Genomic DNA, 57,671 nt, shown 5'->3' on the forward strand with positions numbered 1-57,671 from the left:
ATAGATCATCAATTAAATGTGTTTGGTATAAACTCTCTGAAAGACGAGCCTTTTCGGTTGCACAAATACTCACTCAGCAATACGGTATTAGCCCAAGCAGAGTTAAATCTTTGGGGTACGGAACTGATCTGCCAAAAATACAGGAAATATCTGTACGTGCAAATGCTGCTAACCGGCGCATAGAGGCCATCATAACAGATACTAGCGGCAGTTTAGCTGCAAGCAATGGATTCTAATTAAGTTAATTAGTTCTGCAAACTGAATTACAACGTTGGTCATTACATGGAAATAGATGATGTAACAAGCCATGGTGGCGTGTTGGTAGATTGCCTTGCAATTTTATGCCATTGCCATGGTCGCGAGTTCTCCCGTGAAACTTTATTAAGCGGCTTACCCCTTGAGCAAGGCAACCTCACTCCGTCAGGTTTTTCGAGGGCTGCAAAGCGTATAGGTTTTAAAACAAAAGTGGTTAATAAACCACTTGTTAAAATAAACGCTGCGTTATTACCCGCTATATTATTACTTAGCGATAATCAAGCTTGCGTTGTGACCTCTGTAGACACAGATACTGCAATGGTAGAGGTAATTTACCCTGAATTGAGTGACTCAGCAGTACACATAAGTATTGAAGAGCTAAGTCAAAACACCACTGATATTATTATCTATGCACAACCCGAGTTTGCCTTCGACGCTCGTTCGCCGGTCTTACAAAAGCTCTCTAAAGATGGTTGGTTTTGGGGTGTCATAAAAGAGTGTCGATCACTTTATAAAGACGTGATTATATCAGCTGTTGCCCTCGGGTTATTGTCTGTTGCCATGCCATTATTTGTAATGAACGTATACGACCGAGTTGTGCCAAATCAAGCAGTTGAAACATTATGGGTATTAGCAATTGGTGTTTTAATCGCCCTCACAGCTGACTTTGCTCTGCGCCTAGTACGAAGCTATTTTGTCGAACTTGCTGCCAGCAGAATTGATGTCAAAGTATCGGCGGTGATCATGGAGCGTGTACTCGGCATGAAGTTAAAAAACAGGCCGACCTCAGCAGGATCATTTGCAAGTAATATTCAATCATTTGAAGCTGTAAGAAGCTTTTTTAGCTCAGTTACGTTAATCGCCTTGGTGGACCTTCCGTTTGTACTTTTATACATCACCGTTATTGCGATAATCGGCGTCCCCCTGAGCATTCCTATTATCGTTGGTGCTTTGCTACTACTCTTTTACGCGTTAGCAGCACACCGAAAATTAGAAGCACTTTCAGAGCAAACCATGAAAGCCAGCTCAATGCGAAATGCAACCTTGGTTGAAAGCATCACCAATATTGAAGACGTGAAAAGCTTTCATAGCGAATGTAAAACCCAGTCTATCTGGGAAAAATCGACCATTTTTATTGCCCGTGTAAACGCACAAAGTAGGCTTATATCAGGATCTATTTCAACAACCGCAGCATGGGTGCAGCAATCAGTGGGAGTGATCATTATGATCATCGGTGTTCATTTAGTAATTAACGGCGATCTCACTCAAGGCGGCTTAATTGCAGCTTACTTATTGTCATCGAGGGCAATGGGCCCTATCGGGCAATCTGCCGCCGTTTTGGCCCAATTTCATCATGCGGCAATCGCAATGCATTCACTCAATGAAATTATGGAACATGAAGTAGAACGTCCACCGGGAAAGCATTGGTTGAGCCACCCTGTTTTAAGAGGCGATATTCAATTTAAAGATGTACGCTTTAAATATTCTGATGAAAGTAATGACGCACTCTCAGGAATAAATTTAAGTATAAAAGCAGGTGAAAAAGTAGCTATTTTAGGGCGTAATGGCTCAGGTAAAAGTACCTTAGAAAAACTTATTTTAGGATTATACGAACCAACCGCCGGATCGATAGCTGTGGATAATACGGATATCCACCAAATAGACCCAGCTGAATTACGCCACAATATTGGCTACGTACCGCAAACCGTTTCTTTGTTCTATGGCACCTTAAAAGACAATATAACTTTAAGTGCTTGGCATGCTAGAGACGAGCAAATTATCTCTGCATGCGAACAAAGCCAGCTATTTGATTTAATTAACTCCCACCCTGACGGCTTTGATTTACAGGTCGGCGAACAAGGCCGGTTATTATCTGGTGGCCAACGCCAAGCCGTAGGTATCGCAAGAGCGCTTATAAATGATCCACCAATACTTATTTTGGATGAACCAACCTCTGCGTTGGATCATGCCAGCGAAGCAAGAATTATCGCAAACCTGAAACAACACAGTGCGGAAAAAACCCTTATAGTTGTTACACATAGAACCTCTCTACTGGAACTTGTTGATCGGGTGATTGTATTAGACAACGGTAAAATAGTTGCAGATGGCCCTAAAGACAAAGTTATCGCATCATTAAATAACAGACCTGTGGAGCGTGCTTCATGAGTGACAAAAAACCACCTCTAGAACAACGTTCATTTGAATCGATGGGTCGTGCTATTGAAGCATCAAAAGGTCGCAAACCTTCCATATTTAATGGTTTATTTAAAAACTGGTTATCACCACCTAACAGCCAAGATTGGGTGGTCGATGCGCAATGGGAAAAAATGCAACAACAACCCGCGCGGGCACGGCTACTGCTGTACTTAATTTGTTTAAGTATACTGCTATTGATTGTTTGGTCTGCATTTGCAAGTTTAGATGAAGTAGCTCGTGGTGAGGGCCGAGTTATCCCTTCGAATAAGTTACAGCTGATTCAATCTTATGATGGCGGTATGGTTGAACAAATTAATGTACGCGAAGGGCAAATAGTAAACGTTGGCGATGTATTAATTAAAATAGACCCAACCCGATATATATCAAGTTTTCGTGAAAACCAGTCTAAAGTACAATCTCTCAGTGCCAAAGTAGCAAGATTAAAAGCGCTAACCCAAAAGCAGCCGTTAACTTTCGACGAGCAATTAAAAGCGGACTCTCCCAACGCTGTGATCCATGAGGAAGCGCTATATCTCAGTAACAAAGAAGAGCTAGACCAACAAGTCACTATTCATAAACGCCAGTTAGAACAACGTCGTCAAGATCATATTGAAGCGCAAGCCGCACTTAAGCAACATACTGACGCTCTAAGGTTAATCTATCGTGAGTTACAAGTGACCCGCCCACTATTAAAGTCGGGCGCAGTGTCTGATATAGACATCATTCGTTTAGAGCGACAAGCCGTTGAGCTAAAAGGCGAAATAAGTAGAACGAAAGCAGTAATAAATCGCAGTTTATCTGCGATTAATGAAGCTAAAAATAAAGTAACTGAGGTTGAGCTGGTCATGATAAATCGTTGGAATAACGAATTATCAGAAGCACTACTGCGCCTTGAGTCGATAAAAGAAACCGAGTCAGGACTCGCAGATAAAGTAACTCAGACTGAAATAAAATCCCCAGTAAATGGCACTGTACAACGCTTAATGGTCAACACTGTTGGCGGAATTTTACAACCCGGCAGTGAAGTACTAGAAATAGTCCCCCTTGATGACCAATTAATTGTAGAAGCTAAAATCCCCCCTAAAGACATCGCATTTTTGCGCCCTGGCCAAGCGGCAATGATAAAATTTAGTGCATATGATTTTGCCATTTACGGTGGTCTCAATGCCCAAGTTATGCAGATCAGCGCTGATACAATCACAGATGAACGTGACAACACCTTTTACTTGGTGCAATTAAAAACCAATAAAAACCAATTTGCCGACGACCTAACCATTATTCCTGGTATGACTACTCAGGTTGACATCATTACGGGCAAAAAAACCGTTTTAGAATACTTACTCAAACCTGTTTTACGGGCTACTTCATTAGCTATGACTGAACGCTAAGTCAGCCTGACATTCTAAATCTGGAGTAAAAATGCGATTACACCTATTTATTAGCGAGAAAGAACTGACTTCTCCTCATTGGAAAAATGCTTACCCTGATTGTGCGATAAAACATATAGCGCCAAAGCATATCACTGCTGATAGTGTGATCTGGATATTAGCTGGTATACCTCAATGGTTAGAATTAGTTAAAAAATACAGCCAAAACCGTATTCCGGTAATCGTCATGGCCAGAGAGTTAGATATTAATGAGCTCGGGGCTGCTTTGCAGATGGGTGCTAGGGGCTATATTGAAGCCTTTGCCAGTCAAATAATCATTGAGCAAGTTGCCGACACCATTCTCAGTGGTGGTATATGGCTTCCAGGTCAGTTACTGTCTAATTTAGTTGGCGCACTATCAAATCAGCCTGTTAATTATAAACATGATTGCGACCTAGACAGCCTAACAAAAAGAGAGCGTCAGGTTGTAGACATTGTGGTAACTGGTGCCACTAATAAACAAGTGGCCAATCAACTAAACATAACTGAACGCACAGTCAAAGAGCATATGAGTTCTGTGTTTAATAAGCTCAAGGTACGCGACAGAATGCACCTTATGCTCGCGGTTAAAGGGGGTTGACAGGCAAGCTATGATTAGGTTTACTTTTTACGTTCCATACCCGCCGCATCAACAGGTTGCGAAACCACACCGTCAAAACCAAGAGACTGAAGCATAGCTAAATCATCAGGATTACTCACACCTTCTGCAATCACCTTAATACCAAGCGAATGAGCCATTGCACACATTCCTCTTAAGAAAGTTTGGTTATCTTGGCTATAACTAATATTGTGACCATAGATACTGTCTATTTTTATCATTTCAAGGCCAAGCTCTTGTAATTTATCAAGTTTAGTGAACGCAGAACCAACCCGTTTTAGTGAGACTTTAGCCCCCATACTGTTCACCTGCCCGCAAAAGTCTCTAAATACAGCCAGTTCAGCTACCGCAATACTCTCTTTTACATCAAAACAAATATGTTTAGCTAAATTAGGAAATGCTAACAAGTAAGTCAGAATAGCGGCGAGCGCGCTATCATCTAATAGCGTTTCTTCGGATATTTCCACTGATATAAGCTTTAAATCTTCACGTTCATCAAACACCCTCACTAAATATTTAATGATCCCCCAATCTAATCGCGCCAGTAATTTTAATCGCTTAGCCCACTGGTAATAAAAGCCCGAGCGATAAAGTTCGCCGTTTAACAATAAGTTCAAGGTTAGTTGGTTGTGTAATAACTTACCGCTAAAACTGGTAACAGGGTAAAGCATAACATCGAGATCATCGTTATCTAATGCTTTTTCAATAGCTGAACGCCAGCTATCAGCACTATCAAATAACTCATTTTTGTTTTTATTATCGGTAAATTTAGCTTGTGTTGATTTATCACTTGATGCGATTTTGAGTAAGTCATCAACGCGCTTTAATAAAGTAAAGCGAGTATCTTTACTCTCAATAAATGTGCAACTGTGAGGCAGAGCTAAATCAACACTCTGATATTCAGATACTAATGTTTTGTGCAGCCGTAAAACCCGATCACTAAGCAATTGTAAATCTTCAACATCGGTAAATAACACCGTAAAATCTGTATGGGACATACGGGCAATATGGTTTTCAGAGAAACGATCTTCATTTTCTTCTAAAAACAGGATCAAGGTCTTAGTAAAACGCCTTACAAAATTAACCATTTCAACACGGCCAAGCTGTTCACTTATCTGATCAAGATTCATTACTCGAAATAAAAATAAAGCGCCATGAGCATGATCTTCAGACTGTTTTAAATGAGCTTCTAAAGTGGCAGAAAAATACTCCCGATTGGCCAAGCCAGTTAATTCATCATGTTGGCTTTTAAATCTAAACTCTTCAAGACGCTTATTATCTTCTTTTATAATTTTACTAAAACGAGCAGATAGCAGGTTCATTGAGCTAACAAGACGAGCAAACTCATAAGTATTTGGCACTTTTGATTTTATAAAACGCTTATTACCCAGTTCATTTGCTTGATACACTACATCATCAAGTGGACGTAGTATTTTTGACAGAAAATAGCTACTTGCAATACATGCGACAATCGCGACAATTAAAAAACTAAAGAACAACCTTACCGCACTTTGCCATAGTGCCTGTTCAGTATATTGACTATGACTTTCTAAATACACAGTACCAAACTGGCTCCAACCATCATTAATCTGAGACACCCCCGGCGCTACATTTAAGTGATAAAGATGATGAAACCAATCTGGTGTTGAAGTATCAAAATCACCAGAAAACTCGCGTTTTACAATCACCTCCCCAGCAGGGTTTTGTAATTCAATGCGTTGGTAATGGCCCGTATCAAAAGTTGCCGAAATAAGCAATTCTAAGCTCACAGGATCTTTATCTAACTGACTCACCATTAAGGCTAAACTGTTCGCGTTATCCACGTTTTTTAAATACAACTGAGACGAAAAATAGTCCTTTGCCGAGTAAGTACTTATTAACAAGCTGCTAATAAACCCTACTAATATCACCATAAGAATGGCAAACCAGAGCTCTTGACGAAGCGTGATACTACTTTTTTTATTACGCTTAAATAAGGAAAATAATGCCATTACCACATAACTCCTTCTCTTTGTGTTTGCTCTAATATCCGACGCCAGCGCGACAATCGCGCAGTCGGATTTGCAACACTTTTAGTTGAATTGTTCGCCCACAATCCTTGGCTATTAAAGCTAAATACAGGGCTTAAATCTGTGCGTTTTGCCGCAGGTAATACCTTGGTAATTAAACTATCTAAAATCATCGGCTGAGCATTAGGCGTCACAAAGTAACCTAATACCATGTGAGCCTGCGATCTGTTTGAACGTGGGCCACCTATTTGTGCTTTTACATAAATAAGTCGCAATTTATTATCATCAATACCCAGTGCTCTGAGGCTAATATATTTAGCAATGGCATAATCTTCACAATCACCTAAACCTTTACCTAGCGTTTCAAGTGGAGTCGCCCAGTAATCTTTTTGTTGCCACAGTTGGATGTCGGTGCGGTAACGCAGGTTGCGAGCAAAAAAATCGTTCACAATTAAAATTTTTTGTTGTTCTGATTTGTTTTGAGTTTGCACTAACATGGTTTGCCAGCTTCGTGCTACTGGCAGTCTTGTAGGACCAAACTGTTGATTCATTTGCTGAAAAAAAACATTGAACTGGATAGGTAGGCGAGCAGCAAAAACCAAGCTATTAGCGAGTAAAACTAACAATAACCCACGCCATATATAGCCTTGGTAGCCCGTCGACCAAACACGAGCTCGCTTTATAAAAGCGTACATAGGCTTGGCCATTGCATAATTAATAAAAAGTAATTGTTACCTTGTCGTATCACAGCTTTCGATCAAAAAGAATTGTTAAATCAAGCATAGCACCCACAGGTAAATATGAGATATTTTGCTTAGTAGTAAGTAACTTTTTTCACTTCTCTTGGTTTGATCTCACCTATGTATAAATCATGTACGCGTTTCATATCAAGCCTAAGCTCCGTTGCGTAGCTGTCGCCAACAGGGTAGCTTTTTACTACTTGCGCGCCTTTAATGACGCCTTGTACTTGGCTTTGTAATTGATCGTTTTGCGCAATACTGCCTTGCACCGTTGTGCCAGCGGTAATTTTTTGCCCATATACTTGCTCTGCAAGCTCACGATACGCTTCAAGCTTTGACGCTTTTAACGCCATTAACGAACGCTGTGACTCGTTATCGCCTGGTTGGGCACTGATTGGGGCGTAGCCTATCGCCTTAAGTACTGGGTAACTATCAGGCTCTATATATTTATATTCAACATGTTTATCAAAAATGCTACTGCAACCAGATAAACTTAAAGTTGCTAAAATAAAAAGGACTATACGCATAGGAGCTCACGTTAAAGTAAATGGTTTAATAGTCGCAATGAATGCATGATCAATGCCATGTTCTTGCTTTACTCTCGTATTTAAAACAATTGGTATAGTCCTTGCGTAATACATGCATATTAAAGGTAATTAACCAATATTTTGGCGTGGGATCTTACGATGAAAAAACTATTAACATGCGTTGTTACAGCTGCGACTTGGCTTGCATTGAGCGTAAGTCCCTGTGTAAATGCACAATGGTTTGAATCTACCGGCCATGCCAGCATTAAAAATAATGATATAGCCAAAGCTAAATCTGTCGCTATAAAAGATGCCATAACTCAAGCACTGGTGTTTTCAGGGGCCCGCGTTAGTTCAATGCAAACCCTTGTAGATGGCGTACTTACCCAAGATCAGCTAAAAATAAACAGCCATGGTGAAATACAAAAAATTGAAATGATCAGCGAAGACAGGCACGGCGATCAATTTGCAATCACCCTACGTTTAGATATTTTTCCAGAGCAAGAGCAGTGCCCGGCCAGCAACTTCAACAAGTTTGTTGCAATTACGCAAACCCAACTTAAACACCGTGAACAAGCTAGAATGGGTCAAATTTTTGACATCAATAAAGCCACTAGCGAAAACCTGTATAACACGTTAAACGAATCACCAATAAGTACGCGCCCTACCGCTTATTTTAACTACCCTATTCGTGTAAGTGAGTTTTTTACTCAACAATACGATTACAGCAACGCTCTACTTGAAGAAATTGCCTCTCGTAGTAATTCACAATATGTATTACTGAGTCAAATAGTTGATATATCAAATAGTGATAAACTCAATAATAGCTACGCTTTTTGGCAAGATGAAACCTATAAGCGCGCATACAATGTTGATTTTGTATTATTTGATGGCATCACCTACGAACGACTCTGGCAAAAGAACTATCGTGGTCAAGGTATTTGGCCATTTGAAAAAACTGATTTAATTGATGTATATAGCGAAAAGTTTTGGGGCTCAGACTACGGGCAAACCATTGTTGATATAAACCAAACCCTCAGCTATGACCTACAAGCAGCCATGGCATGCCTTGAAACCCAAGGTAAGATATTACATATTGAAAACGACAAACTAATCATTAACCTTGGTAAAGCACACGGCCTTGAAAAAGGGCAAATATTAAATATTGCCCATCATAATTACCTAACCGATGCTGCGGGTAATAAAATGCCTAATTTCATTATCACACTTAACCAAGTGCAAGTTGAACAGGTGTATCAACAAAGCGCTGTAACCATGAGTGTTGATAAACAACCTTTACCAAATATTCAGATTAACGACATTGTAGAGCTTGCTAAACAATCGCTTTAGTTAATTGTTTACGTAAACTAGGGTGCTCACTTAGCCACTTTGCCAACAACTCAACACCCGCTAAGTGCGGATAATGCTTACGAGATGCTAACACCACGCTGCGCTGCTGAGTTGGAAATATAGGCAAATACTTAATTCCGTCACGCTCAGCTGCTGCAAGCTTAGGCACAAAAGTGACCCCATCGTCCATGGCAACCAAGGCTAATAACGTTTCTAAACTATTACCTTGATACTCATTCGATACATCTACACCTGCCGCAAAGCAAAAACGCTGAGCCTGATCTTTAAAACAATGCCCATCGCTGAGCATTAATAAGCTACACGTTTTTAACTCATCTAACGCGACCTTACTACGCTGAGCAAGTTTATTTTGCGTTGACAAGGCCACTAAAAAGTCTTCTTTATATATATTAACTGTATGATAAAGCTTAAGTTCAGACACATCTGCTAGTATTGCAATGTCTAGCTCACCATTATCAAGTGCCGCTAGAATAGTGCTGGTTTGCATTTCAACAAAGGCAAACTGACTATCAGCAAAGGCTTCTTTCATTGAGGTAAGTAAAGTAGGTAATAAATACGGCGCAATAGTTGGGATAATACCTATTTTTACCCTACCCTGTAATGGGGCGCTCGATGTTGCCGCTAGCTCTTTTAGTATTTGGGTTTGCTCTAACACTAACTTTATCTGTGTCAACAAACGTTCACCTTGCATAGTTAAAGTAACTTGCTTAGTAGAACGGTCAAATAATGTAACGCCCAATTCTTGTTCTAGCTTTTTAATTTGGCCACTCAACGTTGGCTGACTAACATAACAAGCGTCTGCCGCTTTACGAAAATGTTTAAAGTGGGCAACTGCTTTTACATATTCAAGATCTTTTAAATTCATAGTAAGCTCAAACATAATAGGTAATACCTATCATGGTAATACAAATAAACGATTGGAGCTATTACAAGTTTCACGACATAATGGCTATCAACAAATCAAGAGGAACTAAAAAACATGTTAAACAATATTGAAGGTCAAACAATTCCACAAGTTACATTCGCAACTCGCGTAAATGATGAGTGGAAATCAGTAACATCAGACGACATTTTTAAAGGCAAAACTGTTGTTGTATTTTCACTACCAGGTGCATTTACACCAACGTGTTCATCAACTCATTTACCACGCTACAACGAGTTAGCAGGTGTACTTAAGCAAAATGGTGTTGATGACATCGTATGTTTATCAGTAAACGATACTTTTGTAATGAACGCTTGGGCTCAAAACCAAGAAGCACAAAACATTACCTTACTACCAGATGGTAACGGTGAATTTACAGACGGCATGGGCATGCTAGTAGATAAAAATGACCTAGGCTTTGGCAAACGCAGCTGGCGCTATTCAATGCTGGTTAAAGACGGCGTGATTGACAAAATGTTCATCGAGCCAGATTTACCAGGCGACCCGTTTGAAGTATCAGACGCAGACACTATGCTTGATTACATCAATCCTGAGCAAGTAAAGCCACAAGCAGTAAGCATATTTACTAAACCTGGTTGCCCATTCTGTAGTAAAGCAAAAGCGTTACTAGAAGAAAAAGGCTTAGTGTTTGAGGAAATCACCATGGGTGCAGGTGCATCTTTAACAAGCCTTAAAGCCATCTCAGGCCGTGAAACCGTACCACAAGTATTTATTGGCGGAACGCACATTGGTGGCTCTGACGATTTAGAAAAATACTTTGCTTAATTAAGTAATCCTTTAAGCACATGATTAGGGGCATTAATGCCCCTACTTTTACCTTTTTACGTACCCATTTTATTAACTTATTTAAAACCAGTTTTTTAATAAAATTGGTATTGAGGACATCACCATGAAAGAACTAAACACTGATGTTGTTGTAATTGGTGCAGGCACTGCCGGCCTAAGTGCATACCGTAACGCAAAACAACACACACCAAACGTATTAATGATTGAAGCAGGCCCATACGGCACTACCTGTGCGCGTGTTGGCTGTATGCCTAGTAAATTATTGATTGCAGCCGCTGAAGCCGCTCATTCAATCGAAACAGCACCGGCATTTGGTGTACATAGTTCAAAACCTACCATTAATGGTGTTGAAGTAATGGCACGGGTGCGCAATGAACGCGACCGCTTTGTAGGCTTTGTGGTTGAGGCCGTAGATGAAATTCCAAGTGAAGATAAAATTCGTGGCTATGCAAAGTTTCTCGATGCCAACCGCGTTCAAATTGACGACCACACAATTATTAATGCAAAACGCTTTGTTATCGCAACGGGCTCACGTCCTGCTTACCCTGGCGTATTTAATAACTTTGGCGATAAATTAATAATTAATGACGACGTGTTCGATTGGCAAGACTTGCCAGAATCTGTTGCCGTGTTTGGCCCCGGCGTTATTGGCCTTGAAATTGGCCAAGCTTTGCACCGTTTAGGTGTTAAGGTAAAGCTATTTGGTGTGGGTGGCGCTATAGGCCCTATTACCGACCCTGTCATTAAAGATTACGCCAACACTGTATTTGCAGAAGAATTTTTTGTGGATACCGACTCAAATGTGTCTGATATGCAAAAAGTCGACGATAAAGCGCAACTTACTTATGTTGACAAAAACGGCGACAAGCAAACCGAACAATTTGATTTTGTACTCGCCGCTACCGGCCGCATACCGAATACCGACAAACTCGGACTTGAAAACACAGGGATTGAGCTAGATGAACGAGGCGTACCAATTGCCGATAAACACACTATGCAATGTGGCGATTCAAACATATTTATCGCCGGGGATGCCAGTAATATGATCCCTCTATTACACGAAGCAAGTGACCAAGGCACCATTGCTGGGCAAAACGCAGGACGCTTCCCAGATGTGCGAAACGGCTTACGTCGTGCTTCTATTGCAGCGGTATTTAGTGACCCACAAATCGCGATGGTAGGCGAAAGCTACAAACAAATAACAGAGCGTTTAGGTGAATGCGGTTGTTTTGAAGCCGGCGAAGTCAGCTTTGAAAACCAAGGCCGCAGCCGTGTAATGCTAAAAAACAAAGGCCATATGCGAGTATACGCAGAGCAAGGGACTGGCTTATTTATTGGCGCTGAGTTTATCGGCCCACAAGCCGAGCATATAGCCCATTTACTAGCATGGGCAGTACAAAACAAAATGACCGTACCACAAATGCTTGATATGCCATTTTATCACCCAGTGATTGAAGAAGGCCTGCGTACCGCCCTTCGTGATTTAAACGCTAAACTAAAATTTGGCCCAGATATCATAAACCACTGTATGGAATGTGGCCCAGGCGCTTAAACCAAGCGCTTAAACAAATACGCACACAACAAAGGAAGCCTCGGTTTCCTTTTTTATTATCATGTACTTTGGGTTAAATGATCACTTTATCACCATGACTTGGCGGTGTTGAAGTAACAATAAACTCAAGATCAACGTCGCCATAATTACATAATTGATGAACAACTCCTGTTGGCACATGCAAACCCTGCTGCGGGTTTTATTCGCGCGATAAAGTGTAAAACAATCAATGTGAAGATAGATATCACACTAAAATTAAAAGAGTTAACTCAGGTTAATTACTGATAACGCGTTAATCGAAATTAAGATGTCTGAAGTCAGGATTTTCCCCCTGAGACTCTGAGACTCTGAGACTCTGAGACTCTGAGAAAAAGGGTTGCAGGGGATGTATGGGTAACCAACTAGTTTATCTTAGATGATATTTTAACATCTAAAGTGTGAATATTTAGAGTTTAGCAAACCCAAGGCTTAGACCAATCAAAATTGTAATATTTATTAGTACAAGCTCGTTTTGCTGCTGACAACAGCGATTGGAAAGGCTACATACTCGCTATGGGTGGTTTACACACAAAGCTAAAAGATAGACCCATCAAATTACACACCAATTAAACATCGTTGAGGAAACTGGTGAGTGTTTGCAAAGCTATTACGATGGTGAACTCATTCTCAAAGTAAAAGGTTTGCTGGTAAAGCTATAATCACAAGGAACTATTCATGGAAGGTAGAAAAAGCATAACCTAAAGCTGAAACGAGTTAGCTAAAGCTCCCTACTATCTAAAAAAAGAGCTAAAGCTATCACTTTTAAATAACGCTGTAATTAAACACAACATTTCAAATAGCTAAAGCTACCTATTGAGCTTTAGCTCATATCAAACACCAGCACAAAACCAAAATAACCTTTAATTCACTGTCCGGAATTAGTTGACCACAACACTTTGCCAGAATGGCAAGAAAGATCTTACTTGGAGTTCTGTGAATAACTGTACTTTAGTTTGAGCCTATATTAATTGTGGTATCTTGTTAAGGTTCTATTATTATAAAATTTGTATAGAATATAAAAAATGACTTAAGTAATAGGGATTTCTCTTGGAAAATACAAATATTGATGCTCCTCGACTAACAGATGATGATTTTGAAGAGGAGTTTGAAGAAGAAATACTTGAGCCCTTTGATCCAGAAAAAATATCTATCGAACAGAAAGTTGTATCTATGGATGCAATTAAGAGAAGGTTGAAACAAGGCTCTATTCGCTTATCGCCCGACTTTCAGAGAAACGAAGTTTGGGATGAAACTCGTAAAAGTCAGCTGATAGAATCTATTATGCTTAAAATCCCTTTGCCAATGTTTTATGTATCTGCAAATGAGCAAGGCGAATGGGAGGTAGTCGATGGTCTACAAAGATTATCTACAATTAGAGATTTCTTACTTTTAAGTCCACAGACTGGTTTGCCATTAAAGTTACAAAAGCTAGAGTTTCTACAAAAGAAATTTGGTGCAATGACATTTGCGCAAATGGAAGAAGATCCAAAGTGTCAAAGAGTACTAAATACTATAATGGAAACGGAGTTAAGGTTTACTGTTATTAACCCCGGAACACCTGAAGATGTAAAACGCAATATTTTCAAAAGAATCAACACTGGTGGACTACCTTTAACAAGCCAAGAAATAAGGCATGCGTTATATCAAGGAACTTCAACTGAGTTGCTAAAACAATTAATGGGGAGTCAGTATTTTATCGACGCCATTAACTCAAAAATAAACGATAAAAGGATGGCAACAAGAGAGCTAATCCTTCGCTTTGTCGCATTTTATATATTTGATAAGGTTGATTATAAAGCTAGCCTAGATAAATGGCTTAGTGATGCTATGAGAGTAATTAATTTATTTCCAGAGCTTGAAGAACGTAAACTCATAAAATTATTTCCTGAAAGCCAGATCCCAGTAATAAAAACAAATTCCACTGATGAAATTAGGTATAACTTTGAATTAGCAATGTATAGAGCTAAAAGATTATTTGGTGAGCATGCTTTTAGAAAGTCTACAATTCATGATGATAAAAAGACTCCTGTGAATAAAGCTCTCTTCGAATGTTGGTCAAACATTTTATGTAAACTTTCTGAAGAGGACTTTAATAAGCTACTAAAAAATAAAATTGAATTCAACAGGGACTATAAGCAAAAACTATTGAATGACGATTTAATTAACTCTATTAGTAGACATGCTTCACAAGCTGTTAGAGGTGTTAACTTTCGGTATAACACTTTCAATAGCTTAGTTAACAAATATTTGGAAGTGTTATGATTGAAACATTAAACCTAGTAAATTTTAAATCTTTTGTTGATTTAAAATTACCACTTAAACCGTTGACAATTCTTTCTGGTTTAAACAATTGTGGGAAAAGTTCAATTATACAATCACTAAGAATGTATGAAAAAGCATGCAAAAATAGATCACCTTTACTAGAGGGTTATGGTTCTTTAAAGGAACTAAGATCAAAGTTCGCAAACCCAAACGAACCAATAGAGATAAAGCTATGCTTTGTTGATAAATCAGATGATAAACTCATACTTCATGAAGATGAATCAAAGCAAGAAGCTCCTAATAAAAAACCTATATTATCTTTTATATCAGCTGATAGACTTGGCCCCCAGACTTATTTGCCTCTAAGTAATAGTTTAAGCTTTCCTACCATAGGCGATAGAGGTGAATATGTATATGAGTTTATTGACAAGCTATCACTTTCAATAGTTCCAGAATCGATTCAGCATGAAAATGGTGAGGGAGATACACTTCCTTTAGCTATAAAAGGATGGTTATCTGAAATATCTCCTAATGTAGAATTTCAATATAAACTAAATCCCAAGGTTGATATATCACAAGCTACATTCGATGAGTTCCGACCTAAAAATGTTGGCTTTGGAATAAGTAATGCTCTTCCTATAATTACTACAATTTTAGGACATATAGCTGAAAAACCACTGCAGGGATGGGATGATGACTGGGGTGATAAGTGGGATAAATTAAGAAAAAATAATACTATCATTATAATTGAAAATCCTGAAACCCACCTTCACCCCAAAGGTCAAACTGCTATGGGGGTTTTACTAGGTATTGCCGCATCTCACGGCATACAGATGATAATTGAAACTCATAGCGACCATTTGATGGATGGCATTAGACTTGCCTGCAAAGAGAAACATGTTTCACACTCTGATGTGGTTTTTCATTACCTATCTAAAGAAAATACAAAATCTGAAACAACGATTCAAACTCCCAAGATGGACGAAAACGGGAAGCTAAACTTTTGGCCTAATGGTTTTTTTGATCAATCAATGAAAGTAAGAGCTAAATTAGCAAGGAAGTAATATGGATCATTTGCTTTGTATTAATACAAATAGCTTTCCAGCAGATTCTGAACAGTTAGCAGTTGAGCTGTTTGGCGATGCTCTTCAGGGCGTATTGGAATTATTTATAGAAGATAACGATAGAGTCATTTTTTATTTAGATGCTTTAAAAGATTTATGTTTACATGAATTAGTGCTTTGTGAGGGGTTTACATATAATGACTTCTTAGCTTACCTTGAGGCTCAAAGCGAATTTGACCTCTTATCAGTTTTATTAGAAATAGAAGATAAATCTCCCGCCTTAGATTTTTTTAATGATAATGAATTGGATGAAATTGGCAACTTCACATATTTTCTACCCAACCAAGGTATATATCAATTTTCTGATGTCTTTAGTATATCTGATCATCTAAGTGCAAAACTCTTAAGCTTGAACACTTCTCCAGAATGGAATAATCATCAATTAGAGTTTAATAAAACACAGAACGGTGAATACAATCATAATACTTGTATCATTGATAATATTTCTACAAAAGCGCATGGTAGCCTTTTGTATGAAATATATAACTCACTACAATTAAATACGGCTTGTTCTACAGCATTAATATCTAATGAAGTCCTAAAATGGTTTTCTGAATTAAATATCGAAAACAAAAATATTGTCTACAAGAAGTTAAGCTACTGCAATGAAAGAAACTTCAGAGGCAATGAGCCGCTGTTTAAATCAATTGTTGGAACACCAGGCCTATGGGAAGTCAGGTTCAGTGCCTTTTCAGGAGGAGCGATTAGGATGCTTTATAGAACTTACAATGATAAGAATATCCTCTTAGTAGGTTTCATAAAAAAATCGGACAATGAAGGATACAAACAAAATATACAACAAGCTGAAGATATATTTATCAAAACATACGCAGTTTGAGCTACATATGTGCTATACAGAAAGATGATAAGCAAGGATTAAAACTGTAACCTATTGATTTTATTGGTAGTCCCTGCAACCACCAAGCAGGACTTATAAGCATATGATAAATAATAATTATACATTAATAAAATGCAATACGTGTAACATAGGGTGTAACAAAAATATTTTTTGTAACTTTTGAAACACCCAGGACTAAAATAAATAAAGTTTTTTAAATTACTTTACTGAGCGTACTGAACATCGGCTCTAAAATACCCTGGAACAGGGTAAGTTACATCGGATGGAGCCATATAAAATACATGGAATAAGTAGCTACCATCTTCCGGTAATTCATATTCAATATTTTCTGTACAGCTATAGGGCCCTTCGTTAATGCTAAATCCAATAGCACTACTATTTTCCCCAGCACCACTTCTACACCTAGTCAACATCAAGACTGGTATAGACTCTTGCAAATACGAGTTTAAGAATAACTTATCACCCGCCTTACCTTCATATGCAAAGTAATTATTATTAAGATCTCTATTAATTTCATTATTTTCAGTAAAGCTTATTTTTCTAGGTGTACTTGGTAAACCACCAACACCATTTTCAGTTAAAATAGTCCTCTGATTATTCGCAACAGTATCTATTGTAAAATAACCATAATTAGATCTTGGATATTCAAAATTAATAGAATGTTGCCCAGCTTTTAAATCAAGTACAACTCGGTGATCACAAGCAACACCAGTACTATCAACTGTTATAAACCCACTCTCTTCAACTGTACTACTTCGACATCTAGTTTTATCGAGTGTCTTCATTCCAAGTTCAAGCAATGCTGATATGTAAACTTTCGAGTCTTTTTCTAAATTAATAGTAAAATAATTCTCGAAAGCATCAACGTTAATTTCATTTTTCTTAGCAAATGAAACTTCACTCGGATTACTTGGCATCCCTCCAGGATTAAATTCACTTCCTGAGTCAACAGTACCACTGCTGTTATCGGGTACTGAACTATTTACTGATTCGCCTTCACTACTACCTCCACAACCGGCTAATGCTAATAGTAAAATTGAAACGGTTATATGTTTCATTATATTCCTTTATTTGTAGTTCAATCTCTAAGTAACAATTACGAAGAGTTTTTATATTAAAATGCTTTATCAGCACATCTATCGTTTTAAATCACATTAACTGGCCAAATTAGAACCTATTAAATGTTCAATCTCTTCTAAATACTTTTCCCACTTGGTTACTAAGGCGCGCGTAACTTCGAACTCATAGCGAGAATAATCATTCCCTTTAAACCAATCATGAGTTTTTTGAGATACTCTGTCTTTATAGCCAGCTCCCTGCCCCCACTCTCTATATAAAACACTCCAAAGCACCTTATCTGTTTTCATCGTGCTTTCATAAGCTGAACGACCTCTTGATAAAGCTAGCTGTGCTATTTCATCTATACGTATATCTGTTGTATTTCTAAGTTGTTTAAGTAAAGAGTGTGCTGGCTGTAGTTCATTTTGAGCAAGCATATTCTCGATCAAAGTGTTTAAATCGCTTTTAACTGGGTAAATTTTATTTACGCATTGGGCACGTGCTCCCGATGCTATTTCTTGATAATAATCTAGATTATGCCAATCACCACTTCTATTCACACTAGCCCTAACACTGGCGGCATACGTCCCTTTTGCGCTAATTGTTTTTACCAAAGGTAAGAAAAACTCGTTTAGCGTAGGTGTAGAGCCTCGAGACTTTTTTAACCAAGGCTCCAAAGTCATTTTTACTTGTCGTTTTGCAAGCTCTGCTGACTCTGATTTCAACTCGAGTTCGATCTCATTAACTGAATTACTAATTTCGGCTAGACGCGCTTGGTGGTGTTCACGTAATGCTGAGACTTTATCAATTAGCAGCCTAAGTAAGCCAGTTGGCTTGTCCTGTTTCGCATCAAAAAATTCAATATCAAGTTTATTTACAGCAAACTTTTGTGAAAGCTCACTACTAATTTGATCGGCTTTAATATCACGACCATCTTCTTTATCACCTACCGCTTCTTCATAATCCATAACATCTTCAGCTTCACCAGCGCGGTCTAAAACAAGTAATGCTGATTCTGAATTTATGCGAGATTTTAAACCCGCTTGAATCGCGCTATCTATCATTCGTGAGCAGGTTTGATCTGGCGCATCATTGAAGCGAGTACAGAAAACACTTAGCGTTCGGTCATCTGTTAAACATTGGTCTAAATCAACTCTGTTAACTGTCTGGTCAACTCCCTTTGTATCAACAAACGTAAGTGTAAAATCGCCGCTATTAATATTGAGCTCAGGTACGTAAAGGGTTATTTTTTTAGCCAAACTAACATTAGGTTGAGTCGCACTATTTATTTGTTTAAATGTATTGTTTAACCATTCTAAGTTAGGCTCTGAGCCATCATTTTCAAAACGCGTTTGAGTACGTTTTTCTAGCTTAATAATTCTATTAAACTCATTAATTAACTCATCACGACTAAAGTCTCTTGCAAACACTTTCGCAAAGTCAGTGGCAATACGTTTACCATCAACCTTTTTACGCTCTATTTTCAGATCAAGCATATTACGAATAGCACGCTCAACCTCAGCGCTTAATTTAAAACCTTCCTGATCAGCATCACTGTTATCTGATTTTAAATATAAAGCAAAATCCAGTAAAAAACTTTGTACCTCATCGTTTGTATAAGGTTCAACATCAATCATAGCTTGTTGGCTATGCTTTAAATGAACTTCACACAATGTAGTTCTACCTGAGCCAGTACTTAATACAGGCGTGCCATTGCTCACTAATCCAAGCAAATGACAAATTGATGTTGTTTTACCAGCACCAACATTACCAATAAACGCTATTTTATGATTTTTATCGTCTAAGTAGCTTTCACTACGCTCATACAATTCGGCGTGGTTTTCGAGCTGTTTTCGAGTCGCACTTTGCATGTGCTCAGTCATTAATGTTTCTATCTTTTTAATTACGTTTGTATTCATTACTTTTTAACTTCCATTATTTAATGCGTAATAATGTAAGTGAGTCTATGTAAACTCACTTTTAAATATTGTACTTACAACGCCTGTTCGACTATAGCATCGGTGAGGTGAAGTTTAGTCGTTTGTGCGTCGGTTAAACGGGCTTTAAGTTGATCGCATAGTGTAATTAGTTCATCAACTCTTGCAATTATAAGTTGTTGTTCCTTTGTAGAGCATAAAGGGAATGCCATCATTTCTAATTGTTTCGTTGATATATGCGGCACCCCGTTACTTCTGCCAGGATCAATTGAACTCATGAACAAGTCCGACTCAAGCCACCTTGATAAAAAAGCTGGTGTGACTATATCCGCAAAACTATGAAATTTAGCAACTCGCTGAAGTAACAAACATGGTAAATCTTTCGGCTGAATAACAGCATATTTTAAACCAGTATTTATAATCGGACGATCTAACGAAATTACAATATCGCCCGCCTCTAGTTGAAATTTGCTATATTCATCAGCCATTGCCTCTGATAGGCATGCTTTTTCATACCATTTAGTATCACCATGCGCGATATTGATATTTCTTAATAACTTAATACCTTGCTCTTGAAACCATTCACTTTTGAAAGCAAAACCGTTAAGGAATCTATAAATATCCCCCAATCTAACCCATTCCCACCCATCAGGTAACTCAAACGGTTTTTCTTCGTCTGTAATTTCTGGCAGTGGTTTTTGCTTTTTGATTTTTTTGTCTTTAATCAATTGGGCTTTTTCTGCTGCTATGCGCTCTAGGAGTTTGGTGGCGGGTTCGTCATTTGGGTTTTGTGGGACGAGCTTGCCCATTACTGCGAGTTGTAAAATGGTTTGTTTTAGCGTGTCGATGCTAGCGGTGGTGGTGAATAGCGTGTCGAAGTGTTCGCTTAAGCGTTGCCAGTTTTGTTGGAATTGTTGAGCGGTTTGTTCGGGCGTTGCTCCTTGCTCTGGTGCTTTCAGCAAGGCCTCTAACAGCACTTCAACTAATGTTTGGTGTGCCGTAATACTATTTTCAGTTTGTGCCTCAAGCGCATCACACAAGCCCATTAACTCATCTACTTTGGCGACTATGCGTTGTTGTTCTTCCAGTGGTGGATATGGAAAAGGCTCTTTTTTTAATGTATCCACCGAAACCATGTTTTTTTGAGCTGTACCTTTTAAATCAGAAAGTGTATCAGTCATCATGTAGAAGGCTGGAAATAAGATTTTAAAATACTCATTCGTTAGCGCATTATTATTCAGAGCTATTTTTAATAAAGCTTGATTAATGATACCTCGCTCCATATTTGGTGGAGCAATCGCAACTTTACCGACGGTACCTGAGCAACTAATAATTAAATCATTAGGCTTTACTTCAAATGCTTTAAGTTCCTCAAACTTATCCAAATCAATATAATATTCTCCGCGGAAGAAATCATCATTAATCGCATGCTGTTGCTCATAAACTTTGTATCCACTTTCAACAAAGTATGCCTTTTTCAAAGCACTACCAAATGGCCCCCGCTTAATCGCATAATCTTCATGTGCAATAATTTGTGGAATATATGCTAAACACCATCCTTCAGGGAGATCTATATCAGTTTCAGGTACTCCCTCCATCTCCTTAACTAAACTTTGCTTCTTAATTTTTTTATCTTTAACCAATTGCGCTTTTTCAGCAGCTATACGTTCTAATAATACTGACGCCGGTTCGTCGTTTGGATCTTGTGGCACTAATTTGCCACGCACTGCAAGATCTAAAATAAGCTCGCGGAGTTTTTTAATGCCATGAAGCGAAAACTTTTTAGATGAGCCTCGACCTGCTGACGACTTTTGCTCGATGGCCGTCGTCCAAATATCAAGATGTTCGGTTATTAGCTGCTCTGCGTTTTTGCTTGGTGTTTTTGACTTAGCCATTACTTGCCCTCAGTATCTTTTGATAGGGCCGCTGACAATATGCCTTTAAGCTGGTCACGCAGTGCTTGTATGTCTACTTGTTGCTTTGAATAGTCGGCTAATAGCGCTTGTGGGTCGTGGCTTATTACCTCGCCTACATGCGGGTTTTTAATGTCGAGGTTGTAGTTACGAGCAATAATATCGTCGATTGATACTTTCCATGCTTGCTCGGTTTCAGTACGGCAGGCAAAGCCATCTGCTTCGTTGCCCCACCATTCGAGCTCCGTTTTGAACTCTTCAAACTTCATTGGTTTGGTTTTGTTGTAGTTTTTAACGCCTGTTGGGTATGGGTGCTCGTAAAACCACACGTCTTTTGTTGGCGTACCTTTGGTAAAGAATAGTATGTTGGTTTTAATACCGGTATACGGGTTAAACACGCCATTGGGTAAGCGTATTATGGTATGTAAGTTACATTCCTCTACCAGTAGCTTTTTAATTTTGGTTTTTACGCCTTCACCAAACAAGGTGCCGTCTGGCAATACTACCGCAGCGCGCCCTTTAGTGTTGAGCACTTCTATAATGAGCTGTAAGAACAAGTCGGCTGTTTCACGAGTTTGCATGTCGCTTGGGAAGTTTTTTTCTATGCCGTCTTCTTCAGTGCCGCCAAATGGTGGGTTGGTGATGATTACATCTACTTGGTCATCCCAGCTTGAAAGCGGTTTATTTAGGGTATTGCCGTGTTTAACTTGTACCGGTACCTCAATGCCGTGAAGCATCATGTTGGTAGTACACAGTAAGTGCGGGAGTTGTTTTTTCTCTACGCCGTGTATTTGCTTTTGAAGTATTTGGTGGTCGTCGCCCGATTTAACATAGTTTGCTTTTACATGGTCGAACGCACACGCTAAAAAGCCACCAGTACCACAAGCAGGGTCCATGATTGACTCGCCTAGTTTTGGGTCGGTTACTGCCACTATAAATTTAGTGATAGCGCGCGGGGTGTAAAATTCGCCCGCGTTACCTGCGCTTTGTAAGTCTTTTAGTATTTGCTCGTACAGATCGCCAAATAAGTGGCGCTCTTTTGAGTCGGTAAAGTCTATTTCGTTTAGTTTATTAATCACCTGGCGTAGGAGAGTGCCATTTTTCATATAGTTAAAAGCATCACTAAATGCCTCTTTTACTACATAGCCGCGTGGGTTTTTATCTATGGGTACGGTTAGATTTTTAAGTTCAATAAACAGCTTATCGTTTACAAACTCTAAAAGCTCATCGCCGGTTATGCCTTCGTTATCGGCCGCCCAATTGCGCCATAAAAATTGCTCTGGGATTGGCTCGCGGTAGTCGTCTAGTTCAAGCTCTAGTTCTTCTTCTTGCGCGTCGAATACTTTTAAAAATAGTAACCACGACATTTGACCAAGGCGTTGTGCGTCGCCATCGACACCGGCATCTTTACGCATAATATCTTGAATTGATTTAATAGCTGAACTGATAGACATAGTATTCTCTTGTTTGATTATTTTTATAAACAGCGGCTAAAAGCAAAGATGAAAGCTGTTTAATTTAAATGGTTTAATGCTTTGCTGTGGCTAATACATAGCAACAGCAAACATAAATTTAGGCTGTTTTAGGCGCTGGCATTTGGTAAATTTCGGCCTCGAGCTCTTTAAGTGCTTGCTCGTATTGTGGTTTGCCACCAAAGCCTTTTTTTACTATTTCACTTAGGCTGCCTATTTCGTTAAATGGCGCTACTTTAAGCGCTTGCATAGATTCGATTTCTTGCACGCCTACATCGGCGTATTTTAGCAGAAGGTTCTCGAGTACGGTGTGTGCGGTGCCCGAATATTTAGTGAAATAGTTACGCTTTTGTACGTTATCTGCGCGCTCTTTACGGGTAAGGGGTGGTTGGTCGTAAACTACATGGCAGATCATATCAAAAGGGTCCATATCTTTGCCGACTTCTTCCTCGAGCGCTGACCAAATAATGCCTTCTTCGGCAAGTTCATCTATTACTGCTTGTTTACGGTCTGATTCATTCCAACGTTTTACAAAGTCATCCAATGAACTGTACTGCTTGCTCATGGTTTTACGGGTGTAATCTATAAACGATTCGGTAACGAGTTTACCGTCGGTATCGTAATACTGTACTCGCTCTGCCACTTTATTAACGGTCACACCTGATATACGGTATTTAACCATTTTGTTGGTTTCGTCATCCCATTCGCCATCAGGCATGCCATCGCCTTTGGGATCGTTAATAGTGTCGTTATTGGCATTGCTTTCATCGTCAGTTGGTTGATCATCGAATACGCTATCAGGCTGCTCTTCGGCCGTTGTATCGTCTTGTAATTCAATATCAACGTCTTCGTTTTCAATGTCGGTTGGCGTTACCTTAATTACTTTTTCTGGCGTGCCATCAAAACGTTCATCGGCAAACAGTTCGGTGGCTTTTTTAAAGTCGAGTATGGTAAACCATAGCTTGCCGTAGCGGTCGTCAATACGGGTACCACGACCAATGATTTGCTTAAACTTGGTCATTGATTGTATGTTTTGATCAAGTACCACTAGCTTACAGGTTTTAGCGTCTACCCCTGTGGTCATAAGCTCTGAGGTGGTAGCAATTACTGGGTATGGGCGTTTAGGGTTTATAAAGTTGTCGAGCTGGCCTTTACCTAGCTCGTCGTCGCCGGTGATCTTCATCACGTATTTATCGTTTTTAGCCATTTGATCTGGGTTTAGGTTAGCAATAGCACGGCGCATACGTTCGGCGTGGTCTATGTCGTTACAAAACACAATGGTTTTAGCCATAGGGTCTGTACGTTTTAAGTAGTTGGTAATGGTTTCGGCTACTAGCTGTGTGCGCTCGTCAATGACCATAGTGCGGTCGAAGTCTTTTTGGTTGTATATGCGGTCTTGTATTACTTCGCCGTTGTTATCAACTTGGCCTTTTGTTGGCCGCCAGCCTTGTAGGTCTACATCAAGATCGACACGCACCACTTTGTATGGCGCTAAAAAGCCATCTTCTATGCCCTCTTTAAGGGAGTAGGTATAAGCAGGGTCGCCAAAGTAATCGGTGTTTGATACTTCTTCGGTTTCTTTTGGTGTCGCGGTTAAGCCTACCTGTGCTGCGCCTTTAAAATAAGTAAGTATCTCGCGCCAAGCACTATCTTCACTTGCGCTACCACGATGGCACTCGTCAATAATAATAAGATCGAAAAAGTCTGGGTCTACTTGCTTAAACGCTTTTTGAGATTCTTCTGGCCCTGTTAGCGCTTGGTAAAGTGCTAGGTGTATTTCGTAAGCAGGGTCGATTGTTCTGCCGGTAATTTTGGTCATTGAAGTACCAAACGGCTGAAAGTCATTAATACGCGTTTGATCTACTAATATATTGCGGTCGGCTAAAAACAAGATGCGTTTCTTAGCGCGTGACTTCCATAAGCGCCAAATGATTTGAAACGCGGTATAGGTTTTACCGGTTCCGGTTGCCATCACAAGCAGTACGCGGTCTTTACCTGACGATATAGCCTCTACTGTTTTATTAATGGCTTGAAGCTGATAATAGCGCGGGTGTTTACCGCTACCATCATCGTAATAGGCTTGGTTTATTATAGGAAGTTGCGATTCTGTATAGCCCTTGTAGGCACAATATTTAGCCCAAAGCTCTTGCGGTGATGGGAAGTCTTCTAAGCGTATTTCGCTTTCAAGGTTATGCGCGTCTGGTGTGCCTAGCTTAGTTTTATCGTGGAATATAAAACCATCGCCATTGGAGGCGAATATAAACGGCACATCGAGCAGCCTGGCGTAATCTAAGCCTTGTTGAAGGCCTTTACCTACTTCATGCTTATTCGCTTTAGCTTCAATAACAGCAAGTGGCATGCTGGGTTTATGGTAAAGCACTATGTCAGCCGATTTAACCGTTTTACGTACACCAATCTGCCCACGTACAATTACTTTACCGTCACGTAATTTAACCTCTTGGCGTATTTGAGTTATGTCGTCCCAGCCTGCGGTTTTAACTGCGGGTAGAATAAACTTGCTGATTATATCGGTTTCGCTGAGCTTTCTTTTATCCATAACTTAAACCATCCCTAAATACTGTGCTATGAGTGCACACAACTCGTTGATTCAACGCGTTTCATGCTATTTAGTGATGCTATATAAAATACGGTTAATAAGCAAAAATAAAAGATAGTCAAAGTGATGAGAGTATTAGAAATAAAGAATGGAACAAATCGTTTTTTAAGCCGGCCAATTGTTCCAAAAATTAACAAATATCGCTATTTATCATAATCTTAATTATTTTAATGTTCCATTTCATGTTCCTGTTTGTTCCGTTTTATAAAGCCCAATTCGATTAGTAGGCTAACCTTAAAGCCATTTAAGTAAGCCCCACTTTTAACTATTAATTTAAAAACAGACCATACTTTAAACTCAAAAGGTGTAGAAAAGTTTTGATTTTTCCCAGTTTAAAAAAAACGAAGACCTCTTTGATGTATAGGCCAGTGATACTACTTATAAGTGTCGTAACCAGCCCACCACTCTTCAATAGTTTGATCCTGCGGCCTTCGTGTATGACCTCCCTTATATTGCTCTATAGAAGGGGGTATAGCATTACTTAATACCGCACTATCTTGTTTACTTATATCGTGGTTATTGAACTCCGTAGCAGTTGGTATCCGTAGTTTATTGTGCCCGTGATTATTCACACACGTAGTTAAACTACTTTCAACACCTTGATATATATGATTGTTAGGCAATTCGCAGCCACCAATAGATGCCTCTTCATTTTGCCCCGATAAACCGCCACTGTTAGCTGACACCATAACGCCACTACCTTGCCCCTCATGTGCCGCCGATACGCCACCACTTACAGCATCTAAAATTTGCTGGTGAGTAATATTTGCTAATCTAAGACTTTGCGTTTCGAGCTTATTCTTTTTATTCAACTCTGCTTGCCAAAAGTAGCTTTTCATCACGTTTATTTTTTTGTAAAGCTCACTTGGCCTCCTTGGTTTAGGCAAATTAGAGCGGCTCCAAAATCTTAAGAGTAAACCTTGAGCTGGTGGATTGAAAAGCTTCCCTGCTAAACGTCCGTGCTTTTTCTTTCGGTTTAGTGATACGTTAAAAATTGTGTAGTAATCTTCACGTAACTTTAAATCAATGAAGCTCATGGTAAGGCCATCATACCTGCTTAAATAACGCCCTACTTTAAACTGTGTGAATTGATATATTGGCTGCTGGGTCACTTCGCTGATCTGTTCTAGTAAATAATTACTATTATCTTGAAGCCACTTTTCAGGGACCATCTTGCCACTGCTGGGAATAATATTTAATTTGCCGCTGATGATGCTAATTACATCACCACGGTTAATTAAATCTTGAAGCTTGACCATACTGCCCCCTAATTATCCAGGAGGTATTTGATTGGTTTTAAAAGCTCAACTTTTTGCTCTGATGTGAACTCAGCTAATTTGCGATGAACACGGCTTTTATTAATTGCTTTGATGATCATTTGAGCTACTTCAATGGAGTAGAAGCTATATTTATAATGACCACCGATACCATCTGAATTAGGTATTTTTTCACGTGTGAATGTAAAACCATAGTCACGTTCAAGATCTGTAAAGTAGTTTCTTCCACTCGATAAACCGACATTACGTAAAATATCTAATTCTGTCGCCCCTTCTGGATGAGCAAGAATATAAAGGTTAGCGCGTTCTGTTTTAGATTGCGGCTTTTTAGGGGCTAGGTTTGCGGCTTGGTTACCGCTCGCAGCCCCCATTATGCTGCTCCTTTATGGTGTTTTACACTTGGTAGGTTTTCGAGCCATTGCTGAATATCACTTTCAAGCCAGCCCACCGAGTTTAAACCCAGCTGCTTTCTTTTTGGGAATAAACCTAAGCGCTCTTTGCGTCGAATGGTTGATCGACTTAAGCCTGTAAGCTCGATTACTTCTTGAAAACGTAAAATTCTGTTGTTCATGGAGATTCGCCTTGTTTCGTTATAGTTCAAGGCGGATATTAGAGTTTCAGAAAAAAAATTCCTGCAAGCTAAGGGGTGGTTTCAGAATCCTAACGTAACTTTCTATTTTTTATGTTTAATGTATTAGTTATTAATAACTTAACCTTTTGTTTTTTTTAACCATTCATTAATTATTTTTGGGATTGTTTCAGGCTCAAGAGGTGGTTCATGAGTACTTGGCCAAAACAGCGGTGCTTTATCAATGACAAGCTTTGTGATCTTGGCCCCCTTTATCGTTCCTGTAGATGTAACACATTGGTCGCGGTATTGAGCTAAAACGGCTAGTGCCGCTCCAAGAACTTCTTCACGATCCTTGGCATAGCCTTCAGCTCTACCTGGACGTTTTAAAGGATACAAACTACTTTCTGAACAACTTTGATTTTCTGTACTTAACTTAATTTTTTTTAACGCTGAAAAAGCAAAGAAGTCATCACGCTTTATAAATAAATCATTAAACTGAGGATAGAAATATTTAATATAAGTATGTGGTATTTCATCTTTCGGAATATCTTGAGAAGTCGAACATATTGACCAAACTTGCCCATTTTCAGAAACTACTCTGTCAATTGACTCTATCACCTCTAGCTCATAACCAGTATTACCTCCATTTGGTAAATTTTTTGATAGCAGTTCTTTAATTCGAGGATAAGCTTCCATTAAATCTAACTTGTAATAACCAACTAATTTATATACCTCATGCTCTTCGTTGTCATAATAAGGAATACTATAGTTAATACCTATGTGCCTATCTTGAAAAAAAATTTTTGAATCCCTATTACGATAACTATAAGGACTCTCAACAGAGCATCTTAAGTGCTCACTAGGAGGATTACTTTTTTCGCACTTAAACCCATTTTCATTATCAAAGTAGACATAAAATGAAAGCTCTTGTTTAAAATAACTCTCAATAAGTTCAATTAATAATGTTTGACTGGTATAGCATGAGTTATTTTTCAATAACCAAATGGCGTGATCAAAATCAATAAATTCATCCATAATATTATTTTCCTAAATTGCTTTTAGATGGGTATTTCCAGTAACAGAATAATTACCTTTACTAGCTTCTTCAATATGATCCGACCACCAGCACATCATTTTTCGTCTGCGTTCTAAGTAATCAGTTCGGTTGTAGGCAGCACGAACTTTATTCTTATCTACATGTGCTAAAGCTGCTTCAATAACATCACTATCAAAACCTTGCTCATTTAATGTGGTGCTAGCAAGCGCTCTTAACCCATGAGCTGTTTGCTTGCCTATTAAACCCATACGCCTAAGTGCTGCGCCCAACGTTTCTCGGCTGGCATGTGCTCTAGGATCTTTATCAGCGGGGAAAATAAATTCTCGATGCGAACTAATAGGCTTTAGGTACTCGAGTATAGCTAGTGCCTGCGGTGATAAGGGAACTGTGTGTGGTTTGCGCTTTTTCATTCGCTCAATGGGAATATTCCATAGCTTATTTTCAAAGTCTATTTCATTCCAAGCAGCACCGGCAGCTTCACCAGGGCGAACCATGGTATGTAGTTGCCATTCAAATAAGCACCGTGTCATTAACTTAATATTAGCGCTATTCACTATGTTAATCAGTTTAGGAAGCTCCTTGGGTGTGAAGCTAGCCATGCTTTCATGTTTGGCAGAGTCAAATGCTTTACTTATACCACTTAGGTTATTTGTTTGTATTCGGCCTGTGTTAATAGCAAACTCCATAACCTCATTTACTCTGCGACAAATACGCCCAAGAATATCGAGCTTATCAGCTGCGGCTAGAGGCTTTAATGCCGCAATTGCTTGTTGTGCCGATAACTTGCTAATCGGCACTTTCCCTAAAGAGGGAAACAAGTGGAGCTCAAAACCTCTTCGTAAATTAAAAGCATATCGCGCGCTTACTTTTGGCTCTTTTAAGGCTATCCACTCTTTAACTACGGCTTCAAATGTACTTTTAGCTTCAGCAGCTTTATGGTTTGCAAATGCCTCTTTGTGCTCTTTAGGATCTATGTTCTTTGCTAATAAGGCTCTGGCCTCATCTCTGCTCGTGCGAGCATCAGACAAAGTTACATCTGAATACATACCAAAACTAATTTGAGCTCTTTTTTTGGTGTAGGGTTTAGAGTAAGTAAATAACCACATTTTTGAGCCATTTGGCTTAACTCTTAAAGCAAGGCCTTTACCATCAGATAAAAGATATTCCTTTTCTTTTGGCTTCGCTTTTTTTACTTGGGTGTCATTTAATGGGGTAACTAATTTAGGCATTTAACGCTCCACTGTCGAACGGGTAACCAGCGCTTAGAAAACAAAAAAAGTTATAATTTAAATTCTTTCTTTAATTTTCATCTGGTTACGACTTTATGTTACACCAAGCACTGAATATTGGTTCGGTGTAACAAACAGTGTAACTAAAAACTTGAATTATGGCGATACCCTATGAACCAAGGTGGAACGCCAAACCCTTTTAAATATAGGGTTAAAGGATAATTATGGTGTGTAGTGAATCACCCTGAATAGTGATTGTGGTAGCCCCTGCAGGAATCGAACCTGCAACTGCCCCTTAGGAGGGGGCCGTTATATCCATTTAACTAAGAGGCCACATTCGAGCTTCGAGCTTCGAGCTGATAGCTGATAGCTGATAGCTGATAGCTGAAAGTATAACGGTTTATCCTATTTACAATCAAGCAGTTAAATGAACTTAATACAAGGCTAGTTAATACTCGCGCGTTTGAGGTTTATATCATCGTTTTTTAACACATAATACGGCAATACTTTTTGGCTGCTGGCGATCACTCGCTTGCTTTGTACATCTATCACTCGGGTGTTTACCTCTACCCCGCTGCTGCGATAAATTAACGTGCCTGATAATACATGGCTGGCGATACGTTTGTTGGCTAGGTTTTCAATATCACGAGAAAACACAAAGTCGCCACGTTCGTTAACTAAGATTTGATCTGTGGTTTTAAAATCAACCACCCCGTAACCAAACTGCTGGAGTTGATGAATAAATGACTCTGATAATTGGTTACCTAATTGGCTACTGTTATTCAAGCTTGCATCTAAATCTACAAATGAGGTAACAGCAATCGCTATGTCTTGCTCTGATTGCATAGTATCAACCAAATCCAGCGCCATTTGTTCAACATAGTTGACCAATGTTTTATGGTGCTTTAGCGGAGTAAACTGGGTTGAATCTTGATATTGCTGTTCGTCATTTAGTTGTACTTGGCGAATTAGCTGATTTAAATCATAGCTGGGAGCTGTAACTTGTGCGTTATCAACCTTTGCCTGCTCTGGACTCGTGTTATTTGCATTACAGCCCACTAACAGCGAAGCCGCTAGGCTTAAGCTAACAATTGCAGCATGTTTAGTTAAAAATGCCATACTCGTCTCACTCATTCGCTTGTTTAAGCATTACGCCATCGGTGCGATAACTGCTGTCTAGCGCATCGACCACTGACTGTGGAATAAAACCTTGCGCAGAGCCAACCACTGCTTTACTGGTTAAACCTACGATGCGTGCATTTACTAATACACCACCTTGATGGTTTACCATAGTACCGGCCAACACATAATTAAAGTTTTGCTCTTGGCTTAGCTCTAAATAGTCACGGCTAAATACAAAGTCACCGCTTGGCGTTACCCGCATATAGTCTGTGGTTTTAAAGTCAATTACGGGTACACCAAAACTGTGTAATTCGTGCATAAAGCTTTCAGCTAGCTGATTACCTAATAAAGTACCATCGTTATATTCGTCATCAAGATAAATAAAACTCGATACCGCTAAAGGCGTTTTAGTGTTTACGTATTGCAGGTTCTCGGCCATATCTTGCATGATGCCACGCACATAATGATTGATATTTTTACGTGTTGGGGTCGTTATTTGGCTGCTGTCGTTCATTACAGCGGTATTTTGATAAAGCGAAGTTGTTTGTCCAGGTTCAGCAACTGTGCGCTGTTTTGCTAACTGAGGCGAATTATCTTCAACAACGGTGCTGTTGTCGTCCATCATTTGCGAACAACCAAAGCCCAGTGGCAAACATAAAGTAAGTAATAAGCGTTTCATAAGGGCTCCTAATTAGTATTCACTGCGATAGATATAACCATCGCGTTGCTGAATTTTTTCATCACCCCACATGACATTGATAGGGATCTCAGTATTTGCCGCAGACGTAATTACGTTATCTTGCGTATTCACCATGCGGGCATTAACAATATAGGCATGTTGTTGCCGCGTAAGCGTGCCGGTGATCACATAGTCAATATTCTGGCGTTGACGTAATTTTGATATATCTCTGCTAAGCATACTATCGGCAGAAGCTGATAAATTTATAGTGTTTTCTAGGCGGTATTCAATAATGTTATACCCCAGCTGGGTGAGCTGCGTAATCAGGCTTTCTTGAATTTGTTGACTAAGGCCATCACCTTGTCCTTGAGCTAGGCCTGTCTCTAAAGAATCAGCTAGATAAAAGCTCGTAACAGCAATGCGTGCCGAGCTTTTAAAAGGCCCTTTAATATGGCTCAACTGAGTGCTTAAGTCACTAACGTACTGATGCACAGTAAACGGAGCCATCGCTGGGTTTTCAATAGGGCTTTGTCTTGTATCTGGCTCATCACCAGTCAAGCTACAGGCTGTAAGGCTGATTGAAAGTAAAAGTATTATAAGGCGCATATTTGCCATCCTCTTGATGCATGGCAGATACAAAGCAATAATTATGCCTATTTATAGTTTGATGGGATTGTCTGTGAAATGACTAACGATACAGCTGACTTGCTGTTGCTTTAATTTATCACAATCAGCTTGGGCATTTTTTTGATATTGATAAGCACCAAGTTTAAGTCGGTAGTAAGTAACGCCGTTCACATCAATAGGCTCTACATTTGCTACAAACTTACCTTCAAATAATTGTGGTGCTTTGCCTTGGAGATCTGCAACGCTTTTAGCTAGCCGCACCTTCTGTGTTACTGAAGCAACTTGAAGTGCATAAATAGGTTGAGTCGTAACCTTTGGCTTTACTGCCGTTACTGGAGCAGCAGGCTTAACCTCGGGCGAAGTAACTTCTGCTTGTTCAGCTTTAGAAGACTCTTGTGCTACAACTGCATTAAGTTGATTTATTAACAATTTTAGATCTTGTTCTATGACCAGCAATCGTTCAACTCCAGGTTTTGCTTGTTGCCACTGAGCTGCAGATTCTTTTAATTGCGCAAGCTCGGTTGCTGAAATACTTACCACTTCTTCATTGGTAACTTGGCTTTGTTTATTTCCAGCATCTGTACTGTTGCAGCCAACAAAGGTAGTGCATACCAATAAAGTTAATATACTTTTAAAAATATGTCGTAACGCCATCAAAAGCTCCCTATTTTATTAATGTGTTATTTGTTGGGCCTTAACTGTGCAATTTAAGCCTTTATTTTTTAGGTTATTACATGTGCTTTCAAGCTTTGTAGAAGCATCTATGGCATAGCCAATAGCTAATACATAACGCTCATTTTCTTGCAAATAGAACGCTTCATTTAATGATTCAGGCTTTAAATGCTGTTTTATTAGCTGAAAATACGCTTTTAAAAACGCTAATGAAGAAAAGCTACCCGCGTTAGCAATGTAGCCTGATGCCTTTACTTTTTCAGTTAAAACAAAATCAACCCCCATCACAACGTCGCCCTGTGGGGATAAATTAACAGTTATATTCTGCGTTTCTTTTAAGCCTTTATTATCTTTGTAATTATCTTCAATAACAGCTTGGTATTCGCCAGGTCTTAAATCAGTGAAAAGATAATAACCGTCGTATGCAGCTTGTGTTTGCGCCACTTTGTTACCTTGTATGTCGAGTAATGCAATTTTTGCATAGGGCTTAACTTCATTTGTTTCTCCCTTATGTAAATACACCACACCTTCCACTTCGCTTGAGTTATTAATTGGGTAATCCATATATTCAATAAACCCAGCCCGCGGAGTAATTGAAAAGCCTTCATGAGCTGGTACTAAAAAGGGATCTGGAAAGCTGTCTTTATCTAGCACGATATCTGTAGTGCGATTGGCCGGCATTGAAGTAAGTAACGCAATACCTTGTTCATCGGTCACTGCTTGGCGGTAGTTTTGTAAGCCTTTAACCTTAACACCAGCAACGCCCTGCTCACCTTCGTCCATGGTGCCATTGTTATTTTGATCTAAGAAAACTCGAACCATTAAGCTACCAGTACTCGTTAAACTGCGATTTGTCATAAAAGTACGGTTGTTTTGTGCATCAAACCCAAAGCTAAAGCGGCTATATAAGCTAACAAGCCAATTATCATTACTATCGTAGTTAACAGTGCTGCTTAAATTAAAGTTATCATTTTGCCAATTCAAACCTAGATCAGCAGATTGAACATTCTGATTTAACGTGTTTCTAAGCGTCAATTCAGCTTGCAATTTCGCCGTAATACTGCGGCTGAATTCGGCTTGGTAACTTAAAATATCACTCTGTGGTGATATTAAATAATCAACACCAAAACGACTATATACCCGACCTATTCGTCCTTGTATACGAGTTGCGCCATACACTTGACTATGTTCATTTACTTTTTGCCATTGCAAAAGATTGTTTACCGAAAATCCTGAATAGCTATAATTAAATCGGTTATAGGCTTGCTGTAAATCACGCCCTAAACTTGATTGTTGTAATAAAAAGTTATTTTGATAATGAAGCCGGCCATAATTATTTTCCATCAATTCGCCTGACATATCGAATTGATAGCTTTGAAAATCTTGCTGTTGATCCGAACTATCACTTACAGTAAAAAGGAGTGATTGCTCTGCCAATTGCGTTCTCGCGGTGAGCTCAAATTCATTTTGTTGTTGATTGTTTTGCTCATAGTCTAGATTCAACAACAGTCTTTCAAACAGGTTAATATTGCTGCCAAAGGCAAATTGGTAAAAGTCGTCGTCTTCACGCTTTTGCGCCATAGCACCGGTATAAATAGCAATATTATCCGTTAAGCCTCGTTCGTAACGCCCCGCGGCCAACCAGCCACTTTGTTGTGAGTTACTTTCATTTCCTAGTAATTGTTTACCTTGCTCTGACACTGACACTTCGTATGTCGCTTCACCTTGGCCTAATTGGTTGCCGTCAATAAAATAATATTCTGTTTTACGTTCAACTTGCCCTTGCGGGCCGTAAAAGATCAATTCAAAGTTATTTTCACCATATAATAAATCAATATTATCAAATAGGTAGCGACCATCTGCGAGGCTTAACTGTTGCTCAATTAACAAACCATTGCGATAAAGCTCAACATCCCAACCCGGTTGAATAGCACCGGTGAGGTTAATTCGATTATTATCTATATTGCGGTCTAACTGGTAATTAGAAAACTTAACACCACGTCCGTACTGACTATTATAGCGACTCCCGACTTGTGTCGCGGTGATATCACCAAACCGTATTTCGCTTGCAGCAAAGGCACCGAGTAGACTACTATCTAGCGCTTGTTTAGAGAATGTTAGTCGCGAGTCTGTTAATAGGTCTTGCTCTCGCCCGGCTAAAAAGTATTCTGCTGAAAGGTATGCAAAATCTTGCGCACCTAATAATGAATAACTAGTGCGGCTACTGTCATTATCTCGGCGGTAATTAAGTTGTAAATCAGCCACTGGGGCAGAAATCACTTGATAAGGGCTGGCTTTCCAAGGTTGGGTAGGTTGATTATTTCCGTGCTGTTGGTAACTAAATTGTTGGTTTCTCCTTTGCTGTTGAGCGACAACAGGAAACAACTCATCGCTGGTTACTTCGAGCGCTAAATTCGCGTAATCAGGAGAGACCTTAACCATAAAAGCAGACTCTAAAACTGCTGCATCAATATAAATATCATCACTAATCAATAGTTGTTGTGAAGAAAGTACCACCGCTTGATTATTTACAAGGAGTCTGGCTGGTTTAGTGGCACTGAGTGAAAATAAATTACTTTGCTCAATAAACCACCCCGCTGCAGAGCCACTTGCCGTATCAACATTTATAGCAAGTTGTAATATTTCGACTAACACCGATAAGCCAAGCAGGACTCCTTGCTCACTTTTTATTGCAAACACTTCACCAAGGTACATATCGTTGAGAGATAAAGAAAAAAGTAAAAATTCACCTGTCGCAATACGGTGCGTAGCAGGCTGGCTAGGTTCAACTGTAGCGGGCTGCAATGCAATGCCTTTCGAGTGAGGTTGATTTAATTTAGCTTGAATCGCTTTCAGCGTGCGCAGCACATCATTTGGCTGCACAGTGCTTGCAAAGCAGTGTGAGCTTAACAGCATGAGGCCAATGGCCAATATACGGATCACTTTAATAACTTAATATCGCTTAAAGCTATTCCCCTATAGCCAGAGTGTAAGAGGCAAAATCAACCGCCTTATATTCCTCAGCCCCTTCGTAATCGATTAGCACAACGCCATTTTCAGGTAACTGTTTATCTTTAAATAAACTGAGCGTTGCTATAGCTTTATCAACTTCAGGGTAAATACTTAAATTGCTAATTTCAGCAATTTTCTCTTGCCCACCCGATGCATTTTTAACATAAGCACTGAGCTTGCCATAGCTACTAAAGTTAGTATGTCGTTTCAATTGAACTTGAATTTTTGGCTTGGCTTGATCAGCACTTTTTACAATGCTTACCTGCGTAATAGTCACCCTAGGCTGCTCTGCTTGCTCACGATAAACAACGGGAATACTAAAGCTCATAATCATATTTATCTGTATTCCCGACTTCTGCTCTTTATTCTCATTAGGCAAAGCTTGAAACAATAAATGAGAACGATATTCGCCTGCCTGCAAACCTTTGGGTTTTCGGATAGCAATTTTAACGGTTTGTTTTTCACCCGGTGCTAAGGTCACTTGTTTTGGTGAAAGGCGTGTCATTGGCGATAAACTGTTTGCTGTTACTTGCGCTAAATTATTATAGCCGCCAGCTGGTAAAGCTTGTTTTTCACTCCAAACTACACGATACGTACGTTGTTCATCAGAGTTATTGATCACCGTGACTTTAGCACTGCGCTGACGATCGTCAAAAGTAACACGGGTAGGTGAAATCAATAAGTTTGCCAAGGCCATTTGGCTAAAAAATGCTGTTAGTAGCACACACATCACTGTTAATTTATTGAACATGTCAGTCCTTAGTAGTCAATCGAAATTTCTAAATTGGTGGTTGAGGAGTAATCGCCATCAGAATAACTTTTACTGCTAGGCTTTGTTATTAAAGTGCCACCAATAAACACTTTAGCTTCACCAAAGTCATCAGTTGTGACTGACTTATTAGATAAACCATTTAGGCGTACTTCAAACTCGGCACTACTGCTGCCTTGTGTATTGTGCTGAACTGTTGCAGTGTTAACCAAGTTCATAGTCAAGCTAGTATTGGCTGGGAAATCAGTCAGTAATAGCTCAGCAGGGCGCCCCTTTTCAAGCACATAAATATTACCTAATGTATTTATGTCGCCGTCAGCTTTGATGATCACAGAGCTCGTGTTTGTATTGCTTGGTATAACCAAAGTACCAAAGTCAAGCGACTGCTGCTCAATACTCTTAGCAAGATAATTAGGGCTGTAAATTAAAACACTTACAGCCACTGCATACGAAAGTAGGTGCATTAAATATAATTAATACGCAACTTCGATTTGAAAAGTACCTGCATACACACCATCAGCATACGGTTTAGTGGTTACCTTGCTAGATGTTTTTAGTGTTGCGCCTAGATTGAATGACACAGTGCCATCTTGGCCCACCTGTAGGTTGGGTGTCAAAGGTGTATAGTCGGCGTTATTGTTATCCCCACTGGTGATCACATACTTCCAATCGCCAATAGTAAAATCAGGGCGGTCGGTATCTTGCCCATTTTCAAACTCTAAATTTGTTTTTGTTGGGTCAAGTATTCTCAAGACAGCGCTTGGTACAGCTTCTGATACTGTAAAAGTAGCCGGCGCACCGTCTTCGATAATCGCAAATAATGCATTAGCAGTATTGTTTTTACTCTCAGTAATAGGAGTCGCATTAGGCGTAGCGCTTACAATCAGCTCTGCAATATCCTTACCTCCAGGGTCTGCAACTGCACGCACGGTACCAAAGTTCAAATCAGTACCGTCAAGCCCAACAGCATTTTGTACCGTCACTTCTGCTCGAAACGTCTCTGTAGCAGATATCGCATAAAAAGATACAGCTAAGGTGCTTACAGCAAGTAATGGAAAAGATAATTTCATACTAAATCCTTATAAAAGATGGGACATTACCCTATGTTGCCCCTATCTTAGTTATTATCGACACTTAGAACAATTACTTTAAGCTTAATTACTGAAAAATAAGATAAGTCGGCTAAAAATTTTAAAGTGGTAGGCCAACAAAAGGGGCACTTAAACATTTTTGCCCCATTTTTTGTGCTATTAAGCAAAAAGCATTAGCTTGCGTATAGTCTTCGAAGGGCCCTACCCGTAGACCATACAAAGTGACACCTTTATTTTTTCGCTCCGTCATTACAAACCCTAATTGACTAAATGCCTGAGGGTATTCACGATAAAGGCGAGCGATTTGCGATTTTACCAGTTGTGGTTTTAAATAAAGTCCTAATTGTGCGCCAGGTAATGCGTCGTTTAAAAGATTAGGCGGTTGATTAGTCGTTTTTGGGATTGTATTGCCTTGAGGTTGTACAGCCATATTATTTGTTTGATGCACCACATCAATGCTATCTGAGCGAAGCTCTACTGGGGTTTGCGCTAATTGAGAGTTTGACGATAGCGCCATAATTAATAGCTTTAGGTCGCCTTCCATTTCAGCCAAACGGCTTATACTATCTTGCTGCTGCTGCCATTGTTCAACATATTCTTTAACTTGCTGATCAGAGATAAGCGAAGGTTTATTGTCAATTTGGTTATTAGCGCAGCCACTTAAAGCGGTTGTTACTAATATTAGAGCTGGCAAAACACGCTGTTTTATATGCATTTTCAATTAGCTTTTAGAGAACAATATAGTTTGTTTTAAGCAAAAAAAGTGCCATTAAGGCACTTTTTAATACATTATTTAAATGATATTTATTTTACTAAGTCTTTAATAAAATTACTTAAATCATCTTTAAATTCATCACGTCGAAGCGCGTATTCAATTGTCGCTTTTAAATAACCCAATTTACTACCGCAATCATGGCTACGCCCTTTAATAGCGTAAGCAGCAACAGCTTCTTTTTCCATTAGCATCGCGATAGCGTCAGTTAATTGAATTTCATCGCCTGCGCCTGCGGGGGTTTTAGCAAGTAATGGCCAAATATTTTTACTTAAAACATAGCGACCCACAACAGCAAGGTTTGACGGAGCTTTATTTACAGGAGGCTTTTCAACCATATTTAAAATAGCAGCACTTTGGCCTTGACCTATTTTTTCATCGCCTAGGTCAACCACACCAAATTTATCAACATCTTGCATAGGTACTGGCTCAACCATTATTTGGCTTTCACCGGTTTGCTCAAAATGGGCGATCATCTCAGCAAGGTTATCTTTTTCAAGATTACTTTCATAATCATCAATGATCACGTCTGGTAATATCACCACAAAAGGTTCATCACCAATAATCGGTGCCGCACAATTAATTGCATGACCAAGACCTTTCGCTTCACCTTGACGTACATGAATTATAGTTACATCTTTAGGGCAAATAGCTTGTACTTCGGCCAATAGTTGCCGCTTTACACGCTTTTCAAGCGTCGCTTCTAACTCAAAGCTGGTATCAAAATGGTTTTCGATTGAATTTTTACTTGAGTGCGTAACCAAAACAATTTCTTTAACGCCAGCAGCAATCGCTTCGCTAACTACATATTGAATTAGCGGACGGTCAACAACGGGTAGCATTTCTTTTGGTATAGCCTTTGTTGCTGGCAACATGCGGGTTCCTAGGCCTGCAACAGGGATAACAGCTTTCATTCGTCTCTCCTTAAGTGGGTATGATTCTGGTTGGTTAAAACCAATGTTATTTTAGCAGGCTAATTTGACCACTGGCTTAACACAATCAGAGTTACCTAATTATACTGAAAATGGGTATTTAATCGCATCATGGCATTGGTAGCCAATCACTTCAAAATCATCTCTGGTTACCCATGTTTCTATGTCTTCTAATGTTTTTATTTTTGGGTTGATATGTAATTGCGGTGAGTCAAATGGCTCACGCTTTAATTGCACATCACGCATTAATTCTAGCTGATTTTCATAAATATGCGCGTTAACAATTTTATGATACGCCTTACCTGCTTTATGCCCAGTAATTTGTGCTACTAAAGCAAGCAAAACAAAACATTGTATTTGATTAAAGTTCAAACCTAGTGGTACATCACAGCTACGTTGATACGATGTTAGATAAAGCGTATCACCCAAAAGTGAGAATGTATGCGTGTGCATACAAGGGCGAAGGCAACCTAAGTCAAACTCACCGGGGTTGTAGAAGGTGATTATTTCGCCTCTGTCATCAACACCGCTTTTAAGGTTATCAATCACTTTTTTCAGCTGATCCAGAGGCGTGCCATCTGGGCGTTGCCAATCACGCGCTTGAACGCCATATACGCGGCCCATGTCATCTTCACCTTTACGATTAGGATTATTAAGCCATGCTTGGTTTTCATTGGCATTAGCATCCCAAGTCATACAGCCTATGTCACGAAACTGTTCTGCACTACTGTAGCCTCGTAAATAGCCTAAAAGTTCTGCAATGGCAGCTTTATAATAGCTTTTACGTGTGGTGATCATTGGGAACTTGTTATTCGCTACATCGTATTCAAGCTCAGCGTTAATAACAGTTAAGCAACGTGTTCCGGTACGTTTATTTTCAACCCAAATGCCTTCATCAACTATGCGCTGACATAATTCTAGATATTGTTTCATTGTTTTCTTCTTAGGCCTTTTTTGCAGTCACTGGTTGTGGCTTGTTATAAGCCCATAATATCAAACCAAGGCCGCCAATGATCATCGGTAACGATAAAATTTGCCCCATAGAAATAAATCCGCCAAATAAACCTAAATGTGCATCAGGTTCACGGAAATACTCAATGGCAAAGCGAAATACGCCATACCCTAATAAGAATAATCCACCTACGCTGCCTGCCGGGCGTGACTTTTTAGTAAACAAGTAAAGGATAATAAATAGAACAAAGCCTTCAAAAAATGCTTCATAAAGCTGCGATGGGTGGCGTGCAAGCGGCCCTCCGGTTGGAAATACCATCGCCCAAGGCACATCTGTTGTGCGTCCCCAAAGCTCACCATTAATAAAGTTACCAATTCGCCCTGCTAATAAACCCACTGGCACCAGTGGAGCAACAAAGTCCCCTACCGCTAGCAGCTGCTTTTTACGTGTCCAGGCAAATACACAAATAGCGGTGATCACACCCAGCGTGCCACCATGAAATGACATGCCGCCTTGATCGATTCTAAATAGATACAATGGATTTTCTAAAAAGTAACTAAATTGATAAAACAGCACATAACCAATTCGACCGCCTAATATAACCCCGAGCATACCGTAAAAAAGTAAATCGCTTACTTCATCTTTTGTCCACCCTGAATTAGGCTTTTGTGCCTGACGATTTGCCCACCACATGGCAAAAGCAAAACCAATTAAATACATTAAGCCGTACCAGCGTACGCTCAATGGGCCAACCGTAAAAATAATCGGGTCGATTTGTGGAAACTCAAGAGCCATAAAAATTAAACCTTAACTAAACACCATTTGAAGTGCGATGATAACCAATAATACTGCGAACGCTTTTTTAATCGTCGCAACGGGTAAATAATGAGTTGCTTTTGCGCCAATAGGTGCCATAAACCACGAAGTGATCACTATACCTAATAACGCGGGTAAATAAACAAACCCTGCAAAGCCATGTGCTAAATCTGTCACTTGCCAGCCAGCCGACACATAACCAACCGAACCGAATAACGCGATAACAATACCGCATGCGGCAGCACAGCCAATCGCTTTTTTAATATCCACTGAAAAGTGGTTAAGCAGTGGTACTATAAGTGCGCCTCCACCTATGCCTATTAAACCTGACAACCCACCCATTATTGCGCTGAACGCACCAATAATAGGCCCACTGGGCATTGCATGATTACTTTGCTCAACCTTTCGTGTTGAAAGCACCATGCGAGCAGCAATAAACACGACACTCGTTGCAAATACACCGCGTAGCAATTGCTCTGGGATATAACTGGCTGCAAACCCACTAATTAACGCACCTAAACCGACCCCCCCCATAACCCATGGAGCAATTTCCCAAGGCACATTATTATTTTTATGATGAGCGAGTGCTGAAGAAGTAGAAGTAAATAATATAGAGGCTAGCGATGTTGCAATAGCAACCACCAGTACGTGATCTGCGGATGCGACTTCAAATTTTACTAGCAATACACTTAATACAGGCACTATGATTAAGCCGCCGCCAATACCAAGTAACCCTGCTAAAAAGCCGACAATGCTTCCTAGTACTGCACAGCTTGCGATCAATATAACTAAATCATGCATAGCACACTCTTATAAATAAAATGTTATATGCATATACTAATGTATTATAAAGTATGTTCACAGCTAAAAATTCAGCCCTGGCTAACTATGGTTTGGTGTATAAAATAAATCGCCAAGATCATGCTCAATCATAAAGTTTCGTGTTAATCGCAGTACTTGCTTTGCAGTTGATTGCGCTAAGCATTGAGTTAACAGTGCTTCCATATCAGAGACTTTTAAACGCCTGAGTACCCATTTTACCTTGCTCAATGAAGAGTTATTCATACTTAAACGACGATAACCCATAGCAATCAATAGTATAGCACCTTCAGGGTCGCCCCCAAGCTCGCCACATAAGCTTAAAGATAAATCATATTGTTCACACTCATGCGCTACTTTTTGTAACACTCGCAATACGCCAGGATGATATGGGTTAAATAAATCTGCAACGCGGGCATTTGAGCGATCTACCGCTAATAAATATTGGGTTAAATCGTTACTGCCTACAGAACAAAAATCAACTTTTTTAGACCATTCTGGCATCATAAATACACTTGAAGGTACTTCTAACATCACACCCACTTCAGGCCGATCTATGACTTGTTCAGGGTATTGCTCTTCAAGCTCAAAATAAGCTTGCTCTAACAATGCTAAAGACTCATCAACCTCTTCTGTGCCACTGATCATAGGGAGCATTATTTTTAAATTACCTAAGCCAATATTCGCTTTAACCATGGCTTTTAATTGATCTAAAAATAACTCTGGGTGATCAAGAGTGACACGAATACCTCGCCATCCTAAAAATGGGTTTTCTTCAGTTATATCAAAGTAATCAAGCACCTTATCGCCACCAATATCTAATGTACGCATGACAACTGGTTCAGGGTGGTAACTTGTAAGTACTTGACGATACCAATCTTCTTGTTCAGCTTGTGAAGGGAACTTACCCTTTTGCATAAACCACGCTTCAGTACGATACAAACCAACACCATCGCACACTTTGGTATTGGCTGTTTCAGTATTCAAATCTAAACCTGCATTTAACAGCAAGGTAATTTGCTCGCCATCTAAGGTAATTGCATCACACTCTTCTTCTGCAATGAACTTATCGTTGAGGAGCGTTTCTTGATATTTCAATTGGCGGTATTCGTCTTGCAGCATTTGCGAAGGAGAGATATATAAACGCCCTGCATAGGCATCTAAAATCATCAACTTAGCGTCTAACTGTAACAAAGGGATATCTTCAATACCCCAAATTGCCGGAATTCCCATGGCTCGCGTTAAAATAGATGCGTGACTATTAGCTGCACCATTTACACTGACAACACCTGCTAAATGCCCTTTAGGTACCTCTGCCAACATAGCAGGAGTTAAAGTATTGGCTATTAATATTGTATCTTTAGGGTAACTCTTCGCTGCATGCTCAGTATTTACTAAGTGGTGCAGTACACGTAAGCCTATATCTTTAACATCAACAGCCCGCTCTTTAATGTACGGGTCTTGCATGGCATTAAATTGTGCTATTAGTTTTTCAATGACAATTTTTAAAGCACTTTTCGCACACCAGCCTTGTTGTAGCTGCGCCTCTACATTTTGCCCTAAACTTTTTGCATCTAATAATTGCTGGTAAACATCAAACACAGCAAGTGCTTCTTTAGGAATAGAATCACTGAGGGTCATTGATAGAGTATTAAACTCTTTACGCGTAGCTGATACTGCTTGACTAAATAAGCGCTGTTGCAGCACGGTGTTATCGTCTTTTTTAAGCTCTATTGACTTAAAATCAAGCTTAGGAATAACCACGTAAGCGTGTCCGATTGCAATGCCAGGAGCGCTTGAAACCCCTTTTAAGACCGAAGTTTGATGAGACGACTCATCTTGGCGCAAAACTTCTTTGATTTCAGCATGAGCCAGTTGTGAGGCCAATTGAGCTGAGAGAGTAATTAAAAAAGACTCTTCGTCTTGACTAAATACCCGGGCGATTTTTTGTTGTACAACAATAACGCCTAAAACTTTTTTTTGATGGACCACTGGCACTGATAGAAAAGCGTTATAGCCTTCTTCATTTACTTCGGGGGAGAGTTTAAATCGCGGGTGAGATTTAGCAAATGCAATATTGATTGGCTCTTCACGTTGCGCTACTAAACCAACTAGGCCTTCTGTAAAGCCAATTCTAAATTTACCAACTGCCGCCGGGTTTAAACCTTGGGTTGCCATCAAGACAAAATCATCTTGGCTATAGTCGGCAAAGTAAATAGAGCAACACTCGGTTTGCATGGCCTCTTTCACCATTTTAACAAAGCACGCTAAAGCACTGTCCAAATTCGCCTGCTGCGATACGGATTCTGCAATAGCTCTGAGTGTTGCTAGCATAGCTGTCCTTATCTACCTTTATGTCGCCATGAATCTTTTGACTGCTCACGCTTATTAAACGGCATTGCGAACGGTGCAAACTCTTTCATGACACGCCGATATACATCGCGCTTAAATGATACAACCTGACGTACAGGATACCAATAACTCACCCAGCGCCAATCATCAAACTCTGGATGGTGTGTTTTTAGTAAGTCTACATCTTCGTCTTTACAACGAAGTTTCAATAAAAACCATTTTTGTTTTTGCCCAATACACACCGGACTCGAGTCGCGGCGGATTAATCGTTTGGGTAATTTATAACGTAACCAATGCTTTGAACTTGCGACAATCTCTACATCTTCTGGACGCAAGCCGACTTCTTCGTGTAATTCACGGTACATTGTTTGCTCTGGCGTTTCACCATTGTCGACACCCCCTTGCGGAAACTGCCAAGAATGCTGGCCATAACGCCTAGCCCAAAAAACTTGTCCCTGATTATTGCAAATTACAATTCCGACATTGGCACGAAAACCTTCGGCATCAATCACCTTAGTGCCTCATTTGTAAGTCGATTTTTAACGATTGTTCCACATTAGCCGCGTTACGGCAAACACTATTATAATCAACAAGAGATGAGCAACAAAGTTAACAGCTAATTTGTGTGTTATTTAATCATCAATTTATTTTAGTAACAGTTTTATATCAATATAAATAATACTGCAACGGTTTTACGCACCTTACCCACAGCTTGTGCATAACTTTGACTTACTACGGTTATTTTGCAAACAAGTCCACAATAAGTGATCTGAATAAACGCCTTTTCCACAGAATCTGTGGATAACGTTGTTTATATATCTGTATTTATCCCCGTATACATTTTATTTTAATATTGATCACGTAATGAAAAAACAACAAATTGCTTTAAGATCATAATCTTAATTATACTTTAAAGGGCTTCTACATAATTAAAATCCCATCAAACAAACAGCGAACAAAAAACAGCCAAAGGCAAAGATATCCACGGATAAACTGTTTTGTTATCATGGCAAGCGAATTTATACAATAGAATTAAGCACCATGCGAGCGATAAAACCACAGTCAATCAATGAATTAATGCAACGAGTCAATAACATTGCAGGAATGACATTGGGACAATTGGCGCAACAATATCAATTTAAAACCCCTGACGATTTACTACGTGAAAAAGGCTGGACAGGTCAACTTATTGAATATGTACTTGGTGCAACAGCGGGTTCAAAACCCACACCTGATTTTGAAGAACTAGGCGTTGAGCTCAAAACGCTACCCATTTCCTATAAAGGCAAACCACTTGAAACCACGTTTGTATCTGTTACGCCTCTACTGAATGTGACCGGCATGACATGGCAGCAAAGTCATGTTCGCAACAAACTAAACCATGTGTTATGGCTGCCTATTTTAGGTGAGCGAGACGTCATCCCCTTTGAACGAACCATTGGCAGTGGCTTTTTATGGCAGCCAAGCGCTGAACAAGATGCGCAATTACAACGGGATTGGGAAGAGCAAATGGAATTAATTGCCCTTGGTCGCATTGATGAGATCTCGGGTCATTTGGGTGATGTAATGCAAATACGGCCAAAAGCAGCGAATAGTAGAATCGTCACCGATGCTATCGGACCAAATGGTAAGCTCATCAAAACCCTCCCCCGTGGGTTTTATTTAAAGACCAACTTTACTGGGGAAATCCTCAAGCGACAATTTCAGCTTTAAAAATAAATTAAAGCGCAATGTAAAATTACGCCTAAAAACAAAAATCCCCGCCGGAGCGAGGATTTTTAAACGTTTTATCAGATACTAAAGAATTACTGGCCTTTAACTTCTTTTAAACCATTAAATGGTGCTTTTGCACCTAGTGCCTCTTCAATACGAAGAAGTTGGTTGTACTTAGCAACACGATCAGAACGGCTTAATGAACCTGTTTTGATTTGGCCTGCAGCAGTACCCACAGCTAGATCAGCAATTGTTGCATCTTCTGTTTCACCTGAGCGGTGAGAGATAACAGCTGTAAAGCCTGCATCTTTTGCCATTTTGATTGCTGCTAACGTTTCAGTTAGTGAACCAATCTGGTTAAATTTAATTAAGATAGAGTTAGCAATACCGTTGTCGATACCGCGTTTTAAAATCTTAGTATTTGTAACGAACAAGTCATCACCTACTAACTGAACTTTATCGCCCATTAGTTTTGTTTGATGTGCGAAGCCATCCCAATCAGACTCATCAAGACCATCTTCGATAGAAACAATTGGGTATTGCTCAGTAAGTTGTTGTAAGAATAAATTAAACTCTTCAGACGTGAACTTTTTACCTTCACCTTTAAGGTCGTAGATATTTGCTTCTTTGTCATAAAACTCAGACGCAGCACAATCTAGTGCTAACGTGATATCTTTACCAAGCTCGTAACCCGCATTAGCAACAGCTACTTTAATTGCAGCAAGTGCAGCTTCGTTAGACTCTAGGTTTGGAGCAAAACCACCTTCATCACCTACCGCTGTAGAATGACCGTCGGCTTTAAGTACTTTAGCAAGGCTGTGGAATACTTCAGCACCCATGCGTAGTGCTTCACGGAAGTTAGCAGCGCCAACAGGTTGAATCATGAATTCTTGAATATCAACTGAGTTATCAGCATGCTCACCACCGTTGATGATGTTCATCATTGGTAATGGCATAGAGTAAACACCTGGTGTACCGTTTAGGTCAGCAATGTGCTCATATAACTCTACTTTTTTCGATTGTGCAGCAGCTTTTGCAGTTGCAAGTGAAACAGCTAAGATTGCATTGGCACCTAATTTTTCTTTATTTTCAGTACCATCTAAATCTAGCATTACTTGGTCAACAGTGCTTTGCTCTAAAGCGTTTTGGCCTTCTAATGCACTATTAATTTCGTTATTAATATAACCAACTGCAGTTAAAACACCTTTACCTAAGTAACGTGCTTTATCACCATCACGTAATTCTAGTGCTTCACGAGTACCTGTTGATGCACCAGATGGTGCAGCAGCGCGACCCCAAGAACCATCAGCTAAATGTACATCAGCTTCAACAGTAGGGTTACCACGCGAATCCATAATTTCGCGACCAATCACTTTTACGATATTTGACATCTCGATTCCTCTTTTCCCAAAATGGTGAGTTTGTCGGCTTTATTAATTTTCCTTAATACCGCCGCTTTAAAAACAAATAAGCCGTGCATAGAGCACGGCTTATTCACATTACGATGACGTTTTTTGATGAGTGTATGCAGCTGCAACAAACCCTTCAAATAACGGGTGACCATCACGTGGTGTTGACGTGAATTCCGGGTGGAACTGCGCGGCAATAAACCAAGGGTGATCTTTATTCTCAATAATTTCGACTAGTTTTTTATCTTCAGATAAACCTGTGAAGCTTAAACCTGCTTTCTCAAGCTGTTCAACAAAATTATTGTTCACTTCGTAACGGTGACGATGGCGTTCAACAATTTCATCGCTGCCGTAAACTTCACGTACTTTAGAACCTGGTGTTAAATGACATTTTTGAGCGCCTAAACGCATAGTGCCACCTAAGTCAGAACCTTCGTCACGTACTTCAATATTACCTTCAGCATCTTGCCACTCAGTAATTAAACCAACAACAGCATTAGCCGATTTTAGGTTAAACTCAGTCGAGTTAGCATCTTCAAGGCCTGCAACGTTACGTGCATACTCAATAAGCGCTACTTGCATACCTAAGCAAATACCAAGGTAAGGTACTTTGTTTTCACGGGCATATTTCGCTGCTAAAATCTTACCTTCAACACCACGACTACCAAAACCACCTGGTACTAAAATAGCATCAAGGTGAGACAGTAGCTCTGTGCCTTTGCTTTCAAGATCTTGTGAGTCAACATATTCAATATTAACGGTTAAACGGTTTTTAAGACCTGCGTGTTTAAGTGCTTCATTAACCGATTTGTATGCATCTGGTAATTCAATGTATTTACCTACCATACCAATAGTCACTTCACCCGTAGGGTTAGACTCTTGGTACAACACTTGTTCCCATTCAACTAAGTCAGCCTCAGGCGCTTCTAAGTGGAAACGACGACATACAAAATGATCAAGCTCTTGAGATTTCAATAGAGCTGGAATTTTATAAATGCTGTCTACATCTGGTAACGAAATAACGGCTTTTTCTTCAACGTTAGTGAAAAGTGCTATTTTAGCGCGCTCGTTATTTGGTAGCTTACGATCAGAACGACAAATAAGAATGTCTGGTTGAATACCAATCGAACGTAACTCTTTAACTGAGTGTTGTGTTGGTTTAGTTTTCACTTCACCTGCAGGGCCTAAGAACGGCACTAGCGTTAAGTGAATAAACAATGCGCGCTCACGGCCAATTTCTGTGCCTAGCTGACGAATTGCTTCTAAAAACGGTTGTGATTCGATATCACCTACCGTTCCACCAATTTCAACGATTGCCACATCATGACCTTCAGCACCATCATAAACACGTTGCTTAATATCATTAGTAATATGTGGAATTACCTGAATAGTCGCACCAAGGTACTCACCACGACGCTCACGACGCAGTACATCTTCATATACACGGCCTTGTGTGAAGTTGTTACGGCTTGTCATTTTGGTGCGAATGAAACGCTCATAGTGACCTAAATCAAGGTCTGTTTCTGCACCGTCTTCGGTGACAAATACTTCACCGTGTTGAATTGGGCTCATTGTGCCTGGGTCAACGTTGATGTAAGGATCCAGCTTTAAAATGGTTACATTTAAACCACGGGCCTCTAAAATAGCTGCCAACGATGCTGCTGCAATACCTTTACCCAACGAAGAAACAACCCCGCCGGTAACGAAGATAAATTTTGTACTCATGCGAACCCTAGAATATCAGGAATTAAAAGGAATATAATACCCAAACAAGTGATTTTGGAATATGTTCAAGACGGGGCGAAATTATAGCAAAAGGCTCACTATCAATCCAGCAGAAATTAGCTATTGAGCGCACAAAAAACAACCGCGATAATTTACTTATTTAAGCCTGCTTTTTAATTGCCTCCCACGCAGCGTCCATTTCATCGAGTGTTGCCGTATCGAGCGATTGGCCTCTGGCTTGCAAATACGCCTGAACTTTTTCAAACCGCGCCGAAAACTTATCATTTGCACTACGAAGTAATTGTTCTGGGTCTCGTTTAATATGTCGAGCCACATTAACAGTAGCAAATAACAGGTCACCGACCTCTTCGGCACTATGTTCAGAAAAGGGATCAACCTCTAATGCCTCTTTAACTTCATCAACTTCTTCAACCACTTTATCAAGTGCGCCATGATAACTTGGCCAATCAAAACCGAGCCCTGATACCCGTTGTTGAATCTTTTTTGCTTTACTAAGCCCCGGCAGATTTGCAGGTATGTCTTGCCATAAAGCGGGAGGATTACCCGAATTCTTCGTTGCCCGCTCTAGGGCTTTTATAGCTTGCCATTGATGGGCAACCTGCTGGTCGGATAACTCGCTATTGCTTGCAAAAACATGAGGATGGCGCCTCACTAATTTATCATTTAATGTGCTTATTACGTCTTCAAAGTCAAAGAGTTTTTGCTCTGAGGCCAACTGGGCATAAAAAATCACTTGAAACAATAAATCACCCAGCTCAGTTTTAAGCTCAGTAAAATCGCCACGCTCAATACAATCAGCGACTTCGTAAGCCTCTTCGAGTGTATGCGGCATGATGGATTTAAAGTCTTGCTTCAAATCCCATGGGCAACCGTTTTGCGGATCGCGAAGTTTAGCCATAATGGCTAATAACTCTGGTAATGCACTGGCCGACTTACTCATACAACCCTCTACTGACCTCGTTTAGCTTGGTGAACGCCTTCAATTTGATCCAGCTTTGACAATAATCTGTTGGTGCCAGACAAGTCATGCACTTCAACTTGCATTGTAAATTTAGCTAATTGTCTATCTTCAAGGGTTTCCATATTCATGTTCAACACATTTACTTTTTCATTAGCAAGCACAGAACTGATATCGCGAATAAGGCCCGCTCTATCGCTTGCCTCTATTTTAATACTTAATGCATACGAGCCATTAATTTCATCTGACCAGCTCACAGCAATCACACGTTCAGGGTGCTTGGTTTTTAAATTATTAAATGAATCACAGTCATCGCGATGAACAGCAATACCTCGGCCTTGTGTAATATAACCAATAATAGGTTCACCCGGAACAGGACGACAACACTTAGCAACGTGACTCATTAAACTGCCAACACCATCAACCACAATCCCGTTTTTATCCCCACTCATTTTAGTTGGGTTTTTAAAGCGAATTACCGGTTCATCATCAGTACGGTCAGTTATAAAGTTAAGTAACTGGTTTAAACGCACATCGCCCGCCCCAATAGCAACGAGTAAGTCATCAAGCTCTTTAAAATTATAGCGGGCGATAGCAGGTTCAAGATCTTTATATGTCAGCTCAAGTTTTTGCAATTCATTATCTAAAATCTCTTTACCAGCGCTTAAGTTTTTATCGCGATCAAGTTGTTTAAACCAATGATGAATTTTCGCTCGCGCTCGTGATGATTTAATATAACCTAAAGATGGGTTTAACCAATCACGGCTCGGATTTGGCTGTTTTTGGGTGAGAATTTCAACTTGATCCCCCGTGCTCAACTGGTGGGTAAATGGCACTATTTTACCAAACACCTTTGCACCAATGCAGCGATGCCCAACATTTGAATGAATGTAATAGGCAAAATCAAGAGGCGTTGCCCCCAGCGGCAGGTCAAAAATATCGCCACGTGGAGTAAATACATACACGCGGTCTTCGACCACTTGGTTTTTAAGTTCGTCAGCTAAATCACTGCCATCAACCACTTCTTCTTGCCACTGAAGTAATTTACGCAACCAGCTGATCTTTTGCTCGTATCCTGAGCCACGCCCAGGTAATGCGCCTTCTTTATACATCCAGTGTGCAGCTACACCCAGTTCCGCATCTTGGTGCATCGCGTGGGTACGAATTTGTATTTCAACGGTTTTACCCTCAGGGCCAAACACTACGGTGTGAATAGATTGGTAGCCATTTTGTTTTGGCGTTGCCACGTAGTCATCAAATTCTTTATTTAAGTGACGCCAATTAGTATGCACAATACCCAGAGCACCGTAGCAATCCTGCAATTCATCAACCACAATACGCATCGCACGAATATCGAAAAGTTGATCAAATTCGTAGTTCTTTTGCGCCATCTTTTTATAGATGCTGTATATATGCTTTGGTCTGCCATATACTTCGGCCGTAATACCCACTTGTTCAAGCTTGGTTTTTACTTGCTCAACCATATCGGCCATATACGCTTCACGACCAAGGCGTTTATCATCTAATTGTTTGGCAATACTTTTATAAAGATCAGGATGAAGGTAACGAAAAGAAAGGTCTTCAAGCTCCCACTTTAATTGCCCTATACCTAAACGGTTTGCAAGCGGCGCAAAAATATCAGTCGTCTCTTTAGCGGCAATAACGCGTTCTTCTTCACTGGCGTTTTTTAGTTCACGTAAATGGCATACTTGCTCCGCCAGCTTAATAACCACGGCTCTGACGTCTTCAACCATGGCTAATAACATGCGACGAATGTTATCAACTTGCACTGTGCCATTACCTTGATGAGCTAATGTGCTAATGGTAGCCATTTGCGCCACACCGGTTAGCAATGTTGCAACATGCTCGCCCATTACTTCAGTCACGATATCAATAGAGACTAAATCAGCTAAAAAATAAGGAGTAATATAAGCCGTTGCCAAAGTATCGGCATCAAGATTCATCTCCACCAAAATTTCGACCATTTCCATCGCCATAATTTGGTGCTGTTGAGCAGGTAAAGCGGCACATAAACCATCTGCTTTAATTAATAGCTCACGTTTTTCTTGTGCGACTGCTAACAAATCTAGCCGGGTGCTAAAATCTACCGGCTTTTCTTGCTGGTGTGACTGTCTCGTAGCTACCATGTTGCGCTCTACCTCCGTTGAAATAACGCCATTGTTTCAATATGCCCAGTATGCGGAAACATATTCATTAGCCCTACCTTTTGCAGTGAAAATCCTGCCTGCGAAATAATTGCACTGTCACGGGCTAAAGTAACAGGATCGCAAGATACATATAGAATCGTCTTAAATTGCTTAAGCGGCAGTTGCTCTAAAATTGCTAATGCACCGGTACGAGAAGGATCTAGCAACAAAACATTTAGCTCTTTACTAAACCACGATGCCTGCTCAATTGTTTGAGTTAAATCAAAGCAATGAAATTGCGCATTCGCTATTTGGTTAGTTTGCGCATTTTGCCGTGCCATTGCAACCGCTGATGATACTCCTTCTACACCAATCACATTTTTTGCACATTTAGCCACCACTAAAGAGAAGTTACCGATACCACAAAACAGATCAAGTACCTGTTCGTCCCCATTTAAGCTAAGCCAGTCAACAGCTTGGGTTAACATATCTTGGTTAACTTTGGCGTTAACTTGAATAAAGTTTTCTAAGCCAAATTCAAACTTTAACTGTTGTATTGGTAAGCGATAAAACGGTGTTGGTAAATGGTCATGTTCAATAAGCTGACTTTCACCTTGGAAAATAACTTGCCATTTTTGTGCTAAACCAATTTCAATAATGGTTTGCTTGAGCGATTCACTAATAGCTTTAGTATGGCGCAAGATAACAAAGTTTTGCTCATCTGCTTGGCATAATTGAATGTGGCTTACACTGCGTAATTCATGATGGGTATTTAAAAGCGTATCAAATTGGTTAAAAACATCATCAAAAACGCTGCTCAACACCGGGCATTTATTAATACTAATAATTTGCTTAGAGCCTTGTGCCCTATAACCTACGCGCATTCTTTTAGCGCTTTTGTCATACATTACGGCCAATCGAGCACTACGGCGGTAATGCTTTGACTCACTTAATAAAGGTGATTGCCACGCCATATCGTCTAGTTTTGCAAATTTAGCAAACAACTGACTCACAGCAGCTTGTTTTTCAACCAACTGCTGATCCAACCTTAAATGCTGTAACTGACAACCACCACATTGATGATAATGCTCACAAAAAGGCTCGACTCTGGCATCACTCGCTTGTACTACTTTGAGTGTTTTTGCCACGCTATAACGAGCTTTATCCTCTGTTAACTGAGCTTTGACGACTTCGTTACTTAATGCACCACTGACAAAACACACTTTATTTTTGTGTTTGGCTATTCCTCGTCCTTGGTGATCCATGCCTGTGATGGTCAATGGCACTGTTTGCCCTGATAGGGTCTTTTTTTTAGCTTGGAAAAACTGTGCCATCAGGCAACACCTTACATATTGATTTAGCGGGCAAGATTGATTACTCGCTTATAAGTATATACTCTTAGATAACTAAAAATGATAACAACATTTATTCTATGACTAAACTCGGTTTGCGTGACTCAGTTTTAACACTCACATTGATCCCCACCGTACTGATCGGATTATTACTCGGCGGTTATTTTACAATAAATCGTTACTTTGAGCTTGATGAAATATTATATCAGCAAGGAACAACTATTTCCGAGCCTTTATCTATCGCAATTGAGCAACCTTTATTAGTAAAAAATAAGCAACTGCTCAATAGACTGATCAGTCATACTCATAACAAACACTCTCCTGCTATAAAAACTATCGCTATTTTTGATGTAAATGAACAGCTCGTTCTGACTAGTAATTATCATCGTGATTTTGACGACCTTATGCTTAGCGAACATCTGAGCACGAATAAAACAACTAAAGTGGTGCAAAGTAGTGACTTTATTACTTTTTACACGCCAATCATAAATCACTCAACACCAGAAGCGCACTGGAATGATACTGCATTTCAAACATCCATAGGCACTGTGATTGTTCAATTAAATAAAGACCAAGCAATTATTGGCCAGCAACAAGCGTTATTAGTCAGCGGCATAGTGATTATTTTTGCATTATTGTTAGCGGTTATTTTGGCAATACGTTTGAGTAGAATGTTTATGACTCCACTCAATAAGTTAGTACTTGCCACCGATAAGCTTACTGAAGGTAAAAGAGATACTGGCTTGAATACTCCAATGATGGGAGAGTTTGAACTACTACGCCAAGGTTTAAATACTATTTCAGATACCATGGTGATGCAAAAAGACGAGATGCAAAAGCATATCGACCAAGCTACCAGCGACTTGCGTGAGTCGCTTGAAATGTACGAAACACAAAATATCCAGCTCAATATTGCAAAAACAGACGCGCAAGATGCGAACCGAGTTAAATCTGACTTTTTAGCCAAAATGAGTCATGAATTACGTACTCCGCTCAATGGTGTTATTGGTTTTACTCGTCAACTACATAAAACGCCACTGAATAAGCACCAAAAGGATTACCTAGATACCATTGAGCTTTCAGCCAATAGCTTGATGACCATTATCAGTGATATTTTAGACTTTTCTAAACTTGAAGCCGGTGCTATGGAGCTTGAATCTATACAGTTTCAGTTGCGAGATAACATCAATGAAGTGCTCACACTTCTCGCGCCAAGTGCTGATGAAAAACAACTTGAGTTATCTATTTATATCAATTCACAAGTTCCCGACAACATTACCGGCGATCCAACTCGTTTTAAACAAGTACTTATTAACCTCATCAGTAACGCGATTAAGTTTACTGAGAAAGGCGCTATTAAAGTCGACGTAGGGCATCGTTTATTAGATGAAGAGCGCACCTCTATTTTAGTATCTATAACAGATACAGGTGTAGGCATCCCTATGGATAAACAAGACGCCTTGTTTACACCATTTGGCCAAGCAGACTCAAGTATTACCCGTAAGTTTGGTGGCACCGGACTGGGCCTAATTATTACCAAACACATCGTTGAAGCGATGGGTGGGCGTATTACGTTAAACTCAGCACCGGGCCATGGTACATGCTTTACTTTTAACGGTGTATTTAATTTACCGAGTCATGGTTATAACAGTGACTTACCAAGTAAATCGCTTGCCAATAAGCGTATCTTATACCTTGAACCACACGAGCACACCCACCATGCCGTATTATCATTATTAAACGAATGGGATACCCAAGTTACAGGTTGTTTTAGTGAAGAGTGCTTTTTAGAAGAAATTAATAAAGACTTTAATTACGATATTTGTATTATTGGCCATGTAGCTTCAGTTGATGAAATGCAGCGACTAAAAAGCTACATAAAAGCTGCACGCAATTCCACTGATTATCTTTACTTAATGCTCAACACCGTCTCTCATAGTATGCGTGAAGCATATATTGGCAGTGGCGCTGATGCGTGTTTAAGTAAACCGTTAAACCACCGTAAATTATGTGAAGTACTGGCCGCGCCATATCGCCTTGATCACCCGGTGCACAACATTGAAGAAAATGACGAGAAGCTACTGCCACTAAAGGTATTAGTGGTTGATGATAACGACGCCAATTTAAAACTCATTTGTACTTTACTTGAAGAACAAATCGAAATAATTGATACCGCTCATAATGGTTCTCAAGCATATAGCCTAAGTAAAAGCCATAAATACGATATTATTTTTATGGACATTCAAATGCCGATTATGGATGGGATTACTGCATGTAAACTCATTCGAGAATCATCTTTAAACGAAGATACACCTATTATAGCTGTAACCGCACATGCTCTAGCAGGTGAAAAAGAGCAGTTAATAAAAGATGGCTTTAAAGGTTATTTAACCAAGCCGATTGATGAAGACATGCTAAAACAGATCATTAGTGATCACAGCCCTAAGTCGCCACTTAAACGCGATAAAAGCCGCCAAGAACAAACCCACTATGAACCACCATTCAACAGTAGTTCGCTTGACTGGCCATTAGCATTGCAACGTGCTGGCGGCAAACATGAGCTTGCGCTTGAAATGCTAAATATGTTGCTATTAAGCGTACCAGAGACTTTACGTTTACTAGACGAGGCGATACAAAGTCAAGATTGTGAACATGTACTAAGTATTATTCATAAATTCCATGGTGCATGTTGTTATACTGGTGTTCCTAAGCTGAAAAATTTAGCCGAAGCTTTAGAAACCGCTTTGAAAAGTGATTGCGAACTAAGCCATATCGAACCTGAATTATTTGAGCTACAAGATGAACTTGAAAACTTGATAAAAGATGCAGGAATGGCGGATGATTAAATATACCCAACCAACCCTAGTTTAATGGCATTCCCGCGTTAATGGTTTACCGGTTTTTAAGCTACTTATTTGCCAACGAGGCTTTCCTTCATTAGATATTATGCTTACTTGGGTTATATCACTTACCATGTAATCTCCGGGCGCATTTAAGCGTGTTACGTGTTCACCCATCAATTGCTGGCAATAAGGTCCTGTATCACCATGAATAACCAGCACTGGTTTTTTAACTGACTCAGCAAAGTCGGCTATTGCTTCACGATATACTTTAAAGCCATCACAATTATCAACTACTGACCCGCTGCAAGCGGGCTGCTCAGTGCCATGAGTATAAATATCTGCCTGAAAGCCAATGACATACCCTTTAGCGTCGGGGTTTGCAGCAAATAACCATTCAAGGTTTAATTTATCGCGCTGCGCTGCTGCCTCATTAGCCTTGTGCTTATCTGTCATCAATATTTGTCTACGACCATTGTGAGTGCCGGCTATATGCAAGGTTTTAAATTCAACCCCTGCAAACTGCCAACGTGCGTTTTCCAGCATATTTTTTTGTGTTTTATAATCAGTTAATTGCCCTGCCTGTTGTTGATACTCTTGTGTGTACATTAAGGTTTTAATAAATGCCAATCTTTCGAGTTCATCATAACGCGGGCTTAAAGTGGCGCGGTCGCAATCTGTCCACTCATTATCCCCAGGGGTATAAATAAAGGGTTGCTCAGTAAGGTTTCGAAGTAGTTGTTTATTACGCTCAAGTAGCTCATTTGTACACGGCTGCGAGCCGGCTTTGATATCACCTAGGTGCATTAAGAACCCATGGGGTGTGTGCTTTAATTTTTGACCTAATACTCCATCTTCACGTAAATTAGCAGTGTCTATTGGAGTATATGGCATATCTGCAATAACTAAAAAGTCAGTGCTGGTTGCTGGGGTAATCATTAACTCATTATTCGATAAAGCCCCAATAGATAAAGCTAAGGTCATACTTACAGTTATGAACATACATACTCCTCTAAATAAGCAATGCTATTAAACCATCTTATAATGACAGCTAAAAGAAACGGCTTTTTA

47 protein-coding genes and 1 tRNA gene are annotated in these 57,671 nt (G+C 39.8%); 12 read left to right on the forward strand and 36 right to left on the reverse strand.

The features are described from left to right. The 4 genes from B5G52_RS22220 to B5G52_RS16500 form a co-directional block, all read left to right on the forward strand. Positions 1 to 236, forward strand: a 236-nt coding sequence (locus tag B5G52_RS22220; protein WP_369679936.1) for an OmpA family protein, incomplete at its 5' end; no start/stop codon positions are given. A 46-nt stretch (positions 237 to 282) separates the two neighbouring features. Next, positions 283 to 2,421 carry a type I secretion system permease/ATPase gene (locus B5G52_RS16490; protein WP_087533746.1) on the forward strand — a complete coding sequence of 713 codons (2,139 nt, stop codon included), beginning with the start codon at positions 283 to 285 and terminating at the stop codon, positions 2,419 to 2,421. Continuing rightward, positions 2,418 to 3,839: an HlyD family type I secretion periplasmic adaptor subunit gene (locus B5G52_RS16495; RefSeq protein WP_087533747.1), complete on the forward strand. Its 1,422-nt coding sequence runs from the start codon at positions 2,418 to 2,420 to the stop codon at positions 3,837 to 3,839. Before B5G52_RS16490 ends, B5G52_RS16495 begins: the two co-directional genes overlap by 4 nt. Before the next feature lie 31 nt (positions 3,840 to 3,870). Continuing rightward, complete coding sequence (locus tag B5G52_RS16500) at positions 3,871 to 4,458, forward strand: response regulator transcription factor (RefSeq protein WP_087533748.1); 588 nt, start codon at positions 3,871 to 3,873, stop codon at positions 4,456 to 4,458. Positions 4,459 to 4,478: 20 nt separating this feature from the next. On the opposite strand, the gene B5G52_RS16505 is transcribed toward B5G52_RS16500, so the two are convergent. The 3 genes from B5G52_RS16505 to B5G52_RS16515 all read right to left on the reverse strand — a co-directional run bounded on the left by B5G52_RS16505 (position 4,479) and on the right by B5G52_RS16515 (position 7,752). Continuing rightward, complete coding sequence (locus tag B5G52_RS16505) at positions 4,479 to 6,467, reverse strand: LapD/MoxY N-terminal periplasmic domain-containing protein (protein WP_087533749.1); 1,989 nt, start codon at positions 6,465 to 6,467, stop codon at positions 4,479 to 4,481. Beyond that, complete coding sequence (locus tag B5G52_RS16510; RefSeq protein WP_087533803.1) at positions 6,467 to 7,180, reverse strand: transglutaminase-like cysteine peptidase; 714 nt, start codon at positions 7,178 to 7,180, stop codon at positions 6,467 to 6,469. The genes B5G52_RS16505 and B5G52_RS16510 overlap by 1 nt, the downstream gene beginning before the upstream one ends. 119 nt (positions 7,181 to 7,299) lie before the next feature. Then, a complete protein-coding gene (locus B5G52_RS16515; protein WP_087533750.1) occupies positions 7,300 to 7,752 on the reverse strand; it encodes an LPP20 family lipoprotein in 453 nt (150 codons plus the stop codon). A 159-nt stretch (positions 7,753 to 7,911) separates the two neighbouring features. Here B5G52_RS16515 and B5G52_RS16520 point away from each other — a divergent pair, with 159 nt between their 5' ends. After that, positions 7,912 to 9,102, forward strand: a complete 1,191-nt coding sequence (locus B5G52_RS16520) for a flagellar assembly protein T N-terminal domain-containing protein (RefSeq protein WP_087533751.1) — start codon at positions 7,912 to 7,914, stop codon at positions 9,100 to 9,102. Here B5G52_RS16520 and B5G52_RS16525 read toward each other — a convergent pair. Continuing rightward, the gene (locus B5G52_RS16525; protein ID WP_087533804.1) at positions 9,086 to 9,988 is read right to left on the reverse strand and encodes a LysR substrate-binding domain-containing protein; all 903 of its coding nucleotides are present in this window, start codon (positions 9,986 to 9,988) and stop codon (positions 9,086 to 9,088) included. The two genes, B5G52_RS16520 and B5G52_RS16525, sit on opposite strands and share 17 nt — an antisense overlap. 114 nt (positions 9,989 to 10,102) lie before the next feature. Here B5G52_RS16525 and B5G52_RS16530 point away from each other — a divergent pair, with 114 nt between their 5' ends. From B5G52_RS16530 to B5G52_RS16550, 5 genes are all read left to right on the forward strand, one after another. Then, positions 10,103 to 10,831 carry a glutathione peroxidase gene (locus tag B5G52_RS16530; RefSeq protein WP_087533752.1) on the forward strand — a complete coding sequence of 243 codons (729 nt, stop codon included), beginning with the start codon at positions 10,103 to 10,105 and terminating at the stop codon, positions 10,829 to 10,831. 124 nt (positions 10,832 to 10,955) lie between these two features. After that, positions 10,956 to 12,404 (forward strand): dihydrolipoyl dehydrogenase, encoded by a 1,449-nt coding sequence (locus B5G52_RS16535; protein WP_087533753.1) that lies wholly within the window; start codon positions 10,956 to 10,958, stop codon positions 12,402 to 12,404. A gap of 1,086 nt (positions 12,405 to 13,490) precedes the next feature. Then, the gene (locus tag B5G52_RS16540; protein ID WP_087533754.1) at positions 13,491 to 14,705 is read left to right on the forward strand and encodes a DUF262 domain-containing protein; all 1,215 of its coding nucleotides are present in this window, start codon (positions 13,491 to 13,493) and stop codon (positions 14,703 to 14,705) included. After that, positions 14,702 to 15,769: a DUF3696 domain-containing protein gene (locus B5G52_RS16545; RefSeq protein WP_087533755.1), complete on the forward strand. Its 1,068-nt coding sequence runs from the start codon at positions 14,702 to 14,704 to the stop codon at positions 15,767 to 15,769. The genes B5G52_RS16540 and B5G52_RS16545 overlap by 4 nt, the downstream gene beginning before the upstream one ends. Before the next feature lies 1 nt (position 15,770). After that, a complete protein-coding gene (locus B5G52_RS16550) occupies positions 15,771 to 16,667 on the forward strand; it encodes a type II toxin-antitoxin system RelE/ParE family toxin (RefSeq protein ID WP_087533756.1) in 897 nt (298 codons plus the stop codon). Between the two features lie 224 nt (positions 16,668 to 16,891). Here the strand turns inward: B5G52_RS16550 and B5G52_RS16555 are convergent, their stop codons facing one another. From B5G52_RS16555 to rppH, 26 genes are all read right to left on the reverse strand, one after another. Further along, the gene (locus B5G52_RS16555) at positions 16,892 to 17,746 is read right to left on the reverse strand and encodes a hypothetical protein (protein WP_087533757.1); all 855 of its coding nucleotides are present in this window, start codon (positions 17,744 to 17,746) and stop codon (positions 16,892 to 16,894) included. Between the two features lie 96 nt (positions 17,747 to 17,842). Then, the gene (locus B5G52_RS16560; RefSeq protein ID WP_087533758.1) at positions 17,843 to 19,666 is read right to left on the reverse strand and encodes a hypothetical protein; all 1,824 of its coding nucleotides are present in this window, start codon (positions 19,664 to 19,666) and stop codon (positions 17,843 to 17,845) included. 74 nt (positions 19,667 to 19,740) lie between these two features. Next, a complete protein-coding gene (locus tag B5G52_RS16565) occupies positions 19,741 to 21,579 on the reverse strand; it encodes a restriction endonuclease subunit S (protein WP_087533759.1) in 1,839 nt (612 codons plus the stop codon). Further along, positions 21,579 to 23,051 (reverse strand): N-6 DNA methylase, encoded by a 1,473-nt coding sequence (locus tag B5G52_RS16570; RefSeq protein ID WP_087533760.1) that lies wholly within the window; start codon positions 23,049 to 23,051, stop codon positions 21,579 to 21,581. Before B5G52_RS16570 ends, B5G52_RS16565 begins: the two co-directional genes overlap by 1 nt. 118 nt (positions 23,052 to 23,169) lie before the next feature. After that, positions 23,170 to 25,626, reverse strand: coding sequence for an EcoAI/FtnUII family type I restriction enzme subunit R (gene hsdR, locus B5G52_RS16575; protein ID WP_087533761.1), 2,457 nt, complete (start codon positions 25,624 to 25,626; stop codon positions 23,170 to 23,172). 434 nt (positions 25,627 to 26,060) lie between these two features. Beyond that, entirely contained in the window at positions 26,061 to 26,945 is an 885-nt protein-coding gene (locus tag B5G52_RS16580; RefSeq protein WP_087533762.1) for a hypothetical protein, read from the reverse strand. An 8-nt stretch (positions 26,946 to 26,953) separates the two neighbouring features. After that, positions 26,954 to 27,334 (reverse strand): hypothetical protein, encoded by a 381-nt coding sequence (locus B5G52_RS16585; protein WP_087533763.1) that lies wholly within the window; start codon positions 27,332 to 27,334, stop codon positions 26,954 to 26,956. Next, a complete protein-coding gene (locus B5G52_RS16590) occupies positions 27,334 to 27,534 on the reverse strand; it encodes an AlpA family transcriptional regulator (protein WP_087533764.1) in 201 nt (66 codons plus the stop codon). Before B5G52_RS16590 ends, B5G52_RS16585 begins: the two co-directional genes overlap by 1 nt. 138 nt (positions 27,535 to 27,672) lie before the next feature. After that, the gene (locus B5G52_RS16595; RefSeq protein ID WP_087533765.1) at positions 27,673 to 28,569 is read right to left on the reverse strand and encodes a hypothetical protein; all 897 of its coding nucleotides are present in this window, start codon (positions 28,567 to 28,569) and stop codon (positions 27,673 to 27,675) included. Between the two features lie 12 nt (positions 28,570 to 28,581). Further along, on the reverse strand, positions 28,582 to 29,820 hold the full coding sequence (locus tag B5G52_RS16600; protein WP_087533766.1) for an integrase domain-containing protein: 1,239 nt from the start codon (positions 29,818 to 29,820) through the stop codon (positions 28,582 to 28,584). Between the two features lie 258 nt (positions 29,821 to 30,078). Then, positions 30,079 to 30,153, reverse strand: a tRNA-Arg gene (locus B5G52_RS16605). A gap of 111 nt (positions 30,154 to 30,264) precedes the next feature. Continuing rightward, positions 30,265 to 30,939 carry a FlgO family outer membrane protein gene (locus B5G52_RS16610; RefSeq protein WP_087533805.1) on the reverse strand — a complete coding sequence of 225 codons (675 nt, stop codon included), beginning with the start codon at positions 30,937 to 30,939 and terminating at the stop codon, positions 30,265 to 30,267. Positions 30,940 to 30,946: 7 nt separating this feature from the next. Beyond that, entirely contained in the window at positions 30,947 to 31,621 is a 675-nt protein-coding gene (locus B5G52_RS16615; protein WP_087533767.1) for a FlgO family outer membrane protein, read from the reverse strand. A 12-nt stretch (positions 31,622 to 31,633) separates the two neighbouring features. Next, complete coding sequence (locus B5G52_RS16620; RefSeq protein ID WP_087533806.1) at positions 31,634 to 32,227, reverse strand: FlgO family outer membrane protein; 594 nt, start codon at positions 32,225 to 32,227, stop codon at positions 31,634 to 31,636. 51 nt (positions 32,228 to 32,278) lie between these two features. Then, complete coding sequence (locus B5G52_RS16625) at positions 32,279 to 32,902, reverse strand: SPOR domain-containing protein (protein ID WP_087533768.1); 624 nt, start codon at positions 32,900 to 32,902, stop codon at positions 32,279 to 32,281. 18 nt (positions 32,903 to 32,920) lie between these two features. Continuing rightward, entirely contained in the window at positions 32,921 to 35,863 is a 2,943-nt protein-coding gene (locus tag B5G52_RS16630) for a hypothetical protein (protein WP_087533769.1), read from the reverse strand. A 25-nt stretch (positions 35,864 to 35,888) separates the two neighbouring features. Next, complete coding sequence (locus B5G52_RS16635) at positions 35,889 to 36,683, reverse strand: molecular chaperone (protein WP_087533770.1); 795 nt, start codon at positions 36,681 to 36,683, stop codon at positions 35,889 to 35,891. Positions 36,684 to 36,691: 8 nt separating this feature from the next. Next, the gene (locus B5G52_RS16640) at positions 36,692 to 37,165 is read right to left on the reverse strand and encodes a DUF4402 domain-containing protein (RefSeq protein ID WP_087533771.1); all 474 of its coding nucleotides are present in this window, start codon (positions 37,163 to 37,165) and stop codon (positions 36,692 to 36,694) included. 9 nt (positions 37,166 to 37,174) lie between these two features. Then, entirely contained in the window at positions 37,175 to 37,771 is a 597-nt protein-coding gene (locus tag B5G52_RS16645) for a DUF4402 domain-containing protein (protein ID WP_087533772.1), read from the reverse strand. 121 nt (positions 37,772 to 37,892) lie between these two features. Continuing rightward, positions 37,893 to 38,507: an SPOR domain-containing protein gene (locus B5G52_RS16650; protein WP_087533773.1), complete on the reverse strand. Its 615-nt coding sequence runs from the start codon at positions 38,505 to 38,507 to the stop codon at positions 37,893 to 37,895. A gap of 89 nt (positions 38,508 to 38,596) precedes the next feature. Next, entirely contained in the window at positions 38,597 to 39,478 is an 882-nt protein-coding gene (gene galU / locus B5G52_RS16655; protein WP_087533774.1) for a UTP--glucose-1-phosphate uridylyltransferase GalU, read from the reverse strand. Positions 39,479 to 39,577: 99 nt separating this feature from the next. Beyond that, positions 39,578 to 40,429: a thymidylate synthase gene (locus tag B5G52_RS16660; RefSeq protein ID WP_087533775.1), complete on the reverse strand. Its 852-nt coding sequence runs from the start codon at positions 40,427 to 40,429 to the stop codon at positions 39,578 to 39,580. 10 nt (positions 40,430 to 40,439) lie between these two features. After that, positions 40,440 to 41,243, reverse strand: a complete 804-nt coding sequence (gene lgt, locus B5G52_RS16665; protein ID WP_087533776.1) for a prolipoprotein diacylglyceryl transferase — start codon at positions 41,241 to 41,243, stop codon at positions 40,440 to 40,442. Positions 41,244 to 41,255: 12 nt separating this feature from the next. Then, positions 41,256 to 42,065: a sulfite exporter TauE/SafE family protein gene (locus B5G52_RS16670; RefSeq protein WP_087533777.1), complete on the reverse strand. Its 810-nt coding sequence runs from the start codon at positions 42,063 to 42,065 to the stop codon at positions 41,256 to 41,258. An 81-nt stretch (positions 42,066 to 42,146) separates the two neighbouring features. Further along, positions 42,147 to 44,417 carry a phosphoenolpyruvate--protein phosphotransferase gene (ptsP, locus tag B5G52_RS16675; RefSeq protein ID WP_087533778.1) on the reverse strand — a complete coding sequence of 757 codons (2,271 nt, stop codon included), beginning with the start codon at positions 44,415 to 44,417 and terminating at the stop codon, positions 42,147 to 42,149. An 8-nt stretch (positions 44,418 to 44,425) separates the two neighbouring features. Then, positions 44,426 to 44,947 (reverse strand): RNA pyrophosphohydrolase, encoded by a 522-nt coding sequence (gene rppH, locus B5G52_RS16680; RefSeq protein WP_087533779.1) that lies wholly within the window; start codon positions 44,945 to 44,947, stop codon positions 44,426 to 44,428. A gap of 529 nt (positions 44,948 to 45,476) precedes the next feature. Between rppH and mutH the strand changes: the two genes are divergently transcribed. Beyond that, positions 45,477 to 46,148 carry a DNA mismatch repair endonuclease MutH gene (gene mutH / locus B5G52_RS16685; protein ID WP_087533780.1) on the forward strand — a complete coding sequence of 224 codons (672 nt, stop codon included), beginning with the start codon at positions 45,477 to 45,479 and terminating at the stop codon, positions 46,146 to 46,148. A gap of 92 nt (positions 46,149 to 46,240) precedes the next feature. On the opposite strand, the gene eno is transcribed toward mutH, so the two are convergent. The 5 genes from eno to rlmD all read right to left on the reverse strand — a co-directional run bounded on the left by eno (position 46,241) and on the right by rlmD (position 53,742). After that, complete coding sequence (gene eno, locus B5G52_RS16690; RefSeq protein ID WP_087533781.1) at positions 46,241 to 47,539, reverse strand: phosphopyruvate hydratase; 1,299 nt, start codon at positions 47,537 to 47,539, stop codon at positions 46,241 to 46,243. Between the two features lie 108 nt (positions 47,540 to 47,647). Further along, positions 47,648 to 49,282, reverse strand: a complete 1,635-nt coding sequence (locus B5G52_RS16695) for a CTP synthase (RefSeq protein WP_087533782.1) — start codon at positions 49,280 to 49,282, stop codon at positions 47,648 to 47,650. A gap of 160 nt (positions 49,283 to 49,442) precedes the next feature. Continuing rightward, positions 49,443 to 50,243: a nucleoside triphosphate pyrophosphohydrolase gene (mazG, locus tag B5G52_RS16700; protein WP_087533783.1), complete on the reverse strand. Its 801-nt coding sequence runs from the start codon at positions 50,241 to 50,243 to the stop codon at positions 49,443 to 49,445. An 8-nt stretch (positions 50,244 to 50,251) separates the two neighbouring features. Continuing rightward, the gene (gene relA / locus B5G52_RS16705) at positions 50,252 to 52,408 is read right to left on the reverse strand and encodes a GTP diphosphokinase (protein ID WP_087533784.1); all 2,157 of its coding nucleotides are present in this window, start codon (positions 52,406 to 52,408) and stop codon (positions 50,252 to 50,254) included. A gap of 8 nt (positions 52,409 to 52,416) precedes the next feature. Then, positions 52,417 to 53,742 (reverse strand): 23S rRNA (uracil(1939)-C(5))-methyltransferase RlmD, encoded by a 1,326-nt coding sequence (gene rlmD / locus B5G52_RS16710; RefSeq protein WP_087533785.1) that lies wholly within the window; start codon positions 53,740 to 53,742, stop codon positions 52,417 to 52,419. A gap of 98 nt (positions 53,743 to 53,840) precedes the next feature. On the opposite strand from rlmD, the gene barA reads away from it, so the two are divergent. Continuing rightward, positions 53,841 to 56,606 carry a two-component sensor histidine kinase BarA gene (barA, locus tag B5G52_RS16715; RefSeq protein ID WP_087533786.1) on the forward strand — a complete coding sequence of 922 codons (2,766 nt, stop codon included), beginning with the start codon at positions 53,841 to 53,843 and terminating at the stop codon, positions 56,604 to 56,606. 21 nt (positions 56,607 to 56,627) lie between these two features. Here barA and B5G52_RS16720 read toward each other — a convergent pair whose 3' ends face one another. Continuing rightward, positions 56,628 to 57,602, reverse strand: a complete 975-nt coding sequence (locus B5G52_RS16720) for a hypothetical protein (RefSeq protein ID WP_087533787.1) — start codon at positions 57,600 to 57,602, stop codon at positions 56,628 to 56,630. Positions 57,603 to 57,671: the final 69 nt, after the last annotated feature.

It is taken from the genome of Pseudoalteromonas sp. A601, from assembly GCF_002165575.1.
In the GTDB taxonomy this organism is placed as follows: Bacteria; Pseudomonadota; Gammaproteobacteria; order Enterobacterales; family Alteromonadaceae; genus Pseudoalteromonas.

What these genes read in the sequence shown, in the direction of transcription:
- B5G52_RS16490 (WP_087533746.1), top strand. Translation starts at nt 283, where the DNA reads ATGGAAATAGATGATGTAACAAGCCATGGTGGCGTGTTGGTAGATTGC.
- B5G52_RS16495 (WP_087533747.1), top strand. Translation starts at nt 2,418, where the DNA reads ATGAGTGACAAAAAACCACCTCTAGAACAACGTTCATTTGAATCGATG.
- B5G52_RS16500 (WP_087533748.1), top strand. Translation starts at nt 3,871, where the DNA reads ATGCGATTACACCTATTTATTAGCGAGAAAGAACTGACTTCTCCTCAT.
- B5G52_RS16505 (WP_087533749.1), bottom strand. Translation starts at nt 6,467, where the DNA reads ATGGCATTATTTTCCTTATTTAAGCGTAATAAAAAAAGTAGTATCACG.
- B5G52_RS16510 (WP_087533803.1), bottom strand. Translation starts at nt 7,180, where the DNA reads ATGTACGCTTTTATAAAGCGAGCTCGTGTTTGGTCGACGGGCTACCAA.
- B5G52_RS16515 (WP_087533750.1), bottom strand. Translation starts at nt 7,752, where the DNA reads ATGCGTATAGTCCTTTTTATTTTAGCAACTTTAAGTTTATCTGGTTGC.
- B5G52_RS16520 (WP_087533751.1), top strand. Translation starts at nt 7,912, where the DNA reads ATGAAAAAACTATTAACATGCGTTGTTACAGCTGCGACTTGGCTTGCA.
- B5G52_RS16525 (WP_087533804.1), bottom strand. Translation starts at nt 9,988, where the DNA reads ATGAATTTAAAAGATCTTGAATATGTAAAAGCAGTTGCCCACTTTAAA.
- B5G52_RS16530 (WP_087533752.1), top strand. Translation starts at nt 10,103, where the DNA reads ATGTTAAACAATATTGAAGGTCAAACAATTCCACAAGTTACATTCGCA.
- B5G52_RS16535 (WP_087533753.1), top strand. Translation starts at nt 10,956, where the DNA reads ATGAAAGAACTAAACACTGATGTTGTTGTAATTGGTGCAGGCACTGCC.
- B5G52_RS16545 (WP_087533755.1), top strand. Translation starts at nt 14,702, where the DNA reads ATGATTGAAACATTAAACCTAGTAAATTTTAAATCTTTTGTTGATTTA.
- B5G52_RS16550 (WP_087533756.1), top strand. Translation starts at nt 15,771, where the DNA reads ATGGATCATTTGCTTTGTATTAATACAAATAGCTTTCCAGCAGATTCT.
- B5G52_RS16555 (WP_087533757.1), bottom strand. Translation starts at nt 17,746, where the DNA reads ATGAAACATATAACCGTTTCAATTTTACTATTAGCATTAGCCGGTTGT.
- B5G52_RS16560 (WP_087533758.1), bottom strand. Translation starts at nt 19,666, where the DNA reads ATGAATACAAACGTAATTAAAAAGATAGAAACATTAATGACTGAGCAC.
- B5G52_RS16565 (WP_087533759.1), bottom strand. Translation starts at nt 21,579, where the DNA reads ATGGCTAAGTCAAAAACACCAAGCAAAAACGCAGAGCAGCTAATAACC.
- B5G52_RS16570 (WP_087533760.1), bottom strand. Translation starts at nt 23,051, where the DNA reads ATGTCTATCAGTTCAGCTATTAAATCAATTCAAGATATTATGCGTAAA.
- hsdR (WP_087533761.1), bottom strand. Translation starts at nt 25,626, where the DNA reads ATGGATAAAAGAAAGCTCAGCGAAACCGATATAATCAGCAAGTTTATT.
- B5G52_RS16580 (WP_087533762.1), bottom strand. Translation starts at nt 26,945, where the DNA reads ATGGTCAAGCTTCAAGATTTAATTAACCGTGGTGATGTAATTAGCATC.
- B5G52_RS16585 (WP_087533763.1), bottom strand. Translation starts at nt 27,334, where the DNA reads ATGGGGGCTGCGAGCGGTAACCAAGCCGCAAACCTAGCCCCTAAAAAG.
- B5G52_RS16590 (WP_087533764.1), bottom strand. Translation starts at nt 27,534, where the DNA reads ATGAACAACAGAATTTTACGTTTTCAAGAAGTAATCGAGCTTACAGGC.
- B5G52_RS16595 (WP_087533765.1), bottom strand. Translation starts at nt 28,569, where the DNA reads ATGGATGAATTTATTGATTTTGATCACGCCATTTGGTTATTGAAAAAT.
- B5G52_RS16600 (WP_087533766.1), bottom strand. Translation starts at nt 29,820, where the DNA reads ATGCCTAAATTAGTTACCCCATTAAATGACACCCAAGTAAAAAAAGCG.
- B5G52_RS16610 (WP_087533805.1), bottom strand. Translation starts at nt 30,939, where the DNA reads ATGGCATTTTTAACTAAACATGCTGCAATTGTTAGCTTAAGCCTAGCG.
- B5G52_RS16615 (WP_087533767.1), bottom strand. Translation starts at nt 31,621, where the DNA reads ATGAAACGCTTATTACTTACTTTATGTTTGCCACTGGGCTTTGGTTGT.
- B5G52_RS16620 (WP_087533806.1), bottom strand. Translation starts at nt 32,227, where the DNA reads ATGCGCCTTATAATACTTTTACTTTCAATCAGCCTTACAGCCTGTAGC.
- B5G52_RS16625 (WP_087533768.1), bottom strand. Translation starts at nt 32,902, where the DNA reads ATGGCGTTACGACATATTTTTAAAAGTATATTAACTTTATTGGTATGC.
- B5G52_RS16635 (WP_087533770.1), bottom strand. Translation starts at nt 36,683, where the DNA reads ATGTTCAATAAATTAACAGTGATGTGTGTGCTACTAACAGCATTTTTT.
- B5G52_RS16640 (WP_087533771.1), bottom strand. Translation starts at nt 37,165, where the DNA reads ATGCACCTACTTTCGTATGCAGTGGCTGTAAGTGTTTTAATTTACAGC.
- B5G52_RS16645 (WP_087533772.1), bottom strand. Translation starts at nt 37,771, where the DNA reads ATGAAATTATCTTTTCCATTACTTGCTGTAAGCACCTTAGCTGTATCT.
- B5G52_RS16650 (WP_087533773.1), bottom strand. Translation starts at nt 38,507, where the DNA reads ATGCATATAAAACAGCGTGTTTTGCCAGCTCTAATATTAGTAACAACC.
- galU (WP_087533774.1), bottom strand. Translation starts at nt 39,478, where the DNA reads ATGAAAGCTGTTATCCCTGTTGCAGGCCTAGGAACCCGCATGTTGCCA.
- B5G52_RS16660 (WP_087533775.1), bottom strand. Translation starts at nt 40,429, where the DNA reads ATGAAACAATATCTAGAATTATGTCAGCGCATAGTTGATGAAGGCATT.
- lgt (WP_087533776.1), bottom strand. Translation starts at nt 41,243, where the DNA reads ATGGCTCTTGAGTTTCCACAAATCGACCCGATTATTTTTACGGTTGGC.
- B5G52_RS16670 (WP_087533777.1), bottom strand. Translation starts at nt 42,065, where the DNA reads ATGCATGATTTAGTTATATTGATCGCAAGCTGTGCAGTACTAGGAAGC.
- ptsP (WP_087533778.1), bottom strand. Translation starts at nt 44,417, where the DNA reads ATGCTAGCAACACTCAGAGCTATTGCAGAATCCGTATCGCAGCAGGCG.
- mutH (WP_087533780.1), top strand. Translation starts at nt 45,477, where the DNA reads ATGCGAGCGATAAAACCACAGTCAATCAATGAATTAATGCAACGAGTC.
- eno (WP_087533781.1), bottom strand. Translation starts at nt 47,539, where the DNA reads ATGTCAAATATCGTAAAAGTGATTGGTCGCGAAATTATGGATTCGCGT.
- B5G52_RS16695 (WP_087533782.1), bottom strand. Translation starts at nt 49,282, where the DNA reads ATGAGTACAAAATTTATCTTCGTTACCGGCGGGGTTGTTTCTTCGTTG.
- mazG (WP_087533783.1), bottom strand. Translation starts at nt 50,243, where the DNA reads ATGAGTAAGTCGGCCAGTGCATTACCAGAGTTATTAGCCATTATGGCT.
- relA (WP_087533784.1), bottom strand. Translation starts at nt 52,408, where the DNA reads ATGGTAGCTACGAGACAGTCACACCAGCAAGAAAAGCCGGTAGATTTT.
- rlmD (WP_087533785.1), bottom strand. Translation starts at nt 53,742, where the DNA reads ATGGCACAGTTTTTCCAAGCTAAAAAAAAGACCCTATCAGGGCAAACA.
- barA (WP_087533786.1), top strand. Translation starts at nt 53,841, where the DNA reads ATGACTAAACTCGGTTTGCGTGACTCAGTTTTAACACTCACATTGATC.
- B5G52_RS16720 (WP_087533787.1), bottom strand. Translation starts at nt 57,602, where the DNA reads ATGTTCATAACTGTAAGTATGACCTTAGCTTTATCTATTGGGGCTTTA.